46 protein-coding genes and 1 rRNA gene are annotated in these 45432 nt (G+C 44.5%); 34 read left to right on the forward strand and 13 right to left on the reverse strand.

Annotated elements, in window-relative coordinates:
- From FWJ32_RS11580 to yyaC, 6 genes are all read right to left on the reverse strand, one after another.
- On the reverse strand, nt 1-163 hold a 163-nt coding region (locus FWJ32_RS11580), incomplete at its 3' end, for a PIN domain-containing protein (RefSeq protein ID WP_338028707.1).
- A complete protein-coding gene (locus tag FWJ32_RS11585) occupies nt 132-380 on the reverse strand; it encodes a hypothetical protein (protein ID WP_149546124.1) in 249 nt (82 codons plus the stop codon). The genes FWJ32_RS11585 and FWJ32_RS11580, both read right to left, overlap by 32 nt.
- A 134-nt stretch (nt 381-514) precedes the next feature.
- Nucleotides 515-937, reverse strand: coding sequence for a DUF4351 domain-containing protein (locus tag FWJ32_RS11590; RefSeq protein WP_149546125.1), 423 nt, complete (start codon nt 935-937; stop codon nt 515-517).
- Nucleotides 938-1027: 90 nt separating this feature from the next.
- Entirely contained in the window at nt 1028-2365 is a 1338-nt protein-coding gene (locus FWJ32_RS11595; RefSeq protein WP_149546126.1) for a HAMP domain-containing sensor histidine kinase, read from the reverse strand.
- A 1-nt stretch (nt 2366) separates the two neighbouring features.
- Nucleotides 2367-3032, reverse strand: coding sequence for a response regulator transcription factor (locus tag FWJ32_RS11600; RefSeq protein WP_149546127.1), 666 nt, complete (start codon nt 3030-3032; stop codon nt 2367-2369).
- A 250-nt stretch (nt 3033-3282) separates the two neighbouring features.
- The gene (yyaC, locus tag FWJ32_RS11605; RefSeq protein WP_149546128.1) at nt 3283-3876 is read right to left on the reverse strand and encodes a spore protease YyaC; all 594 of its coding nucleotides are present in this window, start codon (nt 3874-3876) and stop codon (nt 3283-3285) included.
- Nucleotides 3877-3939: 63 nt separating this feature from the next.
- Here yyaC and FWJ32_RS11610 point away from each other — a divergent pair, with 63 nt between their 5' ends.
- From FWJ32_RS11610 to FWJ32_RS11685, 16 genes are all read left to right on the forward strand, one after another.
- Entirely contained in the window at nt 3940-4968 is a 1029-nt protein-coding gene (locus FWJ32_RS11610) for a DUF5711 family protein (RefSeq protein WP_149546129.1), read from the forward strand.
- Nucleotides 4965-5522 (forward strand): CvpA family protein, encoded by a 558-nt coding sequence (locus tag FWJ32_RS11615; protein ID WP_149546130.1) that lies wholly within the window; start codon nt 4965-4967, stop codon nt 5520-5522. The genes FWJ32_RS11610 and FWJ32_RS11615 overlap by 4 nt, the downstream gene beginning before the upstream one ends.
- Before the next feature lie 94 nt (nt 5523-5616).
- Nucleotides 5617-5823, forward strand: a complete 207-nt coding sequence (locus FWJ32_RS11620) for a DUF951 domain-containing protein (protein ID WP_149546131.1) — start codon at nt 5617-5619, stop codon at nt 5821-5823.
- A gap of 69 nt (nt 5824-5892) precedes the next feature.
- Nucleotides 5893-6177, forward strand: coding sequence for a 30S ribosomal protein S6 (gene rpsF, locus FWJ32_RS11625; RefSeq protein ID WP_149546132.1), 285 nt, complete (start codon nt 5893-5895; stop codon nt 6175-6177).
- A gap of 16 nt (nt 6178-6193) precedes the next feature.
- Nucleotides 6194-6616 carry a single-stranded DNA-binding protein gene (locus FWJ32_RS11630; RefSeq protein WP_149546133.1) on the forward strand — a complete coding sequence of 141 codons (423 nt, stop codon included), beginning with the start codon at nt 6194-6196 and terminating at the stop codon, nt 6614-6616.
- Nucleotides 6617-6633: 17 nt separating this feature from the next.
- Nucleotides 6634-6882 (forward strand): 30S ribosomal protein S18, encoded by a 249-nt coding sequence (gene rpsR / locus FWJ32_RS11635; RefSeq protein ID WP_149546134.1) that lies wholly within the window; start codon nt 6634-6636, stop codon nt 6880-6882.
- Nucleotides 6883-6925: 43 nt separating this feature from the next.
- On the forward strand, nt 6926-7234 hold the full coding sequence (locus FWJ32_RS11640; RefSeq protein WP_203227759.1) for a MazG-like family protein: 309 nt from the start codon (nt 6926-6928) through the stop codon (nt 7232-7234).
- Nucleotides 7235-7239: 5 nt separating this feature from the next.
- Nucleotides 7240-8166: a DUF2232 domain-containing protein gene (locus FWJ32_RS11645; protein ID WP_149546135.1), complete on the forward strand. Its 927-nt coding sequence runs from the start codon at nt 7240-7242 to the stop codon at nt 8164-8166.
- A 4-nt stretch (nt 8167-8170) separates the two neighbouring features.
- Complete coding sequence (locus tag FWJ32_RS11650) at nt 8171-10111, forward strand: DHH family phosphoesterase (RefSeq protein WP_149546136.1); 1941 nt, start codon at nt 8171-8173, stop codon at nt 10109-10111.
- Nucleotides 10108-10551, forward strand: coding sequence for a 50S ribosomal protein L9 (gene rplI / locus FWJ32_RS11655; protein WP_149546137.1), 444 nt, complete (start codon nt 10108-10110; stop codon nt 10549-10551). The genes FWJ32_RS11650 and rplI overlap by 4 nt, the downstream gene beginning before the upstream one ends.
- Before the next feature lie 11 nt (nt 10552-10562).
- The gene (gene dnaB / locus FWJ32_RS11660) at nt 10563-12461 is read left to right on the forward strand and encodes a replicative DNA helicase (RefSeq protein WP_149546138.1); all 1899 of its coding nucleotides are present in this window, start codon (nt 10563-10565) and stop codon (nt 12459-12461) included.
- 5 nt (nt 12462-12466) lie between these two features.
- Complete coding sequence (locus tag FWJ32_RS11665) at nt 12467-13144, forward strand: Crp/Fnr family transcriptional regulator (protein ID WP_149546139.1); 678 nt, start codon at nt 12467-12469, stop codon at nt 13142-13144.
- Nucleotides 13145-13197: 53 nt separating this feature from the next.
- A complete protein-coding gene (locus FWJ32_RS11670; RefSeq protein WP_149546140.1) occupies nt 13198-13710 on the forward strand; it encodes a ferritin-like domain-containing protein in 513 nt (170 codons plus the stop codon).
- A 50-nt stretch (nt 13711-13760) separates the two neighbouring features.
- Nucleotides 13761-14543: a glutamate racemase gene (murI, locus tag FWJ32_RS11675; RefSeq protein WP_162523617.1), complete on the forward strand. Its 783-nt coding sequence runs from the start codon at nt 13761-13763 to the stop codon at nt 14541-14543.
- Nucleotides 14544-14651: 108 nt separating this feature from the next.
- The gene (locus FWJ32_RS11680; RefSeq protein WP_149546142.1) at nt 14652-16460 is read left to right on the forward strand and encodes a heme NO-binding domain-containing protein; all 1809 of its coding nucleotides are present in this window, start codon (nt 14652-14654) and stop codon (nt 16458-16460) included.
- Between the two features lie 14 nt (nt 16461-16474).
- A complete protein-coding gene (locus tag FWJ32_RS11685) occupies nt 16475-17419 on the forward strand; it encodes an ROK family protein (protein WP_149546143.1) in 945 nt (314 codons plus the stop codon).
- Between the two features lie 8 nt (nt 17420-17427).
- On the opposite strand, the gene FWJ32_RS11690 is transcribed toward FWJ32_RS11685, so the two are convergent.
- From FWJ32_RS11690 to FWJ32_RS11700, 3 genes are all read right to left on the reverse strand, one after another.
- Entirely contained in the window at nt 17428-18330 is a 903-nt protein-coding gene (locus FWJ32_RS11690; RefSeq protein WP_149546144.1) for a pseudouridine-5'-phosphate glycosidase, read from the reverse strand.
- Nucleotides 18331-18472: 142 nt separating this feature from the next.
- On the reverse strand, nt 18473-19567 hold the full coding sequence (locus FWJ32_RS11695; protein WP_149546145.1) for a carbohydrate kinase: 1095 nt from the start codon (nt 19565-19567) through the stop codon (nt 18473-18475).
- A 117-nt stretch (nt 19568-19684) separates the two neighbouring features.
- Nucleotides 19685-21640, reverse strand: a complete 1956-nt coding sequence (locus FWJ32_RS11700) for an S-layer homology domain-containing protein (protein ID WP_149546146.1) — start codon at nt 21638-21640, stop codon at nt 19685-19687.
- Between the two features lie 278 nt (nt 21641-21918).
- On the opposite strand from FWJ32_RS11700, the gene FWJ32_RS11705 reads away from it, so the two are divergent.
- Both FWJ32_RS11705 and FWJ32_RS11710 read left to right on the forward strand, forming a co-directional pair.
- Nucleotides 21919-23295 carry an NAD(P)/FAD-dependent oxidoreductase gene (locus FWJ32_RS11705; RefSeq protein ID WP_149546147.1) on the forward strand — a complete coding sequence of 459 codons (1377 nt, stop codon included), beginning with the start codon at nt 21919-21921 and terminating at the stop codon, nt 23293-23295.
- A complete protein-coding gene (locus FWJ32_RS11710) occupies nt 23296-24564 on the forward strand; it encodes an adenylosuccinate synthase (protein ID WP_149546148.1) in 1269 nt (422 codons plus the stop codon).
- A gap of 57 nt (nt 24565-24621) precedes the next feature.
- Here the strand turns inward: FWJ32_RS11710 and FWJ32_RS11715 are convergent, their stop codons facing one another.
- Nucleotides 24622-25380 carry a prolipoprotein diacylglyceryl transferase gene (locus FWJ32_RS11715; RefSeq protein WP_149546149.1) on the reverse strand — a complete coding sequence of 253 codons (759 nt, stop codon included), beginning with the start codon at nt 25378-25380 and terminating at the stop codon, nt 24622-24624.
- A gap of 122 nt (nt 25381-25502) precedes the next feature.
- Between FWJ32_RS11715 and FWJ32_RS11720 the strand changes: the two genes are divergently transcribed.
- Nucleotides 25503-26975 carry a M1 family metallopeptidase gene (locus tag FWJ32_RS11720; RefSeq protein WP_149546150.1) on the forward strand — a complete coding sequence of 491 codons (1473 nt, stop codon included), beginning with the start codon at nt 25503-25505 and terminating at the stop codon, nt 26973-26975.
- Here the strand turns inward: FWJ32_RS11720 and FWJ32_RS11725 are convergent.
- Together FWJ32_RS11725 and FWJ32_RS11730 are read right to left on the reverse strand one after the other, a co-directional pair.
- The gene (locus tag FWJ32_RS11725) at nt 26922-27893 is read right to left on the reverse strand and encodes an ATP-binding protein (RefSeq protein ID WP_149546151.1); all 972 of its coding nucleotides are present in this window, start codon (nt 27891-27893) and stop codon (nt 26922-26924) included. The genes FWJ32_RS11720 and FWJ32_RS11725 overlap by 54 nt on opposite strands.
- Nucleotides 27886-28812: a DnaD domain-containing protein gene (locus tag FWJ32_RS11730; RefSeq protein WP_162523618.1), complete on the reverse strand. Its 927-nt coding sequence runs from the start codon at nt 28810-28812 to the stop codon at nt 27886-27888. Before FWJ32_RS11730 ends, FWJ32_RS11725 begins: the two co-directional genes overlap by 8 nt.
- Nucleotides 28813-29043: 231 nt before the next feature.
- Between FWJ32_RS11730 and FWJ32_RS11735 the strand changes: the two genes are divergently transcribed.
- From FWJ32_RS11735 to FWJ32_RS13940, 13 genes are all read left to right on the forward strand, one after another.
- Nucleotides 29044-30375 carry a M23 family metallopeptidase gene (locus FWJ32_RS11735; protein WP_149546153.1) on the forward strand — a complete coding sequence of 444 codons (1332 nt, stop codon included), beginning with the start codon at nt 29044-29046 and terminating at the stop codon, nt 30373-30375.
- A 113-nt stretch (nt 30376-30488) separates the two neighbouring features.
- Nucleotides 30489-30887 carry a hypothetical protein gene (locus FWJ32_RS11740; protein ID WP_149546154.1) on the forward strand — a complete coding sequence of 133 codons (399 nt, stop codon included), beginning with the start codon at nt 30489-30491 and terminating at the stop codon, nt 30885-30887.
- A gap of 46 nt (nt 30888-30933) precedes the next feature.
- Nucleotides 30934-31620 (forward strand): response regulator YycF, encoded by a 687-nt coding sequence (gene yycF, locus FWJ32_RS11745; protein WP_149546155.1) that lies wholly within the window; start codon nt 30934-30936, stop codon nt 31618-31620.
- The gene (locus tag FWJ32_RS11750) at nt 31595-33361 is read left to right on the forward strand and encodes a HAMP domain-containing sensor histidine kinase (RefSeq protein WP_162523619.1); all 1767 of its coding nucleotides are present in this window, start codon (nt 31595-31597) and stop codon (nt 33359-33361) included. The genes yycF and FWJ32_RS11750 overlap by 26 nt, the downstream gene beginning before the upstream one ends.
- 85 nt (nt 33362-33446) lie before the next feature.
- Nucleotides 33447-33851: a hypothetical protein gene (locus FWJ32_RS11755; RefSeq protein WP_149546157.1), complete on the forward strand. Its 405-nt coding sequence runs from the start codon at nt 33447-33449 to the stop codon at nt 33849-33851.
- A gap of 32 nt (nt 33852-33883) precedes the next feature.
- Nucleotides 33884-35143, forward strand: a complete 1260-nt coding sequence (yycH, locus tag FWJ32_RS11760; RefSeq protein ID WP_203227760.1) for a two-component system activity regulator YycH — start codon at nt 33884-33886, stop codon at nt 35141-35143.
- Between the two features lie 9 nt (nt 35144-35152).
- Nucleotides 35153-35962 (forward strand): two-component system regulatory protein YycI, encoded by an 810-nt coding sequence (yycI, locus tag FWJ32_RS11765; RefSeq protein ID WP_162523620.1) that lies wholly within the window; start codon nt 35153-35155, stop codon nt 35960-35962.
- 368 nt (nt 35963-36330) lie between these two features.
- The gene (locus FWJ32_RS11770; RefSeq protein WP_149546160.1) at nt 36331-37584 is read left to right on the forward strand and encodes a UDP-N-acetylglucosamine 1-carboxyvinyltransferase; all 1254 of its coding nucleotides are present in this window, start codon (nt 36331-36333) and stop codon (nt 37582-37584) included.
- A gap of 294 nt (nt 37585-37878) precedes the next feature.
- Nucleotides 37879-38676, forward strand: a complete 798-nt coding sequence (locus tag FWJ32_RS11775; protein WP_149546161.1) for an MBL fold metallo-hydrolase — start codon at nt 37879-37881, stop codon at nt 38674-38676.
- A gap of 14 nt (nt 38677-38690) precedes the next feature.
- Complete coding sequence (locus FWJ32_RS11780) at nt 38691-39899, forward strand: S1C family serine protease (protein ID WP_149546162.1); 1209 nt, start codon at nt 38691-38693, stop codon at nt 39897-39899.
- Between the two features lie 5 nt (nt 39900-39904).
- The gene (rlmH, locus tag FWJ32_RS11785) at nt 39905-40384 is read left to right on the forward strand and encodes a 23S rRNA (pseudouridine(1915)-N(3))-methyltransferase RlmH (RefSeq protein ID WP_149546168.1); all 480 of its coding nucleotides are present in this window, start codon (nt 39905-39907) and stop codon (nt 40382-40384) included.
- Between the two features lie 61 nt (nt 40385-40445).
- Nucleotides 40446-41363: a Tex-like N-terminal domain-containing protein gene (locus tag FWJ32_RS11790; RefSeq protein ID WP_149546163.1), complete on the forward strand. Its 918-nt coding sequence runs from the start codon at nt 40446-40448 to the stop codon at nt 41361-41363.
- 29 nt (nt 41364-41392) lie between these two features.
- Nucleotides 41393-41527: a helix-hairpin-helix domain-containing protein gene (locus tag FWJ32_RS13940; protein WP_149546164.1), complete on the forward strand. Its 135-nt coding sequence runs from the start codon at nt 41393-41395 to the stop codon at nt 41525-41527.
- A gap of 261 nt (nt 41528-41788) precedes the next feature.
- Here the strand turns inward: FWJ32_RS13940 and FWJ32_RS11800 are convergent, their stop codons facing one another.
- Complete coding sequence (locus tag FWJ32_RS11800; RefSeq protein WP_149546165.1) at nt 41789-43168, reverse strand: aminomethyltransferase family protein; 1380 nt, start codon at nt 43166-43168, stop codon at nt 41789-41791.
- Between the two features lie 421 nt (nt 43169-43589).
- Here FWJ32_RS11800 and FWJ32_RS11805 point away from each other — a divergent pair, with 421 nt between their 5' ends.
- Together FWJ32_RS11805 and FWJ32_RS11810 are read left to right on the forward strand one after the other, a co-directional pair.
- The gene (locus tag FWJ32_RS11805) at nt 43590-45131 is read left to right on the forward strand and encodes a PucR family transcriptional regulator (protein ID WP_149546166.1); all 1542 of its coding nucleotides are present in this window, start codon (nt 43590-43592) and stop codon (nt 45129-45131) included.
- A gap of 199 nt (nt 45132-45330) precedes the next feature.
- Nucleotides 45331-45432: ribosomal RNA gene (locus tag FWJ32_RS11810) — 16S ribosomal RNA — on the forward strand; the annotation flags it as partial.

The raw sequence follows: 45432 nt of genomic DNA on the forward strand, positions 1-45432 counted from the left end.
TTTCCAGAACATATACAATTTCAGCGATAACTTCATTTGGGACAAATACTTCATTATTTTCTAATATTTGTGCAGCTTTTTCTGATAAAACTTCTGTATCATTTAAAAGGTACCTTAAAACAATATTAGCATCAACTATTTGCATATTTTTCCACCGCCGCATTTGCCCAGGCTTCGCTTTCTTTTTCTTGTAAATCTTTATTCTTATATTTTGCTAATGCTCCCCTTACACGCTTATTTTTCTGCTCTTTTAAATCTACATCTTCCATATTTTCGTATGGCAATATAATTACCTCCACTTTTTTATTTCGCAGTTCTTCAGGAATATCTATTATATTAGCTAATACATCACTATTTGTAATTTTTCTGACAAATTTCATCACTCATTACCCCTTCCACAGTAAGTAAAACCTTTATTTAAATATATTATATCATGCAATCTAATAGTTTTATACTATAACACAGTGTGCCACTGGGGACGGTTCTTATGGTTTTATACAGAATAGAGGCAGCCCTATTTCAGGACTGCCTCTATTTCTTCCAGTGTCTTACCATCCATTATGCCGTCTATAACCCTATCAAGGGTATCCATATCAGCAGACTTTATCTTGTCATCTAAGCCCTTTGGTACTTTTCCGAACCTCTTTTTTATCATCTTGAGTACGGTGTCTATCTTGCCTTCCATTTTTCCTTCTTTTCTACCTTCTTTTCTACCCTCTTCTATTAATGATGCACCTATCCTGGTCATTCTTACCACCTCCTTCAATCGGTCTATATATTCATTTCTCACATATTTATCAGCTAATCCAAGGACTGCAGCAATCACTATTGACTGCATATTTTCATCCTTTATCTTTTGGGATAATTCTAAGACCTTCCTTGCTGCCTCATCTTCATCCCACCTGTGTTTCATAAGAGGTAAAAATACAAGGTCCATTATGTCCTTATTATTAAGCTGTATACCATTTTCTATTTTATTCTTTATGGCCTCATATCTTTCATTTTTCAGTGTTACAGGAGTCAGTTATTAGCTGCGGGGCAGTGTGAATGTGAAGGTGGTGCCTTTCCCTTCGGTGCTGTTTATGTCGTATTTACTTCTATGGAGGGTGAGTATTTCCTTTACTATGGCCAGGCCAAGCCCCGTGCCTCCCTCACTGGCCTTATAGTACCTGTCAAATATGTGCTCTAAGTCCTTTTCCTTTATACCCCTGCCTGTATCGCTGATTTTGAATAGTGCTTCTTTATCCTGTATCTCTGATGTGATGCTTAAAAGTCCGCTGTCCTCCATGCTGCTGATTGCATTTCCTATGATGTTTACAAGCACCCTTCTGATAAGTTCCCTGTCGGCGTATACATTCAGGTCGTCTATAGAAAACTCTACCTCCAGATTTCTTTCATATATCTCACCCTCGAAGGTGTCCAGTACGTCTGATATAAGCTCCTTCATATTAAAAACTGCCATACGGGGTTTTGTTACACCGGCCTGTATCTGGGAGAGAGCAAGGATGTCGTTTATCATATTACTCATCCTGTCTGCCTCCTTAGAAATGATGGCCAGATACTTATAAGACTTTTCTCTGTCTATATCCGTATCCCTTATCATCTCGGCATAACCCTTTATGACCCCCAGCGGAGTCTTGAGGTCATGGGATATGTTGGCTATAAGGTTTTGCCTCAGTTTTTCTATCTCTGAGAGTCTCATGGACATCTCATCCATGGTGCTGGCAAGGTCTCCTATTTCGTCCCTTGTCTCAGGCTTTATTTTTATGCCTGCATTACCTTCTGCTATCTCCTTGGCGGCCTTTTTCAGCTTTATGATAGGCCTGGTGATTCCGTTGGATAGTATAAGTGAGATAAGGGTGGCTATTATAATGGACGCTATAGCTATATATGTAAATTCCCTTTTAAAGAGGTCCACATTCTGTGAAATCTGGGTGACGGGTATGCTGAGTATCATGTTTGCCTGTATGCCGTTGTAAGTAAAAGGTAGGCTCATGGCCATGTATTCTGTCCCAAAGTGCGGGTGTGTGTATCTGAAGGTCTTTGGGGTATTTCCTGAATAAGGTATGACATTCCTCATCATCATCCCCATCATGGTGGCAGTGGTGAAGATGACCCGGTTGTCCTTTGTGACGGCCGTAACCTCTGCACCGGATTCCTCAATGGCTGCAGATAACTTTGATGGGTCTGGTTCAGGGACGCCAAGTATGTTGATTATCTCTTCACCGTAGTTTTTAAGCCTGCCAACCATAAACCGGGTGTATGTCCTCTCTATAAATACCACCTGTGTGAGCCAGAATATGGCGAGTACTGTGAGCACCACAGCCAGATAGCTTGCCAGTAATTTGTTTCTTATGCTCCTCATTTTATTCCTCCAGTTTATAGCCTATGCCCCATACCGTCTTTATGAGGCTTTTCTTATCGCCAAGCTTTTCCCTGAGCTGCTTTATATGGGTGTCCACTGTTCTTAAATCCCCATAAAAGTCGTATCCCCAGACTGCATTTAATATCTTCTCCCGAGAGAGGGCTTTTCCTCTGTTGACAGTCAGATATTTTAAAAGCTCAAATTCTTTTGGGGTAAGGTCCAAATGCCTCCCATCCACATAGGCTTCTCTGGATACCTCATCTATCTCAATCCCCTTAAACGTAAGGTTTCTATCAGTGGCTTCGGGGTACACCCTGCGGAGTATGGCCCGACATCTGGCCACCAGTTCCTTAGGACTGAAGGGCTTTACTATGTAGTCGTCGGCACCCAGCTCGAAACCTAAAAGCCTGTCGTATTCCTCTCCTCTAGCTGTCATCATCAGGACCGGGACGTCAGACCCTTCCCTTATCTCTTTCAATATGCTTTTACCGTCCATGTCGGGGAGCATTATGTCTAAGAGAACCATGGAGGGGTTTCCCTCGTTAAAGTAGGTTAATCCATCTTTCCCATTGGATGCTTTAATTGTCTCAAAACCTTCGTTTTTAAGGTATGTGTCCACGATATTCAGAAGGTTTTTATCGTCTTCGATTATAAGGATGGGACCCATACTATCACCTCAAGACTATTATACCATCAAAGGCAACGGTTCTATAGGGCCTCACAAAAATATCACATTTAGTGGAAAAAGAAAGAGGGTTAAACAATGCAAAGGCTGTGATATAATAGGAAAAGGGAAAGGGTTTGACATAATGCAAAGCCCAATCAGGAGAAAAATCTGGATGAGGCAGAGGTGATGTGGACATACACACATCATGGAATACTGGCTGTGCCAGGAAGCTGGTTGCCACAGAAATGAGTTAGCTACCCGTGGAGTGGTTTGATGTACCATAGAGGAGCTGACCTCTGGCAGGTTTCTGCTTTATGGATAGGAGTGTAATCCATATGGCAGAGCTTATCACCTTTGCCATATTCATGACCATGGAAAGCCTTGTATTCTGGAGTACGCTAAACTCCATGAAGCCAGATACATTTACTACTCCTGTTATCCTTAAGTCGCCCACAGGGTCAAGGTTTTTGTTTACGCCGGCGCCAGGTTTCAGTGGGCCCTCATCGATGATTATTTTGCCTACATTGCTTACAGAGCCTAAAGATGCGTCGATTGCTATGACAAAAGGGTTATCCATGGTCTTGAATATCATTGAAGTGATTTCTTTTATGTTTTGGGCATGGACAGGATTTTCCAAGGTGCCGTATATCCTGCATTCCTTACATATGTGCGGGAACAGGGTAAGTTCATATCCTATCAGGGGTCCTAAGGAATCGCCGGTGGATCTGTCGGTGCCGATACATAGAAACACCAGGTCATTCAGGTTTTTGTCGGATATGTATCTGCTCAGAGCGTTCTTTAAAATGAGCTTAGCATAACGGTCTTTATAGTCTATTATTTCCATCTGTATCCCTCCAATCAATAATTTTTGCTTAAACCTTATTTTATATTCATGGGGAGAAGGCATATGAAGCGTTTTTTTGTTTTGCTTATAGCGGTTATGGTTGCGTATTATATATTTTCCGGAATGAGTACCGATAGCAGAGAGGTAATGGACCTCAAGGCCCAGATAACCTATGACTCGTATACAAATTTTGTTTCCGATGTTGATGGGTGGTGGGGATATAGAGAGGGCGAGGTGCTGCACTATACCGGTGAGGGGATAAATGACTTTAAAATAAAGGTAAATGCCTCAGAACCTGTATTGTCTGTGGGGGATATGCTGGCAGTTTATGAGGACGGTGGGGATACACTGTATGTATATGACATGTCTGGAAAAGAACTGTGGGAGTACAAGGCAGGGGGATCCATAGAGGACGTGATCCTCAAGCCTGGTGAAAATATTTTTATTCTATATTTAAAGGATAGGATCTTCTATATGATAGAGCTCAATAACGACGGCAAGAAGGTAAATGAGTGGATAGCGTCCAACGATTTTGTGATGGGCTGCGATTTGGGTGGCGGCACTATGTATGTGGCGTCGGCGAATACAGATGAGCTGGGCGGCAGGATAACCGCATACACCAAGAAGGGTGAGCTGATCTGGGCCCAAGAGCTTCCGGGACTTATACCATTTCAGGTTAAGGCCTTTGAGGAAGGGGTGTCTGTGATACTGGATAAAAAGGTTATGTCATTATCTTCCAAGGGGAAGACGATGATGGAGAGAGATATGGCGGTGGACTATGGATGCATAGGCTATGATGGGTCAATCTACGGGGGCAGCAATGGAACATTGAATGGCCTGGCCGTGGACGGAAGGGAACTTTTCAGCATAAAGCTGCCGGGGATAGACGGGGTCTATCCTGACGATGAGGGAGTGGTTGTTTTGAGCGGGAGGTCAATCACTCAATATGACACAAGGGGTAAGGCTATCGCCTCTTATGAAGCCATGAGGGATATAGACTATCTGGTGCCTGTGAGCGGCAAAAAAAAGATACTGGCTGTGGGAAGGTCTGGTGCAGACCTGGTAGAGGTGCCTTTGGGGGTGCTTAAATGAATGCGGTGGACCTGGTTGTGGCTGTGATGATATTTATACCTGGCATTATCGGGTTTTACAGGGGGCTTGTGCTTACGGTGTCAAGCCTTATAGGTTCTATAGCTAACTGGTATCTGGCATTTCGCCTGTATCCATATATACTCCATGAACTGTATACCTCAAAGTCCCTGGTTGACTTCATGGAAGGCCTGGCCAAGAATGCCCCGGCCCCTGACAGGGCAGCCTTCATAGCCATTAGTCTTATTAGCTTTATGCTTGCTTATCTATTGATTAATCTTGCCATAAAGATTATAATTTCTATAGTGAATAGCGTAGCCGGTTTACCAGTCTTAAGGGGCATAAACAAGCTGGGCGGTATGGCTGCAGGGTTGATAGAGGGATTTTTGTTGACCTGTTTTATATTTCTCATCATACAGATGGTGAGGGATATACTCCCCGTATATGTTGTGTCCGCCATTGCGGATTCTACCCTGGGGAGCTGGTTTCTCAAGAATAATCTGTTTATGAATTTGATACCTGCAGAACTTTATATGTGGAAGGAGATAGTGCCATGAACAGGGAAATAGATGCAAGGGTTCCAGCCACACCCTGTGGTAATGGCAAATAAGGCTTCTTACACCTAAATTATGAATTATAAGGGGTGATTCTATGCCTGAGGTTTATAATGTTGGCGATGTGGTAAAGATGAAGAAGCAGCACCCCTGCGGTTCTGACGAATGGCAGGTAATCAGGGTTGGAATGGACTTTCGCATTGTATGTCAGGGGTGCGGCCATTCTGTGATGATACCGAGGAAAAAATTTGAGAAAAGTGTAAAAAAAGTGGTAAAAAGAGCAGTTGAAACGGATGCTCAGTAATGCTATAATAAAACTCAGGCGTCCTTGCTCCGGCAACACCGGGGCCATAGTCCATGAGGAGGTGAAAGTATGAGAGCCTATGAAGCTATGTATATCATTGACCCTGATATTGATGAGGAAAACAGGCAGAAACTGATTGAGAGGTTTAAGGGCATTGTTGAGGGCAAGGGAGAGCTGGTGAAGCTCGATGAGTGGGGTAGGAGAAGGCTGGCCTATCCTATAAACAAGAAAAATGAGGGTTATTACGTGCTTATGAACTTCAACTCCGATGCCAATGCCCAGATAGAACTGGAAAGGGTCTTTAAGATAACTGACGGTGTAATGAGATATATGATTGTTAAAATGCATGAATAAATAGGTGGTGTGAGATTTGAACAAAGTAATCTTGATTGGAAGGTTGACAAAGGATCCTGAATTAAGGTTTACAGCGGGAAGCGGAGTGGCTGTGACCACATTTACCCTGGCTGTAGACAGAAATTTCTCAAACCAGCAGGGGGAGAGGACAGCGGACTTTATACCTATCGTGGTATGGAGGAAGCTGGCCGAGGTATGTGCCAATAACCTGACCAAGGGCCAGCAGGTCGCAGTATCGGGGCGCATACAGACCAGGAGCTGGGATGGAAACGATGGGAAGAGAAGGTGGACCACCGAGGTTATTGCTGACGAGGTCAAGTTTTTAGGGAAACCATCATCTTCATCTGCAGGGACGCCATACGAGAGCAAGGAAGATGAAGGTGGAGACCTGTTTGAGGGGTTCATGCCCATTGACTCTGAAGACGACCTTCCATTCTGATAAAGGAGGGATGAAGAGTGGCTAATACTGCAAATCAGAACAGGAGGAAAAACCGCAAGGCCAGGAAAAAGGTATGTACCTTCTGCCAGGACAAGGTTGAGCTTATAGACTACAAGGATATCGGCAAGCTGAGAAAGTATATAACCGAGAGGGGGAAAATACTCCCCAGGAGGATAACAGGGAATTGCGCAAAACATCAAAGACAGCTCACCGTTGCTATTAAGAGGGCAAGACAGGTGGCACTGCTGCCTTATACTACAGAATAAATGGAGGGCTCTGCCCTCTTTTTTGATAAGGGAGGGGATACCGTTGCCAGATGACATAGCCAAGAACATAAAGATGATAGAGTTCTATAAGACAGAACTTTTATCCTCCCTTTCCTTTTTGTATGGTGCAATGTTTAAGGGGAAAAGCGATGACGATATAACCGATGCCCTGTCAGACATTGTTTTGACAGCGTATCTTCTAGGGAAAAGGTTGGGGATGGACTATAGTGAGATAGATGCCCATGTGCTGGACAAGATACACCTGCAGATAATAGAGGGCCATGAGGCCGAGGTGTGGTATAAGGACCTGAGCAGCCTCAAGACGCATATAACAGGACGGGGGGAGTGGTAAAACCGTTGAAAACATCTAATATAATAGAATGGCTTCTGTATCTTTTTGCTGGCATGGCTGTGGTCTTTTTGAGCTATTACGTACCGCTTTTGCTCTTCTTTCTCATTTTCTTCAGCGTGCCATGTGCCGTACTTGGATACAGATATTCTGTAATTGAAGCCGTTTCGTTTTTAGCTGCCATGGTTGTATTCCTCCTGCTCACCGGCGATTTAGCGAGTTTGATGCCTGTGCTGCCATCGGGTCTGTGCGGTGTTGTCATGGGTCACATGATAAAGCAGAAGAAACCAGCGTCAGATGCGGTGAAGAATGGATTTGTTGCGGCCCTCCTCTCATTGATTGGTACCCTGTGGCTCAGCACCTCACTTTTCAGGGTAAACATCATCCAAGAATTTGTAAATTCCCTGCCAAAGATGGTAGACAGCAGCCTGGCCATGTATAAGTCTATAGGAATGGGGGAACAGGAACTCAATGTCATGAAGTCTGCTCTGAACCAAGTTGTGTACTTCATTGAGACGTCAATTCCCTTTGACATATTGATATATGCTGCATTATCGTCTATAGCGGGTTACCTCATTGTGGAGTTCGTATTGAGAAAGTCGGACATCAACAGGCTAAAGCCGTTTTCATTATGGAAACTACCGGGCAGCGTTACCACGGTGCTGGCACTGGTATACCTTATAGAGGTTGCCTTCAGTTCAAACCATGTGATTTACCTTATAAGCTTTAATATGCTGCTGGCACTGGTTGCTGCTTTTACTGTGGAGGGATATTCACTGCTGGTATATTTTATGAAGAGAAACGGCATAAGGGCGTGGCTTCAGGCGTTTGTAATAATACTCAGCTTGTTGATACCGGTCTCCAGTTTTCTTATCGCGGGTGCCGGGATACTGGATGCCGCCTTTGACTTTCGTCATATAAAGAAAAGAGGCTGATCCCATGAAAAACAGGTTTTTAGGGTTTTTGAGGGCATTACTTAGATGGCAGTCGTTATTTACCCTTGTGGTACTGGGGGTACTCACGTATTTTAATGTAACTGTAGGGATTGTAGGCCTGGCCGTCTATTTAACCCTTCTATTTGCCTTGTCACCGGTGAAACCCAAGGATAAACCACTCCTTAACATACCGGCAGTGGAGAATATTGCCCTTCCGAAAGAGACAGAGCATCAGAAGGCATTCATAGAGGTGCCTATGCCTGTGATGATCTTGAGAGGGGGCAAGACGGTATGGAAAAACGAGGAGACCATGAGCGTATTTGGCGATGATTACAAAGAGGTACTCAACAAATATGACAGTGGCAAAAACAGCCTTATTGAACATAAAGGACGGTACTATCAGGTCAGTGAATCGACCAGAAACACCAGGAAGGGTACACAGACCATCCTGTACTTCAACGATGTGACGGAGCTGTATGAATACAAAGGCAGGTATGAATTTTCCAAACCTGTGATATGCCTTATCCAGGTTGACAATTATGATGAGGTAATGAATTCTACTGAAGACATAAGAAGACCTGTTTTGGCAGCAGAGATAGACAAGAGGCTCAGCAGGTTCACAGCGGATATAAGGGGATGCTTGAGGAAGTACAGCAATGACAAGTATATACTTATTTTTGAAAACGGGTTTTTAAAACTTTTGGAGGAGAAGAAGTTTACTGTTTTAGACGATATAAGGGATATAAATGAGGGGAACAAGATACCCGTGACCTTGAGCATGGGTATAGGGGCAGATGGTGAAAATCCGCAGGTGCTGTTGGAGTATGCATCTAATGCTATGGACCTGGCCCTGGGGCGTGGGGGCGACCAGGCTGTGGTTAAAAGGAGCGAAAAGATCTTCTTTTATGGCGGCAAAACCCAGACAGTGGAGAAAAGGACTAGGGTGAAGGTAAGGGTAATATCCCATGCCCTGAGGGAACTCATACAGGAATCGTCCCGCGTGTTTATTATGGGGCATACCTACCCCGACTTTGACTGTCTGGGGGCATCCATGGGCATGTACAGGGCAGGGAAGGAGCTTGACAAAGATACGAGGATAGTGTGGGAGAACAGCAACAGCTCCTTAAAAGAGCTGATGGAGAAGATAATGCAGGACGAGGAATACAGGGACGTCTTTACTGCAGGTGATGAGTGTCTGCAGCTTATTGACGAAAGGTCGCTCCTGATAGTGGTGGATGCAGGGAGGCCGGGATATCTTATGAGGCCGGAGCTTTTAGAGAAAACGCCAAGGATAGTTGTTATAGACCACCACAGAAAAACGAGGGACGCCATAGCCAATACAGTTCTCTCCTATATAGAGACATATGCATCCTCCACGTCAGAGATGGTGACAGAGATACTTCAGTACATTAAGGACAGGATAAACTTAAAACCTATAGAGGCTGTTGCACTGCTTACCGGTATAAATTTGGATACCAAGAACTTTACCTATAAGACTGGTGTCAGGACCTTTGATGCTGCGGCGTACCTCAGGCTCAAGGGTGCTGACACCATGGAGGTAAGGCAGTATTTCCAGGATGAGCTTGTGGATTTCACCAGGAAGGCGGAGATAATAAGGAAGGCAGAGATCTGGCCGCACCGCGTAGCTGTAGCCGTGTGCCCATCGGATGTAGAGAACAGAGTGATTTTAACTGCACAGGTGGCGGATGAACTTTTAAACATAAAGGGGGTGGATGCCTCCTTTGTCCTCTGTGATACTGGAGAACAGATAATTATCAGCGGGCGCTCCTTAGGTGAGATCAATGTACAGGTTATACTGGAGGAGCTGGGCGGCGGCGGACATTACACCGAGGCTGGAGCCCAGGTGTACGGCAGGACTGTAGATGAGGTAAAAACTGAGCTAAAGAGGATAATAGAGGAGAAACTTGAGGAGGTGGAGGAATGAAGGTTATACTTACTGAGGATGTAACCAATCTCGGCAAGAAAAACAATGTAGTAAATGTGTCTGATGGATATGCCAGAAATTTCCTTTTCCCAAGGAAGCTGGCTGTGGAAGCCAATGAAGCTAACATGGCCAGGCTTAAGAGAGTGAGGGATGAGGAGGAAAAGAGGATACAAAAGGAGAGGGATGAGGCTAAGGCACTGGCGGAAAGGCTGAATAAGCTGGAGGTAATTTTAAAGGTGAAGGCAGGTGAGAGCGGCAAGCTGTTTGGATCTGTTACATCCAAGGATATTGCCGATGCCTTGAAAGAGCAGTATGGCATAGAACTGGATAAGAGGAAAATAGACCTTAAGGACGCTATAAAGACCACTGGAGTGTTTGAGATAAATGTGAAGTTATATCAGGAGATAGATGCCAGGCTTAAAATACGGGTAGAGGTATAGGGGGGAGGACTATGGAGGCTATTGGTAGGGTACCTCCACACAGCATTGAGGCTGAGGTCTCTGTACTGGGTGCCATGATGCTGGACAAGGAGGCTGTGGTGGAAGCCTCCGAAATCATTACCAGGGACGACTTTTACAGGGACTCACACAAGATATTGTTTGACGTTATGATGGAACTCTTTGAAAAAGGGGAGCCTGTAGACCTGGTTACAGTGATAGATGCCCTGAGGAGTAAAAACCTCTTGGAGGTGGTTGGCGGGCAGGACTATGTGTCTGAGCTTCCTATGGGTGTGGTAAGCACTACCACAGTGCCTTACTATGCAAAGATGATAAAGGACAAGGCCACACTCAGGAGGCTTATAGAGGCATCTGGCAGGGTTGTAGAACTGGGGTTTAACGGCGGCAGTGTGGACGAGGTGCTGGATGAGGCTGAAAGGTCTATATTCATGATATCGGAGAGCAGGACGACATCCGGTTTTCTCTCGGTAAGGGATATACTGCCGGAGTCACTGGAGATGATTGACAGACTTCAGAAGAACAAGGGAAGCATAAGCGGCGTGCCTTCTGGATATTCTGACCTGGATAACAAGACCTCCGGTTTTCAACCGTCTGACCTGGTGTTAATTGCGGCCAGGCCGTCCATGGGCAAGACTGCCTTTGCCTTGAATATTGCCCATAATGCTGCAATAAGGCATAAGAAGTCTGTGGCCATATTCAGCCTTGAGATGTCAAAGGAACAGCTTACTAACAGGTTGATATGTTCCGAGGCTACCATAGACAGCCAGAAGCTGAGGATGGGTATGCTGGATGATGAGGACTGGCCAAAGCTGACCAGGGCGGTGGGGGTGCTCTCTCAGGCGCCCATATACATTGACGATACGCCCAACATTACCATTTCGGAAATGAGGGGTAAGCTCAGGAGGCTGAAGATGGAAAAAGGCCTCGATATGGTGATTATAGACTACCTGCAGCTTATGCAGTCGGAAAAGAAGGCGGAAAGCAGGCAACAGGAGATATCAAACCTCACCAGGGCTTTAAAGGGCCTGGCCAGAGAGCTCAATGTCCCTATAATCACTCTTTCGCAGCTTTCCAGGGCTCCTGAGGCTCGTTCGGACCACAGGCCGATGCTGAGCGATCTGAGGGAGTGTGTAACGGGGGATACATTGGTTATGCTTGCTGATGGTACACGTGTTCCTGTAAAAGATTTAGTTGGTGCAAAGCCTGAGGTATTTTCGGTTGATCAGAGAGGCAGGATTATAAAGGCCAGAAGTGATATGGTATGGTACGTAGGAAAGCGCCCCGTTTTTGATGTTATACTTGCCAGTGGACGTCATATACGCGCTACCAGTAAGCACCATCTGCTCAGCGGTTCGGGATGGAAGCAGGTGTCTGAGCTGACTGTAGGAGACCGCATAGCATGTGCACGAAGGATACCGGAACCTCAAAATACGGAGAGTTGGTCAGAATATCGGGTTGCGCTATTGGGACAACTCATAGGTGACGGGTCATCACACTACCGGTTTGCTCCATCGCGTGAATTGGTTGCTCAATATGCGGAAATATTGAATGATGAACTGTTGAGAGATGCTGCAACAAATGATTTGTTCTGGGACCGGATAATTCAAATTTTACCTTGCGGCGAAGAGGATGTATATGATCTGACAGTACCGGCTACTTCTTCATGGCTGGCTGACGGGATTGTAAGTCATAATTCAGGGGCCATTGAGCAGGACGCCGATGTGGTCATGTTTCTCTACAGAGAAGACTATTATGAACCGGAGACAGACAGGAAGAATATTACAGAGGTGATTATAGCGAAGCAGAGGAACGGTCCTACAGGCACTATAGAGCTTTACTGGCTGCCTCAGTATACCAGGTTTGTCGGCCTGGAGAAGGCGAGACAGGAGTGATGTAGATGGTGGAAACAGCTATCATAAGAAAGATACCAGTATTTTCGATGCTAAACGAGGAGACGCTGGAGCAGATAGCATCAATTGTCGCAGAGAGGCTGTATAAAAAGAATATGATAATATTCTTCGAGGGTGAGCCTGGGGAGGCCGTCTATTTTGTGATTAAGGGTAAGGTGAAGATATATAAGACCAATGCTGACGGCAAGGAGCAGATAATCCACATAATGCAGAGCGGGGATGTGTTTGCGGAGTCTGTGTTATTTACCGGCCTGGCCTATCCCGCCAGCGCCGAAGTCATAGAGGACTCCACCATAGGTGTACTGCGCTGCGATGACCTGGAAAACCTCATAAAAAAGAACGGCAACCTGGCGGTGGCGATAATCAATTTCATGGGAAGGAGACTTCAGTTTGTCAGCGGACAGATAAAAAATCTCGGCCTCAGGGATGCCATGGGCCGTGTGGTGGATGTGATCATAAACATGGCAGAGAGGGGCAGGGAGACACCGTCAGGGATAAGGGTAGAGTTCAGGATTCCCCGTCAGGAGTTTGCCAGCATGGCAGGTACTACCAGGGAGACTGCCACCAGGGCCTTGAGTGCACTGCAGAGGGAAGGCTCAATTTTACTGGATAAGGATATACTATATATTAAGGACATGGAAAAATTAAAAAGGTGGTTGGATTAGTATCATTTTTATCCCTTCCGAATAAATTATTATTAAGGAAGGGGGTTTTATGTATGGAGCAGTCGGAAATCAATAATATGTTTCTCAAGTGCGCTGCCAGGCTTCCATATCCTGCTGTAAGGGTGGAAAAGCCTAACTACAACTACGGGCTTATATTGCTGGATGACCTCGCCTCGGCTGTAAGTGAGACCACTGCTATAATGCAGTACTTAAACCATCACTATACCATTGAAGACAGGAAAATAAGCGAACTGGAAGAGTGCATAGCCATGGTTGAGATGCACCACATGGAAATACTCAATGAGCTCATTAAAAAGCTTGGTGTGACACCTGTCTATGCCAGCTATGCCGGGAACACTGGGATATATTGGAATGCCTCATTCGTCTATTATGGATGCGGCGTAAGGGATAAGCTTCAAAAGGATATAGATGGTGAAAGGGCAGCTATAGCTCAGTACAAGAAGCATATAGGATTAATAGATGATAAATATGTACAGGAAAACCTGGAAAGAATTATAAAGGATGAGGAGCACCACATAGAAATTCTTACAGGGGCCTTGAATTAGGCTCTTTTGTTATAGACACAATTAAATTATTATTCAGAGGAATGGTGAACATGGACCCAAGGCCGATAGGCATATATGACTCTGGTGTAGGGGGCCTCACTGTACTAAAAGAATGTATGAGGGCTCTGCCTGATGAGGACTATATATACTTTGCAGATACGGGGAGGCTTCCCTACGGCGAAAAGAAGAGAGAAGAGATAATTGGCTTCAGCCATGATATAGTCTCGTTTTTAAAGGATAAGGGTGTAAAGGCGGTGGTGGTTGCCTGCAACACGTCGGCATCATGCATAAACCCTGTAGACTTTGATATACCCATGGTTGATGTCCTGTCTATGGGGGTAAAAAATGCTGTAAGGGTTACGAGAAACGGTAGGATTGGCGTGCTGGCTACCAGTCTTACCGTTAAAAACCATACCTACAGGGACAGGATAAAGTCCTACGACAGCAGCATAGAGGTATACGAGGTAGCGGCACCGGAATTCGTCCCACTGGTGGAGGCAGGTATGGCGGACAGCAGCAAGGCTAAAGAAGTGGTGAAAAAATATGTATCCCGGTTTGAAGGTACGGGTATAGATACCCTTGTACTGGGGTGTACCCACTATCCCTTTTTGTTAAAGCATATTAAAGAAGAGATAGATGAAGGGGTATTCATAGTGGACCCGGCACAGTGGACGGCTCAGGGACTCATGGATATCCTGCACGGTATGAATCTTTTGAGGGAAGACAAGGACTGTCATGTCACTTTTTATGCCAGCGGTCCGGAAAAGGGCCTGTCGGATATGGCAGAGGTGCTTTTTGGATATAAAATACATGTGGACATGCATAGCTGGTAATCATCAATGGACGTTATTTCCATTGCTAATTAATTTTATATTATGGTCACAGTCCTTATGGCAAATTTGCCGAAACTGGTATAAAATAGTGATAGGGGTGATTATAAGATGAAGGGTTCTGTAGTATCCACATGGATTAATACTATGAAAAATCTTTTTGGCAATGAGATTGTGACAAAGACTATGCATGAACAGGGGTGGGACACAGATAAAATAATAGGGCCACTCGATGACATTGATGACGGTGCTACCAGCAACCTGATTGCAGGGGTGGCAAAGAAGGTAGGAAAGACCCCTGAGGATCTATGGAGAGAAATAGGTAGGAACAACATAAGGACATTTCACAAGTGGTTTCCTTCTTACTTTGAAAGGAAAAGCCTCAAGGGCTTTTTGATGTTGATGGATGATGTTCACAGTCAGCTTACCAGGCTTGTAAAGGGGGCCAGACCTCCCCGCTTGTTTGCTAAGGAATTGGGTCATGACAGGATTGAGATCAGGTATGTCTCAAAAAGAGGGATGTATGACTATTTTCTTGGGCTTTTAGAGGGTGCAGCGGAGTTTTTTAATGAAAAACTGGACATAAAAGAGGTGGACAGGGGCACAGACCCTGACGGGAACAAATACATGGTTGTGGATATAAAGTTTTCTAAGATGGTAAACCAGAGGAAGAACTTTGCCATAAACAGGCTGCTCACCTTGGGTGTGTTTAAGAGTATACCTTTAAGGGCAGGGATTTATTCCGGTGTCATTACCTTGCTGACCGGCCTTTTCCTGGGTCTTCAGCTTACACAGTACATAGTGCTCGGCTGCATAGCTTTTGTAATTCCTTTTGTTGTCGTATTAATCTCCAACCAGCCGCTAAGCCTTTTAAAGAGTGAGCTGAAAAAAATCGAGAATCTTAACCTTGAGGAAGATACCACTGTGGTCACAGGGGACATATATGAAAAAATATTTGATGACCTGAAAAATGCTAAGGAGAACTTGAGGAAAGAGATTGTCTTTATGCGTGGCGGCACAGATGACATGTATAACTTTGCTGATAACTTCTCCCGGGTGGCAGACGACATGAGGAGGGTCTCAGAGGAAATATCCAAAGCTGTGGAAGACGTGGCGCAAGGGGCAGTCTCCCAGGCGGAAGATACCAGCAAGGCTGTGGACCTGCTGGATGAGAATATAACAAGCCTCAAGGATGTGACAAATAGACAACAGTCCAGCAAGGAGAGACTCGACAGTTCCATGAGTGATATAAACACCGCCTCTGACGATGTGGTAGGTGTGAATACTATGCTTGGCCAGATAAAAGACCGTTTTTCAGATATAAACCGTGAATCAGAAGAACTGGCGCGCAGGGCTCTGGATATCATGGAGATAGTAAACACAGTGGAGTCCATAGCAGACCAGACGAACCTGCTGTCCCTCAACGCTGCCATAGAAGCTGCCAGGGCAGGAGAGGCAGGAAGGGGATTTGCTGTAGTGGCTGACGAGATAAGAAAACTGGCGGAGGACTCAAAAACAGCGGTGGGCACTATAAACCAAAACCTGGATGAGTTTGCTGGAAACGTAAGAAAAATGGCATCAGAGTTTGAGGAAGAGTTTAAGAGTATGGAGGAGAGCACCAGGATTCTGGACAGGGTATCAGGAAGCGTCAAAAAATCAGTTTCTGAAGTAAAAAGGGTGACCGATGAAATATCTGCCCTGACCGATGAACTTTCTAAAACCACCGAGAGGCTCTCCATGGTATTTGAAAACGTCCAATCTCTGGCAGCCATAGCAGAGGAAAACTCTGCCACCTCAGAGGAGATGAGTGCCAGCGTTACCGAATATTCATCCAAGATTGCAGAGCTTACCCAAAACATCGATGAACTCAAAAGCTTTGCAGAGTACTTTAAGGCTGAGCTGAAAAAATACCAGATGTAGGGGGGATACATAATATGGATATATTTGCCGGCATTGACCTTGGGGGAACCAATATAGAGGTGGCACTGGTGGACTCCGACGGCAGGGTGTTATCTCATAAGACTCATGCCACAGAGTCAGTCCTGGGCTATGAAAGGGTAATAGAGAATATTAAAGATACATTAAATGAAATAAAAGGCGATAACCAGTTGAGGGCAATAGGTCTCTGCTCGCCGGGCCTGTTGGATGTAGAAAAAGGTGTATGTCTTTTTGCTGGTAACTTAGGCTTTAGAGATGTAGAGCTTAAAAGACCCCTTGAGGATGCCTTCGGCGTGCCCACATTTATTGAGAACGATGTGAATGCTGCAGCTCTTGGGGAATGGCGTTTTGGTACGGGCAGGGGCACAGAAAACTTTATACTTGTCATGGTTGGTACCGGTGTGGGTGCGGGGGTCGTATGCGACGGACACCTGCTTCATGGTAAGTCCAACGCTACAGCGGAGATAGGCCACACGATTGTGGAAAAGGACGGGCTTTTCTGCAACTGTGGAGGCAGGGGATGTCTGGAGATGTATGCCTCAGCCACCGGGATAGTGAGGATGATGAGGCAGTATATAAATAAGGGCCATTATACCTCGGTTGTTGATGAGGTACAGGGTAATATGGACAGGATAACAGCAGCCATAGTTGCTAAAAAAGCAACAGAGGGCGACAGTCTATCGAAACATGTTATTAACCGTGCGGCCGAATACCTAGGGGTTGCCCTTGTAAACTATGTGAATACATTTAACCCTGAGGTGGTTGCCATAGGTGGAGGGGTGGCCAGGGCAGGAGATGTGTTGTTAAAGCCCGTTGAGGAGTTTATAAAGAAGAGGTCTATGGAGGTCCAGGCCAGGGATGTTAAAATAGTGCAGTCCACCCTCGGGGAGGATGCAGGTACAGTTGGGGCTGCAGCCGTGGCCATGGATAAGGTTAAATAGCGAAAAGCTTAGAGGCTTTTCGCTATTTTTGCTCCCAGTCTTGCATTGTTCTTTACAAGGGCCATATTGGTTTCAAGGCTCTCGCCTTTGGTAAGCTCTGCTACCCTGGTTAACAGGAATGGAGTTACCTCTTTGCCCTTAATCATCTTCTGTTCGGCATCTTTCAATGCCTTCCTTATAGCTTCCCTTATCAAGGCCTCATCTGCTTCGTACTCTTCAGGTACAGGGTTTCCTACGAGTATACCGCCATTCAGGTTTAAGGCTCTCTTTGTCTTTATGAATGAAGCAATTTCTTCAGGTGTATCCAGTCTGTATGGAGCCTTAAATCCGCTGCTCCTTGTATAAAATGCAGGGAACTCTTCCTGACCGAAGGCTATGACAGGTACGCCCATAGTCTCAAGGTATTCAAGTGTCTTTCCTATATCCAGTATGGCCTTCGCACCGGCCGAGACCACAGTGACATTGGTCCTGGCAAGTTCCGTAAGGTCAGCAGATATGTCAAAGGACTGCTCAGCTCCATAGTGCACGCCGCCTATGCCGCCGGTCACAAATACCTCTATGCCGGCCATTGACGCCAGTATCATGGTGCTGGCAACGGTTGTAGCTCCGTTTAATCTCCTGGAGACTGCATATGGGATGTCCCTCCTGCTGCATTTTAAAACACCTTTTGATTTGCCGAGAAGCTCAATCTCATCCCGTGTAAGCCCTACCTTCAGTATGCCGTTTATTATGGCGCAGGTGGCCGGTACAGCACCATTTTCTCTTATTATATCCTCTACCTTAATGGCTGTCTCTATATTATCAGGATAGGGCATACCATGAGAAATGATTGTGGACTCTAAGGCTACCACCGGTCTTTTATCCTTTAATGCCTCTCTTACCTCTTCATTTATTGATAAAAACTTGCTCACTCTATTTGCCTCCTTTATTTAAGCGCATTTTTTATAAACTTATATTGCTCTAATCGGTCTATTATTTAATGAGAGTACCGATAACATTCTGACTGCCGGGTTTTTATGGCGTACCTGGCAGTTGTTGCGTGGAAAACAAAGGCTAATTGCCGGCAGCCATAATCTTTTCGATGTATACCGGACTTAGCATGGGCGAGACGGTAAGGCTGCTGGATACGGTTACCGCAGCACAGGCCAGGCCGTATCTTACAGACTTTTTGATGTCATACCCGTTGTATATGCCATAGACTATACCTGCGAAGAGGGCATCACCTGCCCCTGTGGTGTCCACAACATTGGTGGCTATGCTGTTAATGAATCCGCCCATACCGTCATAATAGAGATATACCCCTTTCTGTCCCAGGGTTATCACCACCACAGATACCCCTTGGCTGGCGATTGACACAGCCGCTTTTTCTACATCTTTATCACTTTTTATATCCATCATGGCCAGGACCTCTGCCTCCTCCTTGTTGGGCGTTATCATATAGACCCCATCTAAATGACCTTTCAATAGTGCAGCTTTTGGTACGGAAACAGGTTCTATACAGAAAGGGGTATATAGGGCTGCTGCCTGGGACTTGAGATAAACTATGGTATCTATAGGTATATTGGTGTCAGCGACAATTACCGAGGCGCTCTCAAGGGCCTTTTGCCTTGTCCTTACAAATTCCGGAGTCATCTCCTTGAATATCTCCATATCTGAAAGTGCGAGCACCATATTGCCGTCCGGCCCATCAATGGCCATGTAGGTACCTGAGGACCTGTGGGATATGCTGTCACAGCCGGATATATCTATACCAGCCTTTTCTGCTTCCTTGAGCAGCATGTCACCATACATATCGTCACCTACAAGGGTAATGAGTCTCGTCTTTATTCCCAACCTGGCCAGGTTTTCAGCTATATTTCTGCCGACGCCACCGGGGGAAAAAGTAATTTTACCTGGATTTGAGGTCATGGGTATCACCTCGGAGAAGGATACGCCCTTGATGTCGAAGTTGGCACCGCCAACCACCACTACAGACGGTTCCTCATTTACTATATAGCCCCTCTTCAGTACCCCCTTCTTCATGAGACTGGATATGTGGCTTGCCACTGCCGAACGGCTGATACCAAGTGATGAGGCTATCTCACCCTGCCCTGCAATGGGGTTTTTAATGATCTCTTCCAGCACCCGCCTCTCTGCATCTGTTATCATGTTATCACCAACTTTTGTTTATTATTCGTCTTTAGTCTATTATATCACTGGATTAGAGATAGTACAAGGCAGTTTTAGATATAAATTGAGGGGAGTGCATCATGCACTCCCCTCAATTTATATCTCTACAAATACAAACTCTACAGGCAGGTAAGTGGACGCCGGGGGTATCCACCTGATGGTCATCTCTTCCCCTGCGGCTATCTCATCAATATACACACCCTGTGTAAATGGCCTTATAGGGTTCTTGGGGGCCATGAACCTGCCGCTCTTGCTTGTCCATATGGGGCCCTGATAGCTTCCTCCCTGCGCCAGAAGCACAATCCTCATGTTTCTCTCAGCCTTTACATGTATCTCGTACTCCAGCCCGTAATTTCCATTTAACTTTGCATCTTTATGCAGCATCTCGTCTTTTCCAGTAAGTGTAGGGTCCAGCGTACCATCAGCCAGGATAAGGGCCTGCATCCTATCCACATTTATATTAATAATCCTTTTTGTGCCGGTAAAGGTGCCCCTGTCATGGATATCGGGCTCGAGGCATGGCAGATCGTCTATCTTTTCCTCCGGGTCATTTATACCGCTGTACTTTTCTCCAAGTGCCACAAAATATACCTCCACTTCACCATCGGTTTCTATATCATATACCCCGTGGATGAGATTGTTGTATGTTACGGGCGTGTAGTAGTGGGTGGGTGAGAGGAGCTTGACCTCGCCCGGTTTTAAATTTATGGATACATTCAGGTTTTCGCTGTCTAAAAGCCCGTATGTAACCTCTGCGCCTATCTGGAGCCATCTCCATGACTCGTATCCCATCTCTGTGCCTCCAAGGTTGGCCCTTTTTATCCTGACGGTTACATCATCCTTACCAGTATTTTTTACAAAGACACCATACCTCAAGTTGTCAGGGAAGACCTCATTGTATAAAATCTGGTTGACGCAGTAATAATATAGCCTTGCTTTTCCATTCACCGAGGCTTTGTACTGTATTCCAGGTTCCTTTATGTACTCGGGTGAGTCAGAAAATATAAGGGTATCCTGGTTGTCAATGGGGTTTACCTTAAGCTGGGGTATGCGGTTACCCACAAGACCTGTGGTGTCTATGACGTCACCTGGCCTGGCGTTTAATATCTGCATCTTTATATTCTGACTGTAGCCGAATGCCTCTTCGTAGGACTTCTCTCTGTCGTTCATGGAGGGTATATACACTGTAGGACTTTCTCCCGAATACATATTGTTTGCATCAACAGCCTTCACAAAGTATTGGGGGCCGGCGTCGATATCGGGCGTCTCATCTACATATACGGTTTCTGCAGTGAAATTCAATAACTCCTCTTTGCCGTCTACAACCCGGTAAACAGCGTATTTTTTGGCACCGGGTGACGGAGTCCATTTTAAACTGACCCTGTTTGCGTCTATGCCTGTAATATACAGGTTTTCTGGCGGGGTTGGGCCGTTTTCAGGGTGATAAAACCGATAAAACAGGGTAGCGGCCTCGGCCCGTGTGAGGGTGTCCTGTGGACGAAAGCTGCCGTCTGGGTATCCGCCAGCAATCCCCAGCGCCTTGGCTGCATTGATAAAACCTCTTGCCCAAGGAGATATCTTTTTATCGTCAGTGTATCCTGTATTTTTATCGTTACCATCCTGCACCAGGGCTGATGCTGATGTGGTGGCTACGATAGCTGTTATGGCTTGCTCGCGGGTCAAAGGCTTATCTGGACCAAAGGTATATTCAGTCAAGCCGGTCATATAACCGGCTGCTACCACAGAATCTATGCCTGACTTTCCCCAGTAGTCAGCAGGGACGTCCCTAAAGGATGCAGGTTTTTCCGGGATATCAAGCCTGTAGACCCTGGCCATGATGTTGGCAAACTCTCCTCTTGTCACCTTGTCGTCGGGGCCAAACATTCCGTTTCCGCGTCCCCCCAGTATGCCCCTGTTGGTAAGGTCTGTAATGGCCTCTCTGGCCCATGAATTTTCAATGTCGGTGTATGGATATGAATTCTGGGCAAAGGCAAGAGCTGTGTTTGAAAAGACTAATAGTATGGCTATAGCTATAATAAATTTTCTTTTCATATCATACCTCCTTGTCTCACTGGATTATATCATTTTAATGTTACAGAAATATTACAGTTTAACTACAGATTGGTTAAAACTATTACAGGTGGTGCATCATAATGGTTGGCAGCTATATCAACTTCATCAGACTGGCATCAACGAGAGGCGCTTATATACCAGAATTGACGAACTTTTTATGCTAAATATCTAAAAATATTCGGATTAGCTATTGATTTATCCATTCTGTTCTGGTAATATACTCAAGGGGCATAACCCTACCATGAGGAGGGATAGATATGGAATATGATGTGATTATTGTTGGTGCCGGACCGGCAGGCATTTTTGCTTCTTATGAGCTTATGGAAAAGAGGCCTGGCCTCAAGGTGCTGCTACTTGAAAAAGGTCGAAACATAGAGGGCAGAAACTGTCCGATGGGAAGGGGTACAAGCTGCAGCGACTGCAACCCATGTTCCATCACCAGCGGTTTTGGCGGGGCAGGGGCCTTTAGTGACGGCAAGCTGACCCTTACCTCTGAGTTTGGTGGGGTGCTGGACGAATATATAGGGAAAAATGAGGTTGTAAACCTGATAAGGTACATTGACGATGTATACGTAAGGTTTGGTGCAATCACGGAGGTGCATGGCAGGGACGGGGAAAAGATAAAAGAACTCAGCAAAAAGGCTGCTGCCGCAGACCTTAAGTTTATACCTGCAGAAATAAAACACCTGGGAACAGAAAAGTGCTATGAGATATTGAAAAATATGCAGGCTTACCTGAAGGACAGGGTGGAACTTAAGACCAGTTGTTGTGTAAATAATATAATTGTAAAGGATGGTAGGGTAACCGGCGTTTCCACAGACAGGGGTGACTTTTACGGAAGGTTTGTAATGGTTGCGCCAGGAAGAAACGGGGCAGGCTGGTTCAGAGACCAGTGTGAAAAACTCGGGCTTACCACGCGCAACAATGCAGTGGATATAGGAGTCAGGGTAGAGGTGCCAGCAGAGATAATGGAGGACATCACCGATGCCGTATATGAGTCAAAACTCGTATACTATACCAAATCTTTTGATGACAGAGTGAGGACCTTTTGTATGAATCCATACGGTGAGGTGGTGGAGGAGAATGTGGACGGGCTAAAGACGGTAAATGGCCATAGCTATAGGGATAAGAAGACTTCGAATACCAACTTTGCTTTGCTTGTCTCAAAGGAGTTTACCGAACCCTTTCATGAGCCCATTGACTATGGCAAGTATATTGCAAGGCTTGCCAATATGCTGGGCGAGGGTGTTATAGTGCAGCGGCTGGGGGATCTTTTGGACGGGAGGAGGTCTACACCGGAAAGGATAAAGAGGGGACTCTTAGAACCTACCCTCAAGGCGGCAGTCCCGGGGGATTTGAGTCTTGTGCTTCCATACAGGCATCTTACTGATATAATTGAGATGCTTCAGGCTTTGGACAAGATAGCCCCGGGGATTTACTCCAAACATACGCTGCTCTATGGGGTCGAGGTGAAGTTTTATTCTTCAAGGGTGAACCTTACAGAAGGCTTGGAAACTGAGATAGAAAATCTTTATGCAGCGGGAGATGGGGCAGGTGTAAGCCGTGGCCTGGCCCAGGCGTCGGCCTCGGGGGTACTGGTTGCAAGGCAAATACTGGAAAGGATGGTGGGATAAATGGGTGTTAGGTGCATAATAGGTGCCCAGTGGGGTGATGAAGGCAAGGGAAAGATAACAGACTACTTAGCGGAAAGGTCCGAGGTGGTTGCGAGGTATCAAGGTGGAAGCAATGCCGGCCACACGGTAGACAGGGATGGCCAGGTCTATAAGCTGCATTTGGTGCCCTCTGGCATCCTCTATAATAACTGCATGAATATAATAGGTAACGGGGTCGTAGTGGATCCGCCTGAGCTGTTGGAAGAGATAGATGGACTGAAAAAGCACGGCCTTGGTGTGGAAAACCTCAGGATTTCTGACAGGGCACATGTTGTTATGCCCTACCACAGGGTTTTGGACAGGCTCATAGAGGGCAGCCATGGTGGCAGGGAGATAGGTACTACCCTCAGGGGTATAGGCCCCGCCTATACAGACAAATATGCCAGGTGTGGCATACGTATGCACGAACTCATAAATGCGGATGTGTTCAGGGCCAAGGTGGAATTGCTCTTGCAGGATAAAAACAGGCTGATTAAAGATATCTATGGCGGTGAGGTTATAGACAGCTCATTTATTGACGAATACATCGAATATGGCAGGAGATTGAAACCTTATGTGGTAGATACCTCAGCTCTTATATATGAGTATATAAAGGATGGCAAGGAGGTGCTTCTCGAAGGGGCACAGGGCACACTGCTGGACATCGACCATGGGACATACCCTTATGTTACATCCTCCAATCCAGCAGCCGGAGGGGCATGTACAGGACTCGGCATAGGGCCGACCCTTATTGACGAGGTGATAGGGGTAGCCAAGGCATATACTACAAGGGTTGGCAGGGGGCCCTTCCCTACAGAGATAGAAGGTGAGGTTGGAGACTACATCAGGGACAGGGGGTATGAGTTTGGGACAACTACGGGCAGGCCCAGAAGGGTTGGATGGCTTGACCTGGTTGTCTTAAGGTATGCTGTGAGGGTAAATGGCTTAACCTCCATAGCCCTTACCAAGCTGGACACCCTGGATGGACTGGAGGGTATTGATGTCTGTACGGCATACCGCATAGATGGCAGGAGTGTCTATGATTTTCCCTCAGACCTGGACGCTTTAAACAGGGCAAAGCCTGAATACCATGTCATGAAGGGTTGGGATGCGGATATTTCGGGGGCAAGAAAATTCTCTGACCTTCCCGAGGAGGCGAGGGAATATATAGAGTTCATAGAGGACAACGTAGGTGTCTCTGTGAACATTATATCAGTGGGTCCCGAAAGACATCAGACTATTGTAAGGTAGCCAGATGAATGAGGATACTATGATTAAAGAAACGGGGAGCGCAAGCTCCCCGTTTCTTTAATCATAGTATCCTTTTTTACACCTTACCATGAAGTAATAGAACAGAATAAGCAGTGGCACGGTTACCCACTGGGTCAGAGTTAGAAACCCGAACCCCCAGGTTTCATTTATGTATTTTACAATAAATAACGGGTTTTCTCTCACTGTCTCCTCAAAGATACCCCTCAGGAGCTGATAATAAAAAAGGAAAGACCAGAACTGGTACCCGTTAGGAGGGTCCTTCTCCTGTACGTAGAAATATCTGATCAGAAGTATGAGGCCGATAGCTGAGCCCACAAGTTGTGCAGGCCATCTGCCGAAAGAGAAGGCTGTCATCCTACCAAGGACCTCACCGTTAAATATATTTCCTATCCTGACCAGTATATTTCCTATGGATAACCCCGGCACCACCAGGTCTGCCAGCATGAAGAGGTTGAGGTTTTTGCGCCTTGTATACCACCAGCCTGCAAGGAAACCGCCCAGAAGGCCGCCGTGCCAGGCCAGGCCGCCCTCGTAAATCTTGAGCACCTGTATGGGGTCGTTTATAAACCAGCCCGGATAGTTGGCGAGGACAAACATGAGCCTTGCGCCAATGACGCCGAATATAACCACAAGTAATACTATATTGTAAAGGTCGTCCTCATCTACACCTCTCTTTTTTCCCTCCCGGAAGAAATATATCATCCCAAGGAGTATGGATAACGCCATGAAGATTCCATACCAGCGCACCTGTATAGGGCCTACGCTGAAGGCTATAGGGTTTAAGTTTAAATACATATGGTTTCTCCTTCCTATGTAGTCTATACCCATTATACTACAATTTATATTGCCAACAAAGGGTTCTAATATTCATTGTGCCTAATAGTAATATAATAGATAAGAAAGGGGGTCTGGATATATTGAAGAAATACATAAACTATATACTGGTTGCCGTTTTACTGCTGATGGTGGTGGGAGTGTATGTCTATCTTGCGGCAGAGAACGACACAACCTATATAATAGACGCTCAGCTTGATGGACAGGTAATGGCCCTTACCGGTAGGGAAACGGTAAATTATATAAATAAAGAGGATGTGCCGTTAAAAGAGATATACTTCCATGTATATCCGAATGCTTTCAGGGACGAGACTACAGCACCGTTTCCTGCGGAGGAAATGGGCCAGGCCTATCCCGATGGCTTTTCACCGGGCTATATGGATATATTGAGTGTGAGGGTAGGGGATGAGGATGTTCGATTCAGTGTTGAAGACACGGTGATGAAGGTGACACTTCCCCATGAGTTATACCCGGGGAGAAAAATTGACATAAGGATTAACTTTGTGGTGAAACTGCCGCCCAGTGATGGCAGGTTTGGCTATGGAAGGTATACAGTCAGGCTGGCGAACTGGTATCCTATTGTGAGTGTATATGACAGTGATGGATGGAACTTAGACCCTTACTATGCCATAGGAGACCCATTCTACAGCGATGTGTCCGACTATACGGTTAGGTTTGTAGCCCCGGCTGGATACACCATAGCCTCAACGGGGACAGCAAGGTACGAACAGAGTCAAGGCAGCGGCTTGTGGATTATAAAGGCATCAGATGTCAGGGATATGGCCATAGTCCTATCAGACAAGTTCAAGGTAAAAAGCGGAGAGTATAAGGGCACAAGGGTAAACTCCTATTATCTTGGAGATGACGATATAGGCGAGAGGTCATTAAGATATGCTGTTGACGCCATAAAATATTTCAGCGAAACTTTTGGCAGGTATCCCTACAGGGAGTATGATGTAGTGGCAGCGGACTTCTATATAGGTGGGATGGAGTATCCACAGCTTGTGGTGATAGATAGGATGCTTTACAATAAGAGGAATATATTCACATTGGAAGAGGTGATTGCCCATGAGACAGCTCATCAATGGTGGTACGGAGTGGTCGGCAACGACGAGGTGGATGAGCCCTGGCTTGATGAAGCCCTGACGGAGTTTTCCACTGTCATGTACTTTGAAAACTATTATGGGAATGAGGTGGCAGAGAGGTTCTGGAGGGCATACGATACTATTGTTAAAAAATATGATAACAGCCACAGGAGCGTAACAGACTCCATAGAAAAGTTCAAAGATGAAAGTGAATATGGAGCTATTGTATATGAAAAGGGCGCCATTGGGCTTAAGAATATAAGAGACCAGCTTGGAGAGAAGGTATTTGTCAAGGGGCTGAAGGAGTACTACAGGAAGTATAAATTTAAAAACGCCACTACACAGGACCTTATAGAGTCTCTGAATAGGGCGTCAGGAAAGGACATAAGCAGTTATTTTAAGGAGGAGGTAGGTATATTATATGACCTTAACCTTTTTGAGCCTGATGTCCTCGCCATAAAAGGCATATAGCCTAAAGTTGCCAAAAATTCTTGAACATATTCTTTCGGGGTATGTATTTACGACTTCCTCTAAATTAAAGTTGGTCGATATAAGCATTTTTTTTTCAGAAAGAAGCCTGCTGTTGATAATGTTGAATATGACCTGTTCGCTGTAAGCAGTAGCGGGTTCCGTGCCTAGGTCATCCATTATGAGCAGGTCGCAGCCGTTGATGAGCTCGGCCTCTTCACTTGCCTCTCCGAAGGCGGCTTTTCTAAGCATTTCCACTAAGTTGGGTACTGTCTGATAGATTACGGTATAGCCCCTCTCTATCAGGTCTTTTGCTATACAGTGTGACAGGAAGGTCTTCCCCAAGCCGGAATTGCCGTAAAAGAAGAGACTTTCTTTGACATTGCTGAAATTGTTTACAAACCTTATACAGTCAAGATAGATGTTTTCCATGTTTTTCCTTGGGGACTTTGGATAGTCTCCAAATGGAAGGTCAGAATAAAGGCTAAGGTCAAAGTTTTCAAAGTTCTCGTATTGCAGGATGTTTCTGAGGTGTGAGAGGTCATAGAGGTTCTCGATAAGTGCCTGTTTGAGACAGTGACACATTGTGCCGTTTACATAACCTGTGTCCTGGCAGTCTTTGCACTCATACTGGACAGTAAGATAGTCCTGGGGCAGTCCGTGGGTTTTCATGATGGTGTACTTTTCTTTTTTCAGGCTTTCAAGCCTTTTTTTGAGCTCGTCCAGTATGAGGTCGCATTTTTCCGGTAAGCGGAAGGCCTCATTTATCTTTTCTATACCTATGGACGATATCTCTTCGTCGATCTCCCGTATGCGTGGAATTTTTTTGTATACCTGCTCTCTTCTTAAAAGATAATCTTTAAATGCAGTGTCTCTTTTTTTTTGGTATTCTGTAAGAATCTTGTTGAGCGGACTATTCACCGGAGCTGCTCCTTTCTAAAAGCCGTTTTTCCAGCTCTTTTATATCATAGCTCCTCTGATTGTAACTGTTAAAGTAATGTTTTGGCGCAACATAGCCGGTTGTCTTCTTGGGCTTTGAGGAAATGTTCTGGTTTTTGTTGGTCAGAACCTTGTTTATATAATTAAAGTTTGGTTTGTTTATATTCATTATGCAGATATTACAGGCTTCAAGTATATCATCATCGCTGACGTTAAGTTCATCCAACCACCTGTTTATCATGTTTTTATGTGCCTCTGCTATTTCTTCTGAATTGAGGCCAAGAGTCTGGTATACCTTTTTATATATATTCCAGCGTTTTTCTTCATTTTTCAGATGTTTTTCCACGTCGAAGCCATTTCTGATACCTGCGTCAAACCAGCCCTGTGCTACTCTTGCCATGTAATTAATATTGACCTTCTTCTTTTGCAGGCAATATTCCACAAGGAGCACCAGGACCTCCATGGAAAAGTGGTATTTATCCAGCCATTCTAAAAATGTCTCCATCTCCCTGGGAGAGAGAGGGCGCCCTAACTGGTTTTCTATGTAGCTGAACATTGCTTCCAGTTCTGATTCTGCATAGACATTTTCATCTTTTGGTGTATAATTTATTGATTCCGGGGAAACATAGATAATGCTGCTGATATTTCCTCCATTGGATTTATATTGTATTAATCCCTGGGATGCCCAGTAGTCTAAAGCCATCTTTAGGGATTCTGTATCCATATTAAGCATTTTGGCCATATCTGATGGGTCCGTCTTAATGCCTTGATACAAAAGGTAAAGGCCAAGTATGTATACCTTGATATAATCTCCGGGTGAATCTGCCAGATACCTGGTTATAAAGGAATTGGAAATGGGTGTGCTGCCTATACCACTGTCATCAAAACAAAACTCCAACATGTTCATCCCCCTCTAAAATATTATACCATAGAGTTTCGCTCCTGGACTAATATATTTTTATATATTTATAAATGATATTGAGTAGATATCTTACGATATGATATTTAAGAAAAGTTTGTAATTTTATTATAACAATAAGTAAAAAATTTTTTGAAGAGGTCTTTCCACAGCTTCCATATTATATTATAATTAGAAGTTGTGAGTTGTAAAACGGAAGAAAGGAGTTGTGGTATGGGGACATGGGATAAGGTTATGAGTAAGATGCTGAAGGATAAAAGACTGCCACCGATAATTTTAGCCCTGTTTGCCTTTCTGATGTTTTTGGGCTATTTTTCCGGCTTTGCATATGCAGTCGTTGTGGATGGAGAAACGATTGGATATGTAAAGCAGGAGACGCAGGCCGAAAAGGCTATTGCTGAGGCAAAGAAGTACATAAAGTCTAAATATGGTCTGGAGGTTTCAACCTCCAACGAGGTGGAGTTTAAAAGGGCCAGGCCTAAGGCAGATGAGATACTGGGACAGGAAGAGCTAAAGAGGGCATTCCTGAAGAGTTTAGACTTCAAGGTTGCCGCTGCGGTCATATACGTAGATGGGAAGAAAATTGCTGTGGTAGAGAGCAGGTCTGCAGCAGAAAAGTTATTAGATGATATTAAGTCACAGCTCTCTGGCGGGGCTGGTAACGCCTATTTTAAGGAAAAAGTTGAGATAAAGGACGCGGATGTTAATGTGGGTGAGATATCCTCTGAGAGTGCTGCTGCGTCTATGCTTCTTAAAAGTGACCAGATGACAACATATATCGTAAAACAGGGTGACACACTCTGGGATATTGCATCGGCTAATAACACCACGGTTGATAGGCTTATGGCTTTAAACCCCGATGTAAAAGAAAAGGCCATGCAGCCGGGTGATACCATAATCCTGGACAAACCCAAGCCTGCTGTTACAGTAGTTACCAAAGAGGTGGCTGAATATGAGATGCCTATCCCCTTTGATGTAGAAAATGTGGAGGACAATTCGTTACCGATAAGAGTGACCAGGGTTAAACAGCAGGGAGTAGAAGGTAAAAAACAGGTAAAGGCAGAGATAGTTAAGGAAAATGGCGTGGAAGTTGCAAGGAATATCCTGGAAGAGAAGATAATTTCACAGCCCGTAAAGAAAATAGTAAGGGTTGGCACGAACAGGACGCTGGCGTCAGGGGTTTTCTCCTATCCGGTGGCTGGTGTCCTTACATCCAGGTTTGGCCAGAGGTGGGGCCGTGAGCATACAGGTGTGGACCTTGCGGTACCAATTGGGACAAAGGTTAAGGCCTCTGATGGCGGTAAGGTGATATTTACTGGACGCTCTGGCGGCTATGGTCTCCTGGTCAAGATAGACCATGGTAACGGATATGTCACCTACTATGGCCACCTGAGCAAGATACTTGTAAAGGATGGCGACAGGGTTGCCAAAGGGGATGTGATAGCCCTGTCTGGCAATACCGGAAACACCACGGGGCCACACCTCCACTTTGAGGTAAGGAAGAACGGGGTCCCTCAAAATCCACTGACATATTTGAATAAGTGATTTTGCCTTGAGACCTTGTATACGATGATAATGACATAAACTGGATTATACTTCTATTAGACAAAGCCCCCGAATGTCTATATAATTGAAATGTAGATAAGGGGGCTTTTCTCATGAAAAGACTTTCTTCCGCTTTGCTTTTAGTGATAGCGCTATTTTTTACGTTTGAGCTTACACACCTCATTGTAGACGATATTGCAAAGGGAAATTATCCTGTGTGTTTTACGGAGGGCGTGGCCCTGTTAGAGGAATACAGAATAAATGGATTTATGTGGGGAGATAGCCTGGATGGTGATGACCATCCGTATAAAGTGGAAGAACTTACCAGTTCATTTAACTACCTGGATGCGGAAAAGGCATACAGGCGTTCTTTTGAGATAGTGAAAGGCATATCTGATGAAAAAGGTTTTACCGCTGTTTTGGATGTTATAAAATATTTAGGCGAGGGGAAGAGCTTTCCATCGGCGATTGATGCGATAGAGCTGGAAATAAATTATCTTGACAGCTTTTAGCAGGAATTGAGCTTTTTATGTAGAATTATATAGCGGGGTGATATATATGGAGTCGAAGATACTGGTAGTGGATGATGAAAAGCCGATAGTTGACATACTCAAGTATAACCTCGAAAAGGATGGCTACAAGGTCCTTATAGCCTATGATGGCGAAGAGGCTATCAGGATTGCCACATCGGAAGAACCGGACCTTATTTTACTGGATATAATGCTGCCGAAGATAGACGGTTTTTCTGTATGCAAGACATTGAGGCAAAAATTAAACACCCCCATATTGATGGTGACTGCTAAAGAGGAAGAGGTTGACAAGGTGCTGGGTTTAGAGCTCGGGGCCGATGATTATATTGTAAAGCCGTTTAGCATGAGGGAGCTTGCTGCCAGGATTAAGGCCAATTTAAGAAGAGTACAGATGAGTGAGGATGCAGACGGCAAGTCAATAACATATGGGGATTTGGTGATAGATTTAGACAAGTATGTGGTCAGAAAAAAAGGCAAGCAGATTGATCTCACCTCCAGAGAGTTTGAGCTACTTAAATTTCTGGCTATTAACAAGGGTCAGGTCTTTTCAAGAGATACGCTTTTAGAAAAGGTATGGGGTTATGAATACTATGGTGATATGAGGACTGTAGACGTCACCATAAGGAGGCTGAGAGAGAAGATAGAAGAAGACCCGGGCAGTCCTCGGTACATATGTACTAAGAGAGGTGTTGGTTATTACTTCGGTGAAGAGTAAGGGGTATTTAAGTATTCAATGGAAAATTGTTACCATTTACATACTCCTCATACTGGTGGCAATGGAGATAGCCGGTTATTATATCCTCAGGTCTTTCGACGATTATGAGAAGGATAAACTGCTTGCGCAGTTGCAGTCGCAGGCTGCCAATCTATCATGGACATTTAAGGATAACCTCTCAAACGCTGATATAAATGATGTCAAGGATATATATATCTATCAGGGTTCTGACCTCAAGAGCATATACATACTTGACCGAGATGGGAGGGTAATTACAGGCACCGATAATAGTGTTACCCGACTGCTTACCCCTGCAGTGATGGCAGCCTTTAAGGGTTCTGCCACCAAGGAGGATGGCGAGGATGCTGCTACCGGAGAGGGACTCTTGAGCCTTGCGTGGCCGATAAAAAATTCCGACGGGATAGTGGAGGGTGCTGTCTATCTTACGGCCTCAACAAGAAGTATTAATTCCACCTTAAATGACGTAAGGGTTATCCTCTTGGGTGCTACTGCCGTTGCCATGGGTATTACGGCAGCCCTTGGTTTTTTGCTGTCTAAGACTATAGCTGACCCTGTGAAAGAGGTTACAGACAAGGCAGAGAGTATAGCTGCCGGTAATTTTAACGAGAGGGTCAATGTAAGGTCCAATGATGAGATAGGCAAACTGGGAGAAATGTTCAATTACATGAGCGACCGTATAGTGGATATGTTGGATGAGATAGCAAGGGATAAGAGCAGGGACGAGGCCATTTTAAAGTATATGAGCGACGGTGTTGTGGCCATAAAGCGGGATGGTACAATATTGGTGGCCAATATTGCCGCCAGGCAGTTCTTGGGGAGAGATATATTTGAGGGGGATAATTTCTTTGATATTGTAGATGAGTACAACGGCCAGGCTGTGGCCGATGCCTTTGAGGACGCAGGTGCACATGAGGTTACGTTGAATACCGGCAGGTTTATCTTAAACATACACACAGCAGCCTTCAAGAATGAAAAAGGAGAGACTGAGGGGTTTGTCGTGGTTATGCACGATATAACTGAGCAGCAGAAGTTGGATAATATGCGGAAGGAATTTGTCGCCAATGTATCCCACGAGCTCAAGACCCCTATTACCACCATCAAGAGCTATGCAGAGACTTTGTTAGATGGGGCATTGGAAGACAAAGAGGTCTCCGTTAAGTTCCTTGATGTGATTAATAAAGAAGTAGACAGGATGGACAGGCTTGTGAGGGACCTCTTGCAGCTTTCCAGGATAGATGATAACCGGGAGAAGTGGTTTTTTGAGGATACTGACATAACTGAGCTTGTGAAGGGCAGCGTAGAGAAGATAAAGGTGTTGGCTGAAGAAAAAGAGCAGGAAATTATGATAGACTTTAGGGATAGGGTTCATGCCATGGTTGACAGGGACAGGATGGACCAGGTACTTTTAAATGTATTTAGCAATGCCATTAAATATACTCCTGAGGGTGGCCGCATTGATGTAAGGGTGTATGAGGATGGAGAGTGGGCTGTAATATTGGTAAAGGACAACGGGGTTGGCATACCAGAGGAGGATATTCCCCATCTGTTTGAGAGGTTTTACCGTGTAGATAAGGCTAGGTCAAGGGAGATGGGTGGTACCGGCCTTGGGCTTTCTATAGCCAAAGAGATTGTGGATGCCCATAAGGGTAGGATAATAATAGAAAGTGAGATAAATGTGGGTACGGAGGTTAAGATTTACCTTCCTTCCATAACTATGTAATCATAATGTAAAGCAACTGTAACATGGCTGTAACATATTATATATATAATATAAGAAAAGCTGTATAGGAGAGAGGGATAATGGTATGAGAAGGATAACAGCTTTATTGATTGCAGTACTATTGCTTATGGCATCCTCTCCTGCCTTTGCTGATGGAACGGAAATACAGCTCCTGCATTTAAATTCCACTTTGCCTGCGACTACTGACCAGGCTGTATATACCATATCAGGCAAGGTGGATGAAGGGACCTCCGTAGAGGTAAAGCTTAACAACGCAGATTTATATAAACCCGACATTGGCCCTTTTGGTATGTTCTACCAGTCAGTTAACCTCAAGATGGGTAAGAATTCTATCGATATTACAGCCAGAAAGGGCGGTCTCGTTCAGGTCATCAAATGTCTTATAACCAGGAAGGACAACAATGAGCCTGTCAAAAAACTTGAACTGAGTCCTGAGTTAAAGGAGGCCATCAGCATCAGCTTTAAATAAGTTTTGCGCCGGGGATTGTGAGGATGATATTGATGTCAGAGAGAGCCAGGACCACACTGCTTGTTTTTTTAGTAGTATTGAGTATTATACTGAGCTTTTTTATGTGGTATGGCATGACCTGGCCATATGTATCATCCCCAACTGGCAACGTCCAGGAAATCTCCCCGGCTATTTTATTGAACATTTTAAAGCCTGAAAAAATTATTATAAATTTCGGTGGGACGACCCATACCACCATGCTGGAAAACAACAGTTTTGATGCCTCATGGAGGGAATTTCAGAACATTGTCTTTTCTGACAGCGGCAATCCAACAACTGTTACAGAGACTGAATTTATGAATGCCATGAGTTACAGGTCTATAATGTATATGTTTGCGTTTCCAATACCTTTATCCTATTTTAATGATGCCTATGGCAAGGAAATAAATATCCCAGTTGATACCGTAAAGGATGTCATTATCTTAGCAGGAAACAGCCCTTCATTTTACATATATGATGGCTTTGATAAATACATCAGGATGAACATGGGCTATAAAAACAATGGAATAGAGACCATCATTTCTGTAAAGGAGGACAATGCTCCCCTGTATTCTACTGCTGGCGACCTTGGGTTTACTGACAAGATGCATTATGATGTTCTTATGCCTTTGGATATAAGCAAAATAGACATACCCGTGATTGGTGTGAGGAAACCTGACAACATTGAGATGAATACACTTGTTTCTAAGTTTTTTGACAGTGGAAGCATGGTGAGGAGGATTAATGAGGTTTCTGGCGATACAGTGTTTACCGATGGGGAAAGGGGGCTTAAGATATATACTGACGGGCGGCTGGAGTATACGTACAGCGCGACGTCTTCTGCCCGTTTAGATGATGTTACATCAATAAAGATAGCCACTGAATTCCTTTCAAGATATATCACAAATATGAACAATGTAAGTCTGGGGGGTATTGTTGAGGGAAAAGATGGTTATACCATAAATTATAACTTGAGGTATAATGGGCTGCCTGTATATAGCAGACAGTATGGATACCCCTTTATCGTTGAGGTAAAAGGTAAAGAGGTTGTTTCGTTTAAAACTGCCGGACTGGATTTTATGCCTCTTGGTTCTTCTACAAGGATATTTGTGGGTGCACTGGATGCCATGGACGCTTCATTAGCAAAGGGCATAGAATACTGGGAGTCACTTGATATGTGCTATGTTGTGGATATGGGGAAGGTAAGAGCAGCATGGAGGGCATCCGACGGTGAACATACAGTATATGTCGACATGGAAAATGATAATATGTGAGGTATGGCTATGGACTGGCTGAGAGCAAAAAATATCCTTATAGTCACATTTATTGTAATTGATGTCATGCTGCTTGTCAGTGTATTCATGAACTATGGTGTGATTGAGCCATTAAAGGAAAAGCAAGAGGCAGAGGATGCATTGAATATATTGAAAAGTGCAGGAGTTCAGATTGAGACGGAGGTACCTCAGAAGACGCCGGCCATGGCTCTCTTAAGGGTGGAGCTTTACGATTATAATTCTAAAAACTTGATAAATAGGATACTGTCTGGTGGTTATTCGGAAGAAATATCAGGGGATGAACATGTATATAAGACTCTTACAGAGGTGCTTACTGTAGCACCGAATGGAGATCTTTATTATAAGAGTATGGTCCCCTTGATCTTTAACGTCAGTATTGAGGAAGGGCTTCTAAACTTTTTAACCAGTAAAGGCCTGGCCGAGCCTGGTATGTATATAGATAGTGTGGAGAAACAGGGTGATACATATATTGTAAAGATTACCCATCAGGTTGATGGATATTTTCTTGATATAAGCTATATGCAGGCTAAGATAGGACCCCACAACATTGAAATAGTAAAGCACTGGTTAAAACCGGTTGGATATCTGCAGCAGAGGAAGAGAGTAGTACCTGCATATAAGGCGCTCCTCAGTTTTATGAGCGGTGTACAGGCCCCAACAACAGTAAAGGATGTAAAGCTTGGGTACTATTTCAGGTGGGACGAGGCAGCATCCGGTGAGGCCGTCCCGGTATGGCGTATATCTACTGATGGGGATGTCTATTATTTTAATGCTTATACAGGAAAACCAGAAAGATGAAAATAATCACGTTTGATCTTACCAGCCATATTATATATTATTATGGCTGGTTTTTTGATATAAATTTTATCTGACGACAGGGGTTTAGTGTTTGTATGTCAATAAGATTACAGCACCTGATACCGTTTTGTATTTTCCTGTAGCTACGCCCGTATCTTTACTGTGCATCCACTATTTTAGTATCGTGCTTGTATAGGTCACCTATATTTGTCGTAAATTTGGGAGCATAATAGCCTTTTAAGGAGCACTCTGGGTATACTATCTTACATCTGTTTAGTTTTGTGATAGAAGAAATTTACCTTGAAAATATGAGGATTTTGGATTAAAGTAGTATATGGATTCAGTATATGCGGGGGAGGAAATATAAGTTGGAGAAATTCGTGATAGATGGTGGAGTGCCCCTTATAGGCGAAGTCAGAATAAGCGGTGCTAAAAATGCAGCAGTGGCAGTTATACCAGCGGCTATAATGGCTGATGGCATATGCGTTATTAATAACCTTCCCAGGATAAAAGACGTACAGAACTGGGCAAATATATTGAAGAGCATGGGGATTCATGTGGAGTTTGAAGAAAATGAGATGCGTATAGACGGGAGGACGGCCAGGCCGGTAGAGCCCCCCATAGAACTGGTGCAACAGATGAGGGCTTCCTATTATTTAGTAGGTGCTATGCTGGGCAGGTTTAAGAAAGCAGTTGTTGGCATGCCTGGTGGATGCAGCATAGGTGTAAGACCAATAGACCAGCACATAAAAGGCTTTGAAGCCCTTGGAGCAAAGATCAATATAGAACATGGAGTAATAATGGCAGAGGCAGAGAGGCTTGTAGGTACCAATATATTTCTGGATGTGGTTTCAGTAGGAGCAACTATAAATATTATGTTAGCAGCTTCTATGGCTGAAGGTGTTACGATGATTGAAAATGCGGCTAAAGAGCCTCATGTCGTGGATGTTGCCAACTTTCTTAACGCCATGGGTGCTGATATAAAAGGCGCAGGAACTGATAACATCAGGATTAGAGGAGTAAAAAAACTTTCGGGATGTTACCATACGATAATACCTGACCAGATTGAAGCTGGTACATTCATGATAGCTGCTGCAGCGACAGGTGGAGACATTACCATTACCAATGTTATCCCTACGCACCTTGACTCAATCATAGCTAAACTGGAGGAGACGGGTACTCTAATAATACCGTCAGAGGATAGCATAAGGGTGATAGGTAAAAGACCCCTAAAAAGCACAGACATAAGGACTCAGCCATATCCAGGTTTTCCCACAGACCTTCAACAACCTATGGCTGTACTGCTCTCGGTAGTTGATGGGACCAGTATGATTACAGAAAATGTATGGGATAACCGCTTTAAATATATAGATGAGCTTAAAAAAATGGGATTAAAAGCGAAAGTAGAGGGACGTTCCGCTATCATTGAAGGAGTAAAAAACCTTACTGGGGCAAAAGTGTCAGCTACAGACTTGAGAGCAGGGGCAGCCATGGTACTTGCTGGATTAGTGGCCCACGGCCAAACTGAGGTCATCGATATTGAGCATATTGACAGGGGTTACGAATTTCTTGAAGAAAAGCTGAAAAATCTTGGAGCAAAGATAAAGAGGGTGAAGGAATAAAATAGACCTATTTTTTATTGAACAATAGGTGCAGATTAAGCCAAGTATTATAGAGACACATTCTATAATTGAACAGAAGATGAAATAATTTTTAATGCCCTGTAAAGTCGTCGATGTCCCATGCTATAAAAACATTGGGAGATTGACGACTTGTTTTGTCTCTTGAAGTGTGCAGGCTTTAGACTATTTGCTGTCAGCAAAGCAAAAGATTATACTTGTTTTTAAAGGTTATATGGCTGCTATTCCTCATTTTTGCATGCTGTGATATAATATCTGCAGGAGAGGGGAATGCAGATGACGTTAAAGTTCTGTTCGCTGTCCAGCGGCAGTAGTGGTAATTCTACATACATAAGTTCTGGCTCAACGAGTATACTGGTCGACGCAGGTTTTTCAGCCACAAGGATTATAGACAGCATAAAATACATAGGATGTGATCCATCAAAACTTGACGCCATCCTGGTTACCCATGAGCATGATGATCATATCAGGGGGATAAAGGTCCTTGCAAAGAGATATAGTATACCGATTTTAGGGACAGAAGGCACATTAAACTCTATAAGGGATAGATTTAAAGATATCCCTGAGACACTCATAAAACCTATCACTAAGGAGGAATTCACACTTGGAGATTTAAATGTTTGTCCTATCCCCATATCCCATGATGCGGCAGATCCTGTGGGATATAGTTTTAGGTCTAAAGGTAAAAAAATATCAATAGTTACCGATCTTGGATATATAAGTTCTGGCGTTGTTAATGGCATTAAGGACTCTGACCTTTTGCTTATCGAGTCCAACCACGATGTTGAGATGCTTAAAAATGGAAGTTATCCTGCATACCTGAAAAAGAGGATTTTGAGTTCGAGGGGGCACCTTTCTAATACTGTGGCAGCAGGGCTTATTTCATTTCTTATAGCTTCAAAACAGGTTGGCATTATATATCTGGGTCATTTGAGCCAGAATAATAATAAACCTGAGCTGGCTTTAAATACTGTGTTAAATGCACTTAAGGAACGCAATGGGGTGAAGTATAACAAAAAAGACATAAGATTGACATTCAGAAATGGTATAAGTGAGCTTGTGGAATTTGATTGAGAGGTGTTTTTGCTATGTATGAGGATCATTATTTTAAAGATGAAGATGGCAATGAATACAGGTATTTTACTCCATCACCTAAGAGGCGTGGTGGAAACGGTGGAGGAGGCTGGTTTTCCTATGTTGTTGTTGCTGTGATATCTGCTGTGATAACCAGTCTGGTAATGGCATATATAGCCCCAACGTATCTTTATGGCAAGATTATACCAATGCCGGAGGCTCCGTCAAATCCTCAGTATCAGCCAATTCCCCAAATTGTAATACCAAAAGATGAAAAGCCGACAGTGGTTACAGCGGTGGCTCAGAAAGCCTCTCCGACTGTGGTGGGAATAACTACGGTAGAGATAGGTACAGACTTTTTCTTCAGGCCGGTGCAACAGCAAGGCGTAGGTTCTGGGTTTATTGTAGACCCCAACGGTTATATACTTACAAATAACCATGTGGCCAATCAGAAATCAAGGGAAATAACGGTATATCTTGCTGATGGGAGGAGCATGTCCGGCAGAACACTTTGGAGTGACCCTTCACTTGATATGTCTATTATAAAAATAAACGCTACAAATCTACCTGTGGCAGAGATGGGCAATTCTGACGAACTGGTTGTAGGAGAGACAGCGGTAGCTATAGGCAATCCCTTGGGGCTAAGGTTTCAGAGAACTGTGACCTCCGGCATAATCAGTGCTTTAAACAGAACGCTGCAGACAGAGGATGGGGAGATATTAGAAGACCTTATTCAGACCGATGCCTCAATAAATCCTGGTAATTCGGGAGGGCCGTTATTAAATGCTGAGGGCAAAGTAGTGGGCATCAATACTGCCAAGGTTACAACGGCAGAGGGCCTTGGCTTTGCTATACCGATTAATATAGCAAAACCTATATTAAATAAGATAATAAATACGGGTAAATTTGTACCTGCATATATGGGCGTTGTGGCTTATGATAAAGAGATAGCAGGGTATTATAGCGATGAGGTTGAGCTTCAGGATGGTGTTTATATAGAGGATGTGGATGCTGATGGACCCGCAGCGAAGGCTGGAATAAAAAGCGGTTATATTATAACCGAGATAAATGGTCAAAAAGTACGTAACATGCTTAGGTTTAAAACCATACTCTATGGGTTTGAACCGGGTGATACAGTGAAGGTTACATGTGTTACGCAGGACAATAAGGAAAAAATAGTGGATGTTACCTTGAGTTCTTATCCATCTAATACGGAGCAATAGTAGTGATGAATATAAATGTCATCTGTGTTGGGAAACTGAAAGAAAAATATTGGCGCGAGGCTGAGAGTGAATATTTAAAGAGGCTCAAGAGGTTTACTAAAGTAAACATCATAGAGATAGCTGAGGAGGATATAAAATCTACTATCTCTGACAGGGAGATAAGGAAGCTATTATTAATAGAGGGAGAAAGGATACTCTCAAAAATAAGAAGAGACCCCTATGTGGTCTCTCTTGCTGTCAATGGAAAAACCTTTACTTCCGTAGGATTTGCTGGCTTTCTTAAAGACATGGCTGTTTACGGGAATAGAGATGTTGTCTTTATTATAGGTTCCAGTTACGGCCTGGCCGACACAGTCATTTCAAAGTCAGATATGCTTTTGTCATTTGGAGATTTTACATATCCTCACCAGCTTATAAGGATTATGCTCTTAGAACAAATATACAGGGCCTACAAAATAAATTCTGGAGAGGTTTATCATAAATGAAATATATTTAAGCGGGATACCCCAAAGGTGTCCCGTAAGCTGTTAATAGAGGTGCTTAAACTTGGACATTAGTGTTAAATTATCAAAAGAGTTTAATATAAAGCTAAGTCAGGTCTTAGAGACTATAAAGCTGATAGATGCAGGCAATACCATACCGTTTATTGCACGATACAGAAAAGAAGCTACAGGCGGCATGTCTGATGAGATCTTGAGAGAGCTTTTTGATAGGCTTATGTACCTTAGGAGTCTTGAGTCAAGAAAGGAAGAGGTAATAAGACTCATCGCTGAACAAGGTAAGCTGACAGAGGAATTAAGGCGTGAGATATCCGAAGCAGAGATACTGCAGAGGGTAGAAGACCTCTATAGGCCATTTAAGCCCAAGCGCAGGACAAGAGCAACTATAGCAGAAGAAAAGGGTTTAAAACCCCTTGCAGAGATGATATTAAACCAGGAAACAATAAGTGAGACGATAGAAGAATTGGCCAGGCCATATGTGAACCCTGAACTGGGCGTTAATTCTGTGAAGGATGCGCTGGACGGTGCCAGAGACATTATAGCTGAAATTATATCAGACAATGCAGAGTACAGGGAAAGGATTAGAAATCTCTATTTCAAGAAGGGCATAATAGAGAGCAAAGCTGTAGCTCCTGATGAGAGGTCAGCATACGAGATGTATTACGATTTCAGGGAACCGGTGGATAAGATTGCAAACCATCGTATTTTGGCCATAAACAGGGGAGAAAGGGAAAAGAAACTTAAGGTTGGTATATTGAGCCCGGATGAAGAGATTATTGTATACCTAAAAAAACAGGTCATATTAGATGAAAGAGCTGCTACAGCCAGACTGCTCGAGGATGCTATAGAAGACGCCTATAAGCGATTAATCGCCCCATCTATAGAACGGGAGGTGAGAAATGTACTCACTGAACGCGCACAGAAAGAAGCTGTAAAAGTCTTTGCAAAAAACACAAATGTTTAAATACGGCCACGCCGTCGCTCCTTCGTTATGTGTCTGGGATAACCCCAACTATTGCAACAAATATTGTAAAGTATAGAGATATGAACGGCAAATTTAAGAACAGGCAGGAATTGAAAAAAGTCAGCAGACTGGGAGAAAAGGTATTTGAGCGCTACACATCTTAATTATACGACAGGGGATGTCCTTGTCCCGCTAACGCCTGTTATTCTGTCGACAAGTCTATTAGGTGTAAGAAGTTTTACGGATTAATTTGGGAATCTACAGAAAGGATTGCGGCGGATGGTCTATGGGTCAATGAATAGAGCCCTGGACAATGCCTACGTCCCAGGGCCTCATTAGCTTAACCGAAGGATATTAACATCTTCGTCAGTCCTAGCAAACCACCGGATGCGGAACCACCAATACTGTTCCCGTTTCTCCCGTTACTATTTTTTATAACGCGGAATTGTTTCCACATTCCTATCTTCATTGCGTATCAGATCAATATACGGGAAGCGGGCAACTTTGACGCGAATTTCCTTCTGCGGAGTACCCGGGGTACCCCAGATCAATGTAAGTTCTTTTCCTACCTGCGCATATTTAGGGTCAATAAATCCCAGAGAAATCATCCTGTTGTAATAATAGCTGCATATACGGCCTGTGCTGATTCCGACCTGCTTACCGTCTGCCACGACCTTGTCCGCCCGATAAATGTACCCATATTCAGGCCATCCGATCACATTTTCTTGATAGAACATATCAAGCGGCTCTGCATCGATTCTTTCACAAGGTTCTACTTCTTTGCCCTGGAACTGAGTAGCATAGACTGCTGCAATATCCGCTGCGTTCCACTCCAGGGTAACCACGGTTCTCGGGGGATTCTGGGCGATTTTTTCCAGGGCCTTCCTGCCAGGAAATTCATGATTGAATTTTATGAGGAAGCCCCAGCCGACATCGTAAGGGGTCACAAAACGGACATCAAGGTCGTTCCCAACGCTTCCGAGTAGCCGGCGGTTTATATTATAAATAGCTTCAGGACGGTCTTTCAGGTATGCAGACAGCCCTCCATCGACCGCATACCGCCCCTCATCTGATTCAAACCAGGGCAGCGGATAATGAACATGAATATTGGGGAATCCACCTTCAGTATGGTTCATGCAATAGGTATGGAAGCCGAGCTTTTTCGCACCAAACGACTTGCCTGCCTCCCAAATCCTCTGATAGACCTCGTCAAAATCTTCAATAGGGCCATGAACTTCATATGCCAGATTTCCGGACATGCCAAGCCTCAGCACCCGCATATCCTTGTTGCCGATTTTTGTCATGCGGTGGGTAGCAAATTTAATATCGTGTAGATCGCATTCGCAGGCCTTCTCCAGAATTTCCAGTGATTTTTCCCCTGCGATCTGGATAAAGTATTCTCTTCCGGTGATGTCTTCGCCTTCTACGTCCATACCGCTTGTTTTAACGAGATAATCAATGGGAGGATTCAACCAGTAGGTGCGGAAGGTATTCTCTGCAATTTTGATCACTACGCCGTCTGTCATGATTTGCCCTTTTTCATTGCAAATGACGGCATGCCGGATTCCCTTGTTACTCAGATTGGTGAAATCGTTAACACAGATGGAGTTTAAGAATTTCACCGCATCCGGACCTTTTACATCGTAAACAGGGGACATCATCAGGCTGAGCCCGATCCAGGCGCTTGTTTTTGAAGCCAGAATCTCATCTTTGTATCCCGTGTATTCATAGGGAAGAAGAACCCCCGGTCCCAAGGGAAATAAAAGAGTAGCACCCTCGTACGCCGGGCTGTTTGGTGAATACATAGTACCATCTCCTTTTTCACATAAAATAAGCTCTCTAAAAAACAACTTCCCGATTTCTTCTATAGAGTTAATAAAGTTTGCAGATTATCCCTTGATAACCTGATTATGTCCGGCACTGCCACCCGGTTATAGCAACCCGGCCATCCGGTTCACGCTATACTTCCGCCCATCTGCGTCGGCAATCGTTTACACTTTGTTCCCCGCCGAAAAAACCCGGGCGGATCCGACCACCCCCCTCCTTTCCTTCCGGTCAGGCCGCATCCAGTTTGTCCTCCGGTCTTCTGTCAATATCATAACACCACCCGTGGTCCCAGTTCATCATCGGTATGACCAGAAATTGAGCTCGTTTTTTCGTCATTTTTGCACAAGGTATGGTATAATCAATGGAGGAATATACGAAACGTGGAGGAGAAAAGAGATAATGAACCTTAATATGCATATCATCCTGGATGAGTTGAAGCCCTTCAACCCCAGGGCAAAACTCGATGAATCCATAGAACTCTATCTAAAACAGGCGAGAATCATGAAAGGAGTTTCCCAGCTTCTGTCCAGGGACTATGTTTATGTAACGGAAGCAGGAAATCTGAAAGACGGGACGAGCGAGTTCCCGGCAAGAGACGCCAACATTGTCTGCGTTGGCCCCCTGGACGGCAAACGGTTCGACGAGTTACCCTGCAATCTTATCAATATAGACGCCGCCCTCGATCTCCCGGAGGTCTTCAACATCCTGCAGGACATCTTCGAGAAATATGCCGCCTGGAACCGGCAGATGATCGAGGCCGTAATAAAAGACGAACCACTGCAAAAAATATTCGAAATCGGTGCCTCCGCTCTGGAAAACCCCATCGCCCTGTTCGATGCATCCCTCGCCCTGATCATGACGGCGGGGAAGCTGCCGGAGAACTACCAGGGTACCATCTGGGAGGAGGTAATACGGTATGGGTATTCCCCTGTGGAAAACCTGCCCTTTCAAGAGCGGAAAAGGATCAGCGAATTGATCCGCACCAAGAATGAACCGTTTTTTTATAAAAGCGACCCCTCGGACAGGTATACTCAGATGATAGCCGGTCTCAGCATTGACGGAAAACACTTTGGGACCTTTGGCCTCATCGACATAGACAAGCCCTTCACCCTTGGTCAGCTATCACTTGTCTATCACCTGAAAAACGTGATGGAGCTGGCAATCTCCAAAAACCGGGAGATTACAGACATAACAGAAGAATCCTGTTATTTCATCGAGAGGTTGATCAACGGTTTCGAAGTGGAAAAGAAGGTGGTTGAGTACCACTTAAAAAAGAGAAAATGGAGCATCGAAGACAGTTTTTACATCCTCAATTTCTCATCCCCAGAAGAGAGCCTGGACGAGAAATTGTTTAAGACTTACATGTACAGGATTAAAAAGCTGACAGAAAGAGCCGTTATCTTTACCTACGAAAATTCAATCATAGCCGTCCTCCGGGAAAGGGACTACTCTCTCGATGATCCAGCCTTTTTACAGGAGCTCGACGACCTGCTTTCTCGCATTGGCATCAAATGCGGGATCAGCCTGAAGTTTTACAACTTTATGAGCATAAAATACCCTTACATCCAAAGCAAAATAGCCATAATGGAAGGGGTCAAAAAAGATCCCCACAAGCTGAGATATTACTTCCGGGATTATTACATAGACCATATCATGAACTCCCTGGACAACTCGACCAGCCTGAAGAGCCTGTGCCATCCTCAAGTACTAAAGTTGAAGGAATACGACAAAATAAACAACACCGAATACGTCCGGTGTTTGTTTACCTACCTTCAGAATGGCCTAAATATCTCACAAACCGCCAGGAAACTTTTCATCCATAGAAACACCCTAATCTATAGACTCAATCGAATAACTGAGATCATGGAGATGGATCTCCGCCGCGAAGAGGAGCTCTTTCATCTCCTCTTCTCCTGTTTAATAGCGGAATACCTTTTCTAGAAGGGGCTGTCAAGCGTCAGTGACTTTGTCAGGTGAAATCCACCAGTGATACAGAAAGATTTCACCCTGACAATATCACAGACGGATAACAAATAAGGAAAAAGGGGCTTGACATGAGGCATAAGACGTGCTAATATATAAAAGTCGCACGATGGCAAATAAATAGAGCGGAACGCCAAGATAGAAGTAAGGAGCAAATATTTTAAAGAGTTTGATCCTGGCTCAGGACTAACGCTGGCGGCGTGCCTAACACATGCAAGTCGAACGGAGTAGGAAACTACTCAGTGGCGGACGGGTGAGT

Source organism: Calorimonas adulescens (assembly GCF_008274215.1).
Lineage (GTDB): Bacteria > Bacillota > Thermoanaerobacteria > Thermoanaerobacterales > UBA4877 > Calorimonas > Calorimonas adulescens.

Excerpts from the sequence above, each read along its gene's own strand:
- FWJ32_RS11585 (WP_149546124.1), bottom strand. The coding sequence starts at position 380 with ATGAAATTTGTCAGAAAAATTACAAATAGTGATGTATTAGCTAATATA.
- FWJ32_RS11590 (WP_149546125.1), bottom strand. The coding sequence starts at position 937 with ATGGACCTTGTATTTTTACCTCTTATGAAACACAGGTGGGATGAAGAT.
- FWJ32_RS11595 (WP_149546126.1), bottom strand. The coding sequence starts at position 2,365 with ATGAGGAGCATAAGAAACAAATTACTGGCAAGCTATCTGGCTGTGGTG.
- FWJ32_RS11600 (WP_149546127.1), bottom strand. The coding sequence starts at position 3,032 with ATGGGTCCCATCCTTATAATCGAAGACGATAAAAACCTTCTGAATATC.
- yyaC (WP_149546128.1), bottom strand. The coding sequence starts at position 3,876 with ATGGAAATAATAGACTATAAAGACCGTTATGCTAAGCTCATTTTAAAG.
- FWJ32_RS11610 (WP_149546129.1), top strand. The coding sequence starts at position 3,940 with ATGAAGCGTTTTTTTGTTTTGCTTATAGCGGTTATGGTTGCGTATTAT.
- FWJ32_RS11615 (WP_149546130.1), top strand. The coding sequence starts at position 4,965 with ATGAATGCGGTGGACCTGGTTGTGGCTGTGATGATATTTATACCTGGC.
- FWJ32_RS11620 (WP_149546131.1), top strand. The coding sequence starts at position 5,617 with ATGCCTGAGGTTTATAATGTTGGCGATGTGGTAAAGATGAAGAAGCAG.
- rpsF (WP_149546132.1), top strand. The coding sequence starts at position 5,893 with ATGAGAGCCTATGAAGCTATGTATATCATTGACCCTGATATTGATGAG.
- FWJ32_RS11650 (WP_149546136.1), top strand. The coding sequence starts at position 8,171 with ATGAAAAACAGGTTTTTAGGGTTTTTGAGGGCATTACTTAGATGGCAG.
- rplI (WP_149546137.1), top strand. The coding sequence starts at position 10,108 with ATGAAGGTTATACTTACTGAGGATGTAACCAATCTCGGCAAGAAAAAC.
- dnaB (WP_149546138.1), top strand. The coding sequence starts at position 10,563 with ATGGAGGCTATTGGTAGGGTACCTCCACACAGCATTGAGGCTGAGGTC.
- FWJ32_RS11665 (WP_149546139.1), top strand. The coding sequence starts at position 12,467 with ATGGTGGAAACAGCTATCATAAGAAAGATACCAGTATTTTCGATGCTA.
- FWJ32_RS11670 (WP_149546140.1), top strand. The coding sequence starts at position 13,198 with ATGGAGCAGTCGGAAATCAATAATATGTTTCTCAAGTGCGCTGCCAGG.
- murI (WP_162523617.1), top strand. The coding sequence starts at position 13,761 with ATGGACCCAAGGCCGATAGGCATATATGACTCTGGTGTAGGGGGCCTC.
- FWJ32_RS11680 (WP_149546142.1), top strand. The coding sequence starts at position 14,652 with ATGAAGGGTTCTGTAGTATCCACATGGATTAATACTATGAAAAATCTT.
- FWJ32_RS11685 (WP_149546143.1), top strand. The coding sequence starts at position 16,475 with ATGGATATATTTGCCGGCATTGACCTTGGGGGAACCAATATAGAGGTG.
- FWJ32_RS11695 (WP_149546145.1), bottom strand. The coding sequence starts at position 19,567 with ATGATAACAGATGCAGAGAGGCGGGTGCTGGAAGAGATCATTAAAAAC.
- FWJ32_RS11700 (WP_149546146.1), bottom strand. The coding sequence starts at position 21,640 with ATGAAAAGAAAATTTATTATAGCTATAGCCATACTATTAGTCTTTTCA.
- FWJ32_RS11705 (WP_149546147.1), top strand. The coding sequence starts at position 21,919 with ATGGAATATGATGTGATTATTGTTGGTGCCGGACCGGCAGGCATTTTT.
- FWJ32_RS11710 (WP_149546148.1), top strand. The coding sequence starts at position 23,296 with ATGGGTGTTAGGTGCATAATAGGTGCCCAGTGGGGTGATGAAGGCAAG.
- FWJ32_RS11715 (WP_149546149.1), bottom strand. The coding sequence starts at position 25,380 with ATGTATTTAAACTTAAACCCTATAGCCTTCAGCGTAGGCCCTATACAG.
- FWJ32_RS11730 (WP_162523618.1), bottom strand. The coding sequence starts at position 28,812 with ATGTTGGAGTTTTGTTTTGATGACAGTGGTATAGGCAGCACACCCATT.
- FWJ32_RS11735 (WP_149546153.1), top strand. The coding sequence starts at position 29,044 with ATGGGGACATGGGATAAGGTTATGAGTAAGATGCTGAAGGATAAAAGA.
- FWJ32_RS11740 (WP_149546154.1), top strand. The coding sequence starts at position 30,489 with ATGAAAAGACTTTCTTCCGCTTTGCTTTTAGTGATAGCGCTATTTTTT.
- yycF (WP_149546155.1), top strand. The coding sequence starts at position 30,934 with ATGGAGTCGAAGATACTGGTAGTGGATGATGAAAAGCCGATAGTTGAC.
- FWJ32_RS11755 (WP_149546157.1), top strand. The coding sequence starts at position 33,447 with ATGAGAAGGATAACAGCTTTATTGATTGCAGTACTATTGCTTATGGCA.
- yycH (WP_203227760.1), top strand. The coding sequence starts at position 33,884 with ATGTCAGAGAGAGCCAGGACCACACTGCTTGTTTTTTTAGTAGTATTG.
- yycI (WP_162523620.1), top strand. The coding sequence starts at position 35,153 with ATGGACTGGCTGAGAGCAAAAAATATCCTTATAGTCACATTTATTGTA.
- FWJ32_RS11775 (WP_149546161.1), top strand. The coding sequence starts at position 37,879 with ATGACGTTAAAGTTCTGTTCGCTGTCCAGCGGCAGTAGTGGTAATTCT.
- FWJ32_RS11780 (WP_149546162.1), top strand. The coding sequence starts at position 38,691 with ATGTATGAGGATCATTATTTTAAAGATGAAGATGGCAATGAATACAGG.
- rlmH (WP_149546168.1), top strand. The coding sequence starts at position 39,905 with ATGAATATAAATGTCATCTGTGTTGGGAAACTGAAAGAAAAATATTGG.
- FWJ32_RS11800 (WP_149546165.1), bottom strand. The coding sequence starts at position 43,168 with ATGTATTCACCAAACAGCCCGGCGTACGAGGGTGCTACTCTTTTATTT.
- FWJ32_RS11805 (WP_149546166.1), top strand. The coding sequence starts at position 43,590 with ATGAACCTTAATATGCATATCATCCTGGATGAGTTGAAGCCCTTCAAC.